Genomic DNA, 56,335 nt, shown 5'->3' with positions numbered 1-56,335 from the left:
GCCCAGCGTACGGCGCGACAACCGGATCGCGTCCGCCGCCACCCGCAGATCACCACGCACAAGAGTCAGATCCGAGGCCTGGATGGCCGCATCGGTACCCGTCCCCATCGCCAGCCCCAGATCGGCCTGAGCGAGTGCGGCGGCGTCGTTCACCCCGTCCCCCACCATCGCGACCGCGCGGCCCTCACCCTGAAGCCTCTTGACCACCTCGACCTTGTCAGCGGGCAACACCTCGGCGATCACCTCATCGATGCCCACCTCACCGGCGACGGCCTTGGCCACCGCCTCGTTGTCCCCGGTCAGCAACACCGGGGTCAAGCCCAGGGCGCGAAGCTGTGTGATGGCCTCCTTGCTGGTCGGCTTGACCACATCGGCCACCACCAGCACCGCACGGGCCTCGCCGTCCCAGCCGACCGCGACGGCGGTGCGACCGGCGGCCTGTTCGTCCTGGAGCTTGCGCTCCAACTCGACGGGCAGGTGTTGCGACCATTCCTCCAGCAGCCGGGGCCGTCCGACCAGCACCGCATGCCCCTCCACGATTCCCTGGACACCGAGGCCTTCGATGTTGGTGAAGTCCTCCACACTCGCCGTGGAGGCGGCGGCCCGCGCGATGGCCTGCGCGATCGGGTGTTCGGAGGCGTGTTCCAGGGCGCCGGCCAGACGCAGCACCTGGTCACGGTCCTCACCCTCGGCCACGTGCACGCCGACCAGCGTCATCCTGCCTTCGGTGACCGTGCCGGTCTTGTCCAGGACCACCGTGTCGATCTTCCGGGTCGACTCCAGCACCTCCGGCCCCTTGATCAAGATCCCGAGCTGGGCGCCCCGGCCGGTGCCGACGAGCAGAGCAGTGGGAGTGGCCAACCCCAGAGCACACGGGCACGCGATGATCAACACCGCCACCGCGGCCGTGAACGCCGCCGCCACCCCTTGCCCGGTGCCGAGCCAGAATCCGAGGGTGCCGATGGCCAGGGCGATCACGATCGGGACGAAGATCCCCGAGATCCGGTCCGCCAGCCGCTGCACCTGCGCCTTACCGGTCTGGGCTTCTTCGACCAGTTTGGCCATCTGCGCGAGCTGCGTGTCGGAACCGACCCGGGTGGCACGGACGACCAGGCGGCCCCCGGCGTTCACCGTCGCGCCGGTCACCCCGTCCCCCGGCCGCACCTCGACGGGCACCGACTCACCGGTCAGCATCGAGGCGTCGACGGCGGAGTTGCCTTCTTCGATGACGCCGTCGGTGGCGATCTTCTCGCCGGGCCGGACGACGAACCGGTCGCCGACCTTCAGTTGGTCGGTGGGGACGCGGACCTCCGCACCGCCGCGCAGCACCGCCACGTCCTTGGCGCCCAGCTCCAGAAGCGCCCGCAACGCCGCCCCCGCCCGCCGCTTGGAGCGGGCTTCGAAATAGCGGCCGGCCAGGATGAACGCCGTCACCGCCGCGGCGGTCTCCAGGTAGATGTTGCCGGAGCCGTCGGAGCGCTCGATGGTGAACTCGAACGGGTGGGTCATGCCGGGGGTGCCGGCGGTGCCGAAGAACAGGGCCCACAGCGACCAGGCCAGGGCGGCGATGGTGCCAAGGGAGATCAGGGTGTCCATCGTCGCCGCGCCGTGCCGCAGGTTCGTCCAGGCGGCCCTGTGGAACGGCCACCCGGCATAGACGACCACCGGAGCGGCGAGCGTCAGCGACAGCCACTGCCAGTTGGTGAACTGCAACGCCGGGATCATGGCCATCATCACCACGGGCACCGCCAGCACCACGGAGGTGACGAGCCGGTGGCGCAGCGGCCTCAGCTCGTCCTCCTGCTCGGCATCGGGAGCCGCCGTCGTCTCGGGTCTGGGCGGGGCGGGCAGCTTGGCGGTGTATCCGGCCTTCTCCACCTCGGCCACCAGGTCCTGCGGGTCGAGCCCCTCGGGAAAGGTGACCTTGGCCTTCTCGGTCGCGTAGTTGACCGTCGCGGTCACCCCGTCGAGCTTGTTCAGCTTGCGCTCGATCCGGTTGGCACAGGATGCGCAGGTCATACCGCCGATCGAGAGTTCGACCGACCGCTCATCGGTGATGGAGGACATGATCTCTCCTGTCTAGCGTCGTACTCGGCGTCAGTGGCCGTGCTCGCCGTGCCCGCTGGGCTCCGCCGGGCCGGACGCCGGGGTGGCGGCGGCGCGGACGGTGAAGGCGGCGGTGCGGACGGTGCCGCCGTGCTGGAAGTCGAGGAACAGCCGGTAGTCGCCCACACTGGGCACCTCGGCGTAGAAGGTGATCCCCGGACCCGCCGTCGTCCTGCCGTCGCCCGGCTCCCCGTCGGGGTGCACGTGCAGGTAGGCCAGGTCGCCGTCGCGCAGGGCCACCAGGTGCCCGTAGGCGCCGAGGTAGGGCTGCAGGTCGGTGACCGGCTTGCCGTCCTTGCTCACCGTCAGGGTCAGTTCGCTCGACCGGCCGGGGACCAGGTCGCCGTCGAGGGTGACGCTGTAGCCGTCCACTTCGGCGGTACGGCTCGGCGCCGGGAGCGGCTTCGGCTCATACCCCCCAGGGGCGTACAGGTCGACGCCGAGCGTGATCCCGTCGCCGTTCTCCGGGGTGAAGTCGGCGAACGCCCGGTAGGTGCCGGGGGTGGGCAGGGTGAGCGGGACCGACCACGTGCCGTCGGCGGCCATGCTCGGGTGCAGGTGCTGGAAGCCGCCGAGGTCACGTGGAACCACGATGAAGTGCAGCTTCTTGTCGTGCTCCACCTGGTAGGCGGTCACCGGCCTGCCGTCGGGGCCGGTGACGGCGAACCTGAAGTCGGTCGCCTCCCCCGGCTTGATCGCTCTGGTCAGCGGGGTCAGGGTGTAGCCGTCCTGGGACACCTGCAGCCCTCCCGGGACCGGTGCCGTCTCGGCGGACCCCCCGTGCCCGCTCTCGGCGTGGGCGCCGTGGCCGGCCGCGGCGGGCGGCATGTCGCCGCCCACCGCGCCACCGGCTCCGAACGCCCCGCCGAAGACCACGGCGAGCCCCAGGACGTACGCCCCGATCTTCGCGGGCGCGTTCACGGCCGGCCGGCCATTTCGTAGCCTGCCCGCTCCACCGCCGCGCGGATCTCCTCGTCGGAGAACCCGGTACCGCTGACGGTGACGGCCCCGGCGGCCAGGTCGACGTCGACACCGGTGACGCCCGGGACCTGGCCGATCTCCGCGGAGACCGACGAGACGCAGTGGCCGCAGGTCATGCCGCTCACCCCGTAGATGTTCGCGTTCTTGTCCTCGATCTCGACCGTCGCGGTGGAACGCTCATCGGTGCCGCAGGCGCAAGCAGTGCACATGGGTTCATCCTTTCTTACCCGAGGGGGGTATCTCGTGACTGGAACTATAACATACCCCCCTAGGGTGTCCAGTGGACGAAGTTATCCACAGTTTCCACAGACTCGTACACAGGTTCGAAATCTCTGTCGACACCTGTGGCACCGAGCCGGTGGAGACGGTCGGTGGCAGAGCCGCTTCAGCGGCCGAGGAGGTCGGTGGCCTGGGTGAGCACGGCTTCGACCGGGATGTCGGACACCCACGAAGGGTCGTGCTCGCAACGGTCGGCGGTGACGTCGACACCGCTGACGCCGCAGGTGGGGCACCTCGTCGTCCACGAGATCAGGGGACGATGATCGGCCCTGGTCAGCGGGCCGGCGTTGATCAGGTTGCCGCACCAGTAGATACCAACCGTCGGTGTGCCGACGGCGGCGGCCAGATGGCGGGAGCCCGTGTCGTTGGAGATCAACAGCGCGCACCGTTCGTACAGCGCGGCCAGGCCTCCGACGCTGAGGTCGAGGACCGGCGTCGCAGGCGTGCGCATCGCGGCGACGGTCTCGGTGACCAGGTCCTTCTCGGCGGGGGTGCCGGTCACCGCGGTCGGACGGCCGAGCCGGTCGGCGACGGCGGCGAAGCGGTCGGCGGGCCAGCGGCGCCGCGGGTCGCTGGCGCCGGGATGGACCGCGACCAGCCCGGGCGGCGGCTCCCCGAGGGCGGCCGCCAGCTCGGCCCGGTCGGCGCCGGTGACCGTGATCCGGGGCTCCAGATCGGCGGTGGTGGCGCCGACCAGGGCCGCCACCTCCAGGAACCGCAGCGTCTCGTGCTGGAAGTACAGGTAGGGCACGTTGCGATCCAGAGGTTCGGCGTCCGGGGTGCGCAGGCCGGCCGTCACCCGGGCGCCGAGGCTGCGGACGAACGGGTTGGAGTGGCGTCCCCCGCCGTGGATCTGCACGGCCAGGTCGAAACGCCGTTCCCGGAGCCGTTCCAGGAGCCCGACCGGCAGGAGATGCCCGCTCTTCTGGGTGGAGAGCCCCGTGACGAGCGGCAGGGCGACCACGTCGTCCACCGGCCCCGGGCGCCCCGCGAGGAACGCGGCGTGCCAGGGGGTGCCGATCAGGGTGACCGAGGCGTCCGGGTAGGCCCGCCTGAGCGCCTCGATCGCGGGCACGGCCACCAGGTAGTCGCCGAGCGCGTTGGCCCGCAGGACCACGACGCGCTCCACTCCCTCGACCAGCACCCCGCCGGTCACGGCGAGTCCAGGACGTAGTCGTAGCACTCGGCGCTTCTGTCGTGCACGGTGGTCGGCAGTTCCAGGTGGTAGGCGCGGCTCGGCAGCAGACCCGCCCCGCCGTACCTCTCCATGACGCGGAGTTCGGCGACGACGTCCTCCCCGGAGTGGGCCGGGGGCACCGAGCGCCAGAATTCGAAACCACCGCACTCGACCAGCCGCTCGCGGTCGTAGAGGACGCAGCCGCCGATCCAGGCCACCTTGTAGGGCCACCAGGCCCGGCCCGTGCCCACCCGCCGCGCCAGGTGCAGCGGGTTGGCGGCGTTGTGGAGGGTGTGGCGCCACCATCGCGGGTCGTGACGCCGGATCCGCTCGGGAAGCACCGTGGAGGTCCATTCCTCGTACGGGAGCAGCTCGTGGGGCCGTAGGTCGTCCCGGTACGACAGGCCGTGCAGCGCGAAGCCCACGAAACCGCACCCCAGCTCCTCGACGGCCGAAAGCAGCACCTCCACGGCGTCCGGCTCCAGCCACACGTCGTCGTCGAGGTAGAGCACGTACCGGCGGGCCGCCTGGTCGAGCAGGAACTGGCGCTGCTCGGCCAGGCCACGCGGCGGGACGTGGCGGAGCACCTCGACGGGACGGTCACGGTGACGGAGGATCCTGACCGCGGCGGCCACCAGGGCGTCCTCGGCGACGGGGACCTCCGACTGGTCGGAGACCACGACGCGGAAACCCGCGGCCGTCTGCGCCGCGAGGCCCGCCAGCGTCACCGCCAGCGCCGCTGGACGATCCCTGGTGGGAATCAGCACGTCCAGATCTGCAGGATCTCCCATAGCGCGTGGCTACCCCCCGCCGACCTGGGCAAACGACGGCGTCCGCACCGCTGGCGGCGGGTAGCTGGACTGAGGGGGGACAGATGATCAGAGGCTACGTGGAGCAGCCGAGCCCGCGGGCAGGGGACCGGCTGACGCTTCGCGTGGCGACCGACGCCCCGGCGTTCCGGGTGGAGTTCTACCGGTGCGGCGCCGAACTGGTGCCGTACGGGGTGTCACAGTGGCTGCCGGGCCGGAACGCGCCGCCGCGCCTGCCGTTCCAGGACTGGGGCGAACCAGGCGACGGCCGCGCGGGCTGGCCGGGGTACCCGCTGCCCGCCCCCAGGCGGACGGGGGTCTACGTGGCGGTCCTGGTGGAGGGGGACGGCGACGGGCGGGAGTCGTCCACGCCGGACCGGACGACGGCGGACGGGCGGGAGGCGAAGGCCCTGTTCGTCGTACGTCCGGCGCGTCCGTCCGCGGCCGTGCTCTACAAGATCCCACTGCTGACCTACCACGCCTACAACCTGGTCGACGGGCAGGAGTACGACCCCGCCACCGGGCGCGGCCACTGGTGCCTGTACAACATGCCCCGCCCAGAGGAGCTGCCGCCGGGAGCGCCCGCGGCCGTGGGGCTGCACCGGCCGGGTGGCGGTACGGGCGGAACGCCGTACGACATCGGCAACTTCGACCCGTTCGACCCCACCCCCCGCCAGACCTTCGCCCACTGGGACGGGCGCTTCATCGGCTGGATGGAGCGGCAGGGGTACGGCGCGGACTACTGCACCGACGTCGACCTGCACCGGTACGGCCCGGAGCTGCTGGCCCCGTACCGGCTGCTCGTCAGCGTCGGGCACGACGAGTACTGGAGCGACGCCATGCGGGCGGCCGTCGAGGGGCACGTGGCGGGCGGGGGCGCGGCGGCGTTCTTCGGGGGGAACACGTGCTGGTGGCGGGTGGTGTTCCACGACGAGGTGACGTTCTCGCGCACGGGATTCTGGCACGAGCTCGGGCGGCCCGAGAACGGGCTGACCGGGGTGAGCTTCCGCAACGGCGGCGAACGCGACCGGGACGAGCACCCGGTGCCGGTGGGGTACCGGGTGCAGAACGCGGGGCACTGGGTGTACGAGGGCACCGGGGTGCGGGACGGCGAGCTGTTCGGCGAACGGGAGTACCTGGTCGGGTACGAATGCGACGGGGCGGAGTTCGACCGGCAGGCGTACCGCAGGGACGGTCACGCCGTTCCCACCGGCCGCGACGGCACGCCCGAGGAGTTCGTCATCCTCGGCGTGGGCGACGCCCGGGCGAGCGGGTGGGGGCTCGGCAACGGGGCCGCGACGATGGGGATCCACACCCGGGGCGGCACGGTCTTCACCGCCGCCACCACCGACTGGGCCCGCGCCCTGACCACCTGCCCCGTGGTCCGGCAGATCACCCGTAACGTCCTGGACCGCCTGGGCTAGTGGGGTCTGGCCGGAGGTTGCCAGTCCTCGCCGGGGATGGGGGGTTCTTCGCGCTTGCGGATCAGGTAGGGGGGCATCGCCAGGGCGTGCATGTTCGTCTTGCGGAGCGTCTCGATCGACTGTTCGGGGGTCTCGGTCAGCGGGTCGCCGGGGCCGTTGAGGGAGGTGTTGATCAGGACGGGGCAGCCGGTCCAGTCGAACCACCTGGTCAGCAGGGTGTGCAGGAAGGGCGTCGAACCCCTCTCCACGGTCTGCAGCCTGGCGGTGCCGTCGACGTGGGTGATCGCGGGCAGCCGCCTGCGGTACCGGGGGCGTACGTTGGCGGCGTACTGCATGAACGGCGCGGGGCGGTCCACCTCGAAGATGTGCCCGGCGTGCTCGGCCAGGACCAGCGGGGCGAGCGGCCGGAACCATTCGCGGCCCTTCACCTCGAAGTTGATGTAGTCCTGCATCTCCGGCCTGCGCGGGTCGCCGAGGATGCTGCGGTTGCCGAGCGCCCGCGGGCCGGACTCGCTGCGTCCCTGGTGCAGGCCGACGACGCGCCCGTTCGACAGCAGCGCCACCATCGCGCCCGCCAGGTCGGCGGGCCGCTCGGCCACGAGATCGGCGGGCAGGTTCCGGACGGCGGCGGCCAGCTCGTCCGCGTCCGGTTCCGGGCCGAGGAAGTCGTCGGTCCAGCGGAACCGGCTCTCCACGCCGAGGCAGGCGATGAGACCGTACAGCGCGCACCCCACGGCGGTGCCGCCGTCGTGGGGGCTCGGCGGGATGAACACCGCGCGGAAGGGCGAGCGGCGGATGAGGATGCCGTTGGCCGAGCAGTTCAGCGCCGTCCCGCCGGCGAACACCAGGTTCGTCTCGCCGGTCCGCTCGTGCAGCCACTCGGCGAGCCGCGCCAGGGCGTTCTCGAACGCCCGCTGCCCCGCCGCCGCGAGATCGGCGCAGCGGGCGAAGCGTTCGGGGCCGTCGGCGAGGTAGCGGTAGGCGTCGTCGTGGCGCTCGAACGTCCTCGTCCACTCCTCGGGGATGAGGACCTCGTGCCCGCGCACCTCCAGGTCGGGCAGGCCCAGGGCGTCCGGGTCGCCGAAGGGGGCGAGGCCCATGACCTTGCCCTCGTTGCCCTCGCCGGAAGGCCAGAGCATCTTGGTCAGCAGCGCGTAGAAGCAGCCGAGCCCGGCCGGGCGGGTCCAGTCGCCGTCCCAGACCTGCTTGGCCAGGCAGGAGAGGCGGCCGCGCTCGCAGTGGTAGAACGAGCCGATCTCCAGCATGTGCCCGCCCGTGCCCGGCGGCAGGTCCACCTGCTCGGTGAGGTCGCGGACGTGGCTGCCCTGGGCGTCGATCACCAGGCCCGCGGCGTGGTCGAACGGGGAGGGGTGGAACGCGCTGTACAGGTGGGACAGGTGGTGGGAGACGAGGACGACCCGCGCGTCCGGCTTCAGGTCGAGCGTCCTGCGCAGTTCCTCGCGGTAGGCGTCGAGGTTCCCGATCTCGGTGTCGGAGGAGTAGCCCTCGACCACCAGGTCGACGGGGTCCTTCAGCAGCGGCATCCGGGGCAGGTAGCGGTCCGGCAGGTCGCCGAGCCGTCCCCAGTGGTGTTTGCGGCGGCTGACGCGCTCCTTCTGCAGGCTGTACATCTCGGACGCGCCCCGTGCGACCGCGATCGATCCGTCCTGGGTGCGGTTGATACCGACAACGATGGGAACGTCCGTCATCCTGGTCCCTCCTCGCTAGTCGGGAGATACCCGCGAACCGGACAAAGCCATCCATAAGGGATGCAAGGCCTCCCCTCAGAGCCGGGGTGACGTCTCCCGGGGGCTCGCCAGCACCCGCGCGGCCGCCTCCAGCACCTCGTCCACCGTGATCTCCAGCAACGCCGGATCCGGCACGTGCGTCAGCACATGCCGTTCGCCGTCTCCGTGCCACAGGGCGGCGTGCAGCGGCTTGCGCGGCGGTCCCCACAGGCGCGGCGACGCCGGCCCGAAGAGCACCACGGACGGCCGCTCGTACGCGCTGGCGACGTGCGCCACCCCCGTGTCACCGCTGACCACCAGCGAGGCCTCGCACACCAGCGCCAGCAGCGCCTCCAGGTCGGTGAGGCCGGCGAGATTCGCGGCGACCGGCAGACCGGCGGCCCCGGCGACCCAGGCGGCGAGTTCACGTTCGGCGGACCCGCCCGTGACGACCACGTCATGGCCCTCGGCGGCCAGGGCACGCGCCACGGCGGCGAACCGCTCCGGCGGCCAGCGCTTGCTGCCGTAAGCGGCGCCGGGATGGACGACGCTCGCCCCCGGTCGTGGGCTGGGCACGGGCGGCGGCGGCAACAGCAGGTCGTCCTCGCGCGCCACGGCGCCGTCGGACCTGACCAGCCGGCACCACCGGGTCACCTCGTGCTCCACCGCGAGGACGGGCGGGCCGGCGGTGTGCCCGGCCTCCGGGCAGGCGAAGGCGACCAGACGCCCCGGCCGCGTCGCCAGCAGGGCCCGTACGCTGCCGGGCAGGACTCCGTGCAGGTCGACCGCCACGTCGGGGGCCCGCACCGGCGGCGGGCGCAGCCCGGTGTGCGGGACGATCTCGTCGACCGCCCCGGTGAGCGTCGCCACGGGGGCGAGCGCGGGTGAGACCGCGAGCATGAGGCGGTGCCCCGGATGACGCCGCCGCAGCGCACGCAGCGCCGGCACCGCGACGAGCAGGTCGCCGAGGTTCAGGGCGCGAAGCACCAGCAGGCACGGGCGGGTGCGGACAGCGGGCACGGCCGAGTCGTACCCGGAAAAACCGCCCAGGTCGCGGTCGCCGCGCCACCGGGTTTTGAGGAGCGCTCCTTCAGGTATGGCTCCTGGTGAAGAAGGGCCCCGGGCTCCTCCTGGCGGCCGCCCGGTCGTCCAGCGCACGAACTCCCCTCGCGGACGGCGATCGGCCTCACGACAGGTCGCCGTCGACCGTTGCCGTCTACGCGTCGAGGGATTCCTTCCTATGAACGAGAAGACCGTCAGCGCCGTGGTCGTCGGGGACGTGATGCTCGATTCGTGGCTGCACGGATCGGCCAAACGCATCGCGGCGGAGGCGCCCGTACCGGTGATCAGCCTCGAAGGCACCGACGACGCGCCCGGCGGGGCCGCCAACACCGCCGCGAACCTCGTGGCGCTCGGCGCCCGCGTCCGGCTCCTCGGCGTCGTCGGGGACGACGAGTGCGCCGACCTGCTCACCCACCTCCTCCAGTTGTACGGCGTCGAAACCGAGCTGCTCACCGTGCCCGGCCGGCGCACCACCCACAAGCGGCGGCTGATCACCGGCGGGCAGCTCACCGCCCGCTACGACGAGGAGGACCTGGAGCCCATCCCGCCCGCCGTCGAGGAGGAACTGATCGGCAGGCTCGCCCCCGCCGTCGCCGGGGCCGGCGTGGTCGTGGCCAGCGACTACGCCTCCGGCGTGTTCACCCCGCGGGTCCGCCGCGCCCTGGCGCGGGCGCCGCTGCTGGTGGTGGACGCCCACTCGGTCGCCGCCTGGCGCGACTGCGCGCCGACCGCCGTGTTGCCCAACTATGACGAGGTGGTGCGGCTGCTGGACGACGAGGGCGAGGGGGTCGACCGGGTGGACTTCCTGATGTCGCGCTCCGAGCGGCTCCTCGCCGCCACCCGCGCCCGCCTGGTCGTCACCACGCTCGACGGGGAGGGCACCCTGCTGCACCGCCGGGGCCACCCGCCGTACCGCACCTATGCCGAGCCCGCCCCCCAGCACATGGCCACCGGCGCGGGCGACACCTTCACCGCCGCCTTCGCGCTGTGGCTCGCGGGCGGCGCCTCGCCGGAGGAGGCGGCCGAGGCGGGGCAGGCCGCCGCGGCGGTCGTGGTACGCCGTCCCGGCACCTCCGTCTGCACCCGCAACGAGCTCCTGCGCGCGATGCGCAGGGACGACGGCGTGGTGCAGCCGCCGCAGCGACTGGCGCAGCTGGTGGACGAGCGGCGGCGGCGCGGCGAGCGGATCGTGTTCACCAACGGCTGCTTCGACCTGCTGCACCGGGGTCACGTGTCGTACCTGGAGCAGGCGCGCAGGCTCGGGGACGTCCTGGTGGTGGCCGTGAACAGCGACGCCAGCGTGGCCCGGCTGAAGGGCCCCGGGCGGCCGGTCAACCCGTGCGAGGACCGGATGTCGGTACTGGCCGCGCTGAACCACGTCGACTACGTGACCTCGTTCGAGGAGGACACGCCCGAGCGTCTGCTCCGCATGATCAGACCGGAGATCTACGTCAAGGGCGGCGACTACACCCCCGACATGCTGCCGGAGGCGCCCCTGGTACGCGCCCTCGGCGGGGAGGTGAAGGTGCTCGGATACCTGTCCGACCGGTCGACCACGGCGATCATCAGACGGGTGACGTCCCTCCCGGCGGACTCAGCCTAGGCGGGCGCCCGTGGCGATCCGCCAGGCGGGCGGGGTGCGGGAGACACGGCGGCTCGAACGCCACAGGCCGACCAGCCAGCCCACACCGACCACCGAGACCAGGGCGAGGCCGCCCCAGTACAGCGCGGTGAACGACTCCAGCTGGGCCTCGGTCGGCCGGGGCAGCCACCCGTGCGAGAGAAGCGCGCGCTGCGTGGGGCTGCTGGTGAGCAGCAGGGTGACGACCAGGGCGATGGAGTGCATGGAATCCCACAGGGCGTGCAGCGCCGAGACGCCGAGGTAGGTCAGCACGAGACGACCGGTGATCATGAAGTGGTCGCGGGTGCTCGCGCTGAACAGCACGCCGCCCAGGATCGCCGTCCACAGCCCGTGACCGACCGGGGCGAGCAGCCCCCGCAGGACCTCGGTCTCCACCAGCTGCATCAGGGACAGCCCCTTGACGGTGAAGAGCGCGGTGAAGGCGTACCCGGCGGACTCGAAGGCGGCGAACCCGAAACCGACGGCCGCGCCCAGGATCATGCCGTCACGGACGGTCTTGTGGACCAGATGGCGGGTGAGGACGGCCAGGGCGGCGAGCTTGACCGCCTCCTCGATCAGGCCGACCCCCAGGAACAGCCACGGCGAGGGGCTCAGAAGGTACGTCTCCAGGACCGAGGCGCCGAGCACCCCGAGGACGCCGCCGGTGAGGAACGTGCTGAACACCAGCGTCGGCGTCAGCTCGCCGGTGTCACGGCGCTCGAAGGCCCACACCACGAACGTCACCGGCACCAGGAAACTGCCCAGCAGCACCAGGGTGGGGATGAGGTTCGGATTCCCCGTGAGGAAGGTGATCACCACGGTCAGCACCCACAGCGTCAGCCCGGTGAGGAAGATCCTCAGCCAGGGACGCCGCGCGGACGACCTCAGGGGGGTGGTGGACGTCGTCATCGGCCCTCCTCGCTGTCAGGGAGCGACCTCCGTCGGCCCTACCCCTCCCAGGGTTCCGCGATCGGCGGGAGGGGACGGTTGCGGGCCGGGTCGCGAGGGTCTCCGGCGGCGATCACTCGAAGTCGTCCGGATTGAGTTCCTTCAGGTGCTCCCGCATCGTGTCGTCCACCGTGGAGCTGTCGTACCCGGCCCTCCCCCGCGGAGCGGTCTCCGCACGCCCCTTCTCCTTCGAGGTGGCGGCTTCCTCCCCCGGTCCACGCTCGGTCGGGGTGCCCTTTTCCTCGGACGTCGCGCTCACGGCTCCTCCTCGTGCTCATCGAGGGCATGGCGATCGGAACGTTGATTGATACCCGCCCGAAGGAGCCGGTACGCCGCCGTTTGCCATGGCGGGGCGAACAGTTGACCGCTCAAGGACCGTGAGCCGTGTTCCTCCGGCCGCGGGTGGACCCGTAATGACAACGGCACCCAGGGTTTACCCGTCTGCGGTCTTCGACCGGTCCTGTAAGGCCTAGCGTTGAACCGATGATTTATAGTCCGCCGGTCACCTGACCCGACGAGGGAGGCGACCCGGCACCTCGTCGGCCGTGAGCCGGCAGGCATGTGGCCCCCTCGGCGCGCACGCGGTGCGAACCGATGCCCGGCCCACCACGTGATCGATTGGCGTAGTGCGATGAAGTCGAGGACGGGGTCTTCTGTCGCGCCGAGGAGCGCGCCTTTCCCCGGCCTGACCGTGGGAATCGAGGAGGAGTTCGTCCTCGTCGATCCGGCGACCGGACAGCCGGCCCCGGTGGCGGAAGAGGTCATCCGGGATCTCGGCATGCCGATGACCGGCCAGGTGGTGCCGGAACTGACGCGCTTCCAGGTGGAGACCAACACCTCCATCCACAGCGACCTGCGATCTCTCGCCCGCGAGCTGGTGGAGCTGCGCGCCGCCGCCTCGGCTGCCGCGAACCGCGCCGGGGCCGCCCTGCTCGCCTGCGGGACCTGCCCGGCCGGCAACGCCGGCATCCCTCCCCTGAGCTCCTCGCCTCGCTACTGGCAGATGTCACACCACTATCGGGCCCTGCTGCTCGGCCAAGGAGTGTGCGGCTGCCACGTGCATCTGGGGATCGCCGACCGCGAGGAGGCGATCCAGGTCAGCAACCACACCCGTGCCTGGCTGCCGCTGCTGCAGGCGCTGACCGTCAACTCGCCGATCGCGTACGGCGCCGACACCGGGTACGGCAGCTGGCGCGCCATCCAGTGGGCACGCTGGCCCAGCGCCGGGCCGCCGCCCTTGTTCGCCTCGGCACGGCACTACGACGACCTCGTCGACCACCTCCACTCGATGGGGGCCATCCTGGACCGGGGGATGGTCTACTGGATGATCCGGCCCTCGCACCACCTGCCGACGCTGGAGTTCCGTCCGGCCGACAGCTGCGCGACCGTCGCGGAGGCCACGATGCTGGCCGCGCTGCTCCGCGCCCTGTCCTCCCTCGCCCTCGCCGACGTGCGGCAGGGCGTCCCGCCGCCACAGGTCGACCAGACGTCGCTGTCGGCGGCCTGCTGGCGGGCGGCGCGTGACGGCATGGAGGGCCACACCTTCGACATCCTGTCCGGCCGCCTGCTGCCGAGCTGGCAACTGCTCGACCGGTTCCTGCGGCACCTTCGTGCCCACCTGGAGATCAGCGGCGATCTCCCGCTGGTGACCTCCGCCCTGCGCACCCTGCGACGGCACGGCTCGGGCGCGGCCCGCCAGCGTGCCGCCTACCGCCGCCGCGGCCGCCTCGCCGACGTCGTCGGCCTGCTCGTCGCGCAGACCACGGCCGTCCCCGGCTTTCTCGAACCACACGGCACCGCCGCAGAACCGTCCGCCGTCTGAGGGCGGTCTCCATCGAGCGGAACCGGCCCGCTGGTGGGGTACACCCGCGCACGCCGGACGCGGGCGGGAAATCCGCCGGCACGGGCAAGGGGCACGCGGTTACCCGCGGAAAACGAAAACCATCTCTGCCCGGAAAACCGGCCATCGGCCCGAGGCGCCGCCTTAGCGCCGCACCGGGAAAGCGTCTCGGACGACCGCTCGTCTCCCGGCGCAATCCGCTTCGCGCGGGGCTCGTCAGCGGGGGCCTGCCCCGTTTCCCGGCAAAGCGGGGGAAGACCGACCAAGGGCCCGGCCTACGAGAGGCCGGGCCCTTCACGTCATTGCGTCATAGCGCTCGGCGCCGCGAGATACGCCATAAACCTGGCCGGGCACCGCTGGTGGATACGGCCGCCGGGAGCGAAGGTGTGCCGGCCGCCGGGCATCATTGCTCGGCGCCGCGAACTCGGGCGGAATGCGGGCGCCGGGACGAGCAGGGCCTCACTCGGCCACCGCTGCGCACATGAAGACCTCGGATACTGCGAAAACGTTTACACCGTCAGGACGACGGTCCGTGCGTCTCGGGCCCCCACTGGCCGGTTGCCGGAAGGGACGTGCGTCGTTACCGGGCTGAAGGAGACTTCGCGGGTCAGTGCGCCGCTTCGTACCGCGCCACGATGTGGGAGGCGATGCGGCCGCGCTCGCTGACCTCGAGCCCCTGAGCCTTGGCCCACGCCCGGATCTCCGAGCTCCTGTCGCGCGACGGCCGCTGAGGGGCCCCGGCACGCTTGCGACCCCGGCCCGCGGCGGCGGGGGAACGGCGCGCACAGGCGATGTAAGGGGTCAGCGCCGCGCGAAGGCTCTTCGCGTTGTCGTCGCTCAGGTCGATCTCGTACTCTGTACCGTCGATGGCGAACATCACGGTCTCTTTCGCTTCGCTCCCGTCAAGGTCGTCGATGACGAGCTTCTGAATCTGCGTGGCCATGAGTTGTTCCTTTCACAGCAAGTGCGACGTTAGCCGTGAATGAAGATATCCGGTGTCGCTGACTTTTCGCTGGGAAACCGGAAAGCACGATTACCGGTCTTGCCACGAACCCGACGCATTGCTTGTCTACACATTGCCGGTCGCCATGGCGAGCACCGCATTGCCACCTCGGTGATAGCGACGCCCCGTTTTCCGCCCGAGACGGCTCTCCTGGCCGTCCGTCAGCGGAAGCGGCGGAGTCTGAGGCTGTTGCTGACGACGAAGACCGACGAGAACGCCATCGCGGCCCCAGCGATCATCGGGTTCAGCAACCCAGCGGCGGCCAGCGGCAAAGCGGCAACGTTGTAGGCGAACGCCCAGAACAGATTCCCCTTGATCGTGCCCAGCGTACGGCGCGACAACCGGATCGCATCCGCCGCCACCCGCAGATCACCACGCACAAGAGTCAGATCCGAGGCCTGGATGGCCGCATCGGTACCCGTCCCCATCGCCAGCCCCAGATCCGCCTGAGCGAGTGCGGCGGCGTCGTTCACCCCGTCCCCCACCATCGCGACCGCACGACCCTCACCCTGAAGCCTCTTGACCACCTCGACCTTGTCAGCGGGCAACACCTCGGCGATCACCTCATCGATGCCCACCTCACCGGCGACGGTCCTGGCCACCGCCTCGTTGTCCCCGGTCAGCAACACCGGAGTCAAACCCAGGGCGCGAAGCTGTGTGATGGCCTCCCTGCTGGTCGGCTTGACCACATCGGCCACCACCAGCACCGCACGGGCCTCGCCGTCCCAGCCCACCGCGACCGCCGTCCGGCCCGCCGCCTGCTCCTCCCGCACCGCCTCCTCCAGCTCCGGCGGAAGATGCTGGGACCACTCGGCCAGCAGCCGGGGCCGTCCGACCAGCACCGCGTGCCCGTCCACGATTCCCTGGACACCGAGACCTTCCACGTTGGTGAAGTCCTCCACGGTGGCGGCCGAAGCGGCGGCGCGGGCGATCGCTTGGGCGATGGGGTGTTCGGAGGCGTGTTCCAGGGCGCCGGCCAGACGCAGCACCTGGTCACGGTCCTCACCCTCGGCCACGTGCACGCCGACCAGCGTCATCCTGCCTTCGGTGACCGTACCGGTCTTGTCCAGGACCACCGTGTCGATCTTACGGGTCGACTCCAGCACCTCCGGCCCCTTGATCAAGATCCCCAGCTGGGCGCCCCGGCCCGTACCCACCAGCAACGCGGTCGGCGTCGCCAACCCCAGAGCACACGGGCACGCGATGATCAACACCGCCACAGCGGCCGTGAACGCCGCCGCCACCCCTTGCCCGGTACCGAGCCAGAACCCCAGCGTCCCGATGGCCAGGGCGATCACGATCGGGACGAAGATCCCCGAGATCCGGTCCGCCAGCCGCTGCACCTGCGCCTTACCGGACTGCGCCTCCTCCACCAGCCTCGCCATCTGCGCGAGCTGCGTGTCGGAGCCCACCCGGGTGGCACGGACGACCAGGCGACCCCCGGCGTTCACCGTCGCGCCGGTCACCCCGTCCCCCGGCCGCACCTCGACGGGCACCGACTCACCGGTCAGCATCGAGGCGTCGACCGCCGAGGCGCCCTCCTCGACCACACCGTCCGTGGCGACCTTCTCCCCTGGCCTCACCACGAACCGGTCCCCGACCCGGAGCCGATCAGTCGGGATCCGGACCTCACCGCCACCCCGCAGCACCGCCACGTCCTTGGCGCCCAGCTCCAGAAGCGCCCGCAACGCCGCCCCCGCCCGCCGCTTGGACCGCGCCTCGAAATACCGTCCCGCCAGGATGAACGCCGTCACCCCCGCGGCGGCCTCCAGATAGATGTCGCCCGATCCGTCCGTGCGCTCGATGGTGAACTCGAACGGGTGCGTCATGCCCGGCACTCCGGCGGTGCCGAAGAACAACGCCCACACCGACCAGCCCAACGCGGCGATCGTCCCCAGTGAGACCAAGGTGTCCATCGTCGCCGCGCCGTGCCGCAGGTTCGTCCAGGCGGCCCTGTGGAACGGCCAGCCCGCGTACACCACCACCGGAACGGCCAGCACCAGCGACCACCACTGCCAGCCGGTGAACTGCAACGCCGGGATCATCGCCATCGCCACCACGGGCACCGCCAGCACGATCGCGGTGATCAGCCGGATCCGCAGCGGGGCCAGGTCGTCCGGCTCCTCGGCCTCCTCCACCGGCGCCGGCAGGGCGGCGGTGTACCCGGCCTTCTCCACCTCGGCCACCAGAACCTGCGGATCGAGCCCCTCGGGAAAATCGACCTTGGCCTTCTCGGTCGCGTAGTTCACCGACGCGCGCACCCCGTCGAGCTTGTTCAGCTTGCGCTCGATCCGGTTGGCACACGAAGCGCAGGTCATACCGCCGATCGACAACTCGACCGACTGCTCATCGGTGATGGAGGACATCATCTCTCCTGTCTCGCGTCGCGGCGTACGCCGAGCCGTCCGCTCTTCAGGACAACCCCATACCCGCCTGGCGTATTGCCGACCGCCGCGTGACCCCGCTCACCTGCGGCGTCTGAGCCGGGAGATCGCGACGCCCGCCAGGCAGAGCAGGCCACCGACGAAGGCCAGCGGGCCCGGCACCTCGCCGAGCAGGGCCCACGCCATCAGCACGACCAGCGCCGGGACGACGTACGTCGTCGCGCCCATCGCCCCAGCGGTCGTGCGGGCCAGGGCGTAGGCCCATGTCGTGAACGCCAGGGCGGTCGGAAAGATGCCCAGGTAGACGACGTTCAGTGTGGCCGACAAGGGAGCCATGGCCGCCTGCGACACCAGCTGACCCGCGAACGGCAGGCAGGCGAGGGCGCCGACCATGCACCCGTAGGTCGTGACCTGCAGGGCTGAGGCGTGACGCAGGGCGGACTTCTGCCAGATGGCGGAGGCGGCCCACGAGGCCGCCGCGATCAGGCACAGTGCCACGCCGAGGACCGACGACCGTCCCCCGCCGGACATCGACACCCCGACCACCGCGGCCCCGGCGAACGACACCGCCATTCCGAGCAGGAGCCTGCGCGGGAAACCCTCCTTGAGCACCCAGCCCCCGAGCAGCGCCATCAGGATCGGGCCCACGTTGATGACCATGGCCGCCGTGCCGGCGTCGACCGCCTGCTCGCCCCAGTTGAGGGCCACCATGTAGACGCCGAACCAGAGCACTCCGGACACCGCGATACCCGGCCACGCGGCGCGCGGCGGCAGGCCCTCGCGCCGCAGGAGCAGGATGATCCCCAAGGTGAGCGAACCCGCCAGCAACCGGCCGAGCGCCAGCGGGCCCGGGGAGTAATGGTGTCCGGCGCTGCGGATGGCCACGAAGGCCGATGCCCACAGCACCACGGTGACCGCCGCGGCCATCAGGGCGGCGCGGCCGGGGCTCGTCCGTTTCGGGACCTCTGTTTCGACTGCCATGCGGCGAGCCTACGACCGGGACCGTTCGTCACCGATCGAAGCGTGACGCGAAGAAGGTGCGGGGAGGGCGGACGACGTCCGTAGAACAGCGGCTCGGCCGCGTCGAGGACTTTGGCTCTCACATCGTCCGCACCGGTCACGGGGCCTCGCCTCCACCAGGAGAGAGAACTTTCGTTCTCCACCGTACCAACCAGGCGCTCGTTGACAGGGCGCGGAATGCCGTGTGCAATATATCGCATGCCGGTCCCCGAGAGTCGTGGCCTCGTGAGCAGGACCCTCCTGCGCGAGGACGCCTACCGTGCCCTCCGCGACGCGATCGTGAAAGGCACCCTTCTCCCCGGCGAGCGCCTCAACGACGCCGACCTGGTCGAGTGGCTCGGCATCAGCCGCACCCCCATCCGGGAAGCGCTGGCCCGCCTCGAACAGGCCGGCCTCGTACGCACCAAGCCGGGCCGCTACACGATCGTGAGCCCGCTCGACGTCCGCGCCGTCCGCGACGCCCAGTCGGTGACCGCCGCCATGCACGAGCTGGCGGTGCGCCAGGCCGTCCCCAACCTCTCCACCGCCGAGCTGGAGGCGATGCGGGAGGCCAACGAGAGGTTCGCCGCGGCCCTGCGCCACGACGACGCCGACGCGGCCCTCGCGGCCGACGACGACTTCCACGAGGTCACCGTGACGGCGAGCGCGAACCAGGCGGTTCGTGCCGTGCTCGACCAGTTCACCCCCGTGCTGCGCCGCGTCGAACGGCTGCGCTTCTCCTCGCTCAGCGGGCGCGCGTCCGTCGCCCAGCACCAGAAGATCATCGAGCTCTGCGCGGCCGGCGACGCCGAGGCGGCCGCGCAGGCCTCGCGCGCCAACTGGGAGACCCTCGCCCCGCTTCTCGACACCCTGCTCGCCGAACCACCCGATTCGACCACCTCCTGAGGAGCCGGGCATGCCCCTGGAAGACTTCGAGCGCTACCCCCTGCTGTTCGGCCCGAGCCCGGTCCACCCGCTCGACCGGCTCAGCCGGCACCTCGGCGGCGCGCGCATCTGGGCCAAGCGCGAAGACTGCAACAGCGGGCTGGCGTTCGGCGGCAACAAGACCCGCAAGCTGGAATACCTCGTCCCCGACGCCCTCCGGCAGGGCGCGGACACCCTCGTCACCATCGGCGGCGTGCAGTCGAACCACACGCGCCAGGTCGCGGCGGTGGCCGCCAGGCTCGGGCTCAAGGCCCGGCTCGTCCAGGAGAGCTGGGTCGACTGGCCCGACGCGGTCAACGACAAGGTGGGCAACATCCTGCTCTCCCGCGTCATGGGCGCCGAGGTCGAGCTGGTGCGGGCGGGGTTCGGCATCGGCTTCAAGGACAGCTGGAACCGCGCCCTCGAAGAGGTCCGCGAGGCCGGCGGCACGCCGTACGCCATCCCCGCCGGCGCCTCGGACCACCCCCTGGGCGGCCTGGGGTTCGCCGGCTGGGCGCGGGAGGTGGCGGAGCAGGAGCGCGAACTCGGCGTCTTCTTCGACACCGTGGTCGTCTGCTCGGTCACGGGCAGCACCCAGGCAGGCATGATCGCGGGCTTCGCCGGGCAGGACCGCCCGCGCCGCGTTCTCGGCATCGACGCCTCCGCCACCCCGGTGGAGACGCGCGCCCAGGTCGAGAAGATCGCCCGCGCGACCGCCGAGCTGATCGGCCTCGGCCGCGACCTGCGTGACGACGAGATCACCGTGCTGTCCGGGTGGGCCGGGGAGCGCTACGGGATCCCCGTCGCCTCGACGCTGGACGCCATCCGCCTGACCGGCAGCCTCGAAGGCGTCATCCTGGACCCGGTGTACGAGGGCAAGTCGATGGCGGCGCTCATCGACCTGGTCCGCGACGGGGGGATCCCCAGGGACTCCAACGTCCTGTACGCCCACCTCGGCGGGCAGCCCGCGCTCAACGCCTACAGCGGCCTGTTCTGACCTGCTGCGGCACCGCGGCCGCCTGCCGTAATGCTCGCATTTGTCACAAGCCGGGCACGATCTCCCCCAGAGGGGGATGTATCACTACGATCAAGCTACGTGACCTCGAGGCACTCTCCAGCCGGCGTCCGTGTGGTCCGGAGCGCCGGCCGCACCTCGTCCCTGGTGGCCGCCGGCACGCCGCCGATCGCGCCCTGGTGCCCGACGGCGGCCAGGGATGGAGGAGATGACCGTGGTGCACCGATCTCCCACGGACGGCGCCGGACCACTGCCACGTCCGGTCGCGGACGACGAAACACGCCACATGCCGGAGATACCGTTCGGCCCGGCCGCGACGGACGACGCTCCGCCAGGCGGAGCGGAGGAGAACGGGGCCTCGCCCTCCGCCGGTGACGACGAGAGCCGGCGCCGCAGGCGCGCCCTGCTGCTCGCCGGTGTCCTTCCCGGCGCGCTGCTGCTGGCCGCGGTGGCGATCCTGGTGACCGGGCCGTTCAGCTCGCCCGGCATCTCGACCGGACCGGTCGGCGGCCGACTGCAGGCGGTGCCCACGCCCCCCGAGGAATCCCCGACGCCGGGCCCCTCACGATCAACACTGCGTCCCTCACCACCCGCGGCCACACCCGCGCCGTCGAAGGCGCGGCGGTGGCCGACTCCCTCCACCAAGCCGCCGAAACCCGTGACGTCCCATCGGGCGCCCGTGCCGACGGCCACACCCGACCCCGATCCGTGGCCGAGCCCGCAGCGCACCCGCACGGCCGTACCCACGCGGCGCCCGGATCCGCCCGCGTCGCGGACCCCGGCCCCGCCGGCCCCCGAGCCGACCACCGACCAGCCGCGCCCGCCCGGCAAGACCAAGCAGCCGCCGGGTCACCGGCCGGACAAGCCACACGGCCCGGCCGAGTAGCGCCCCTTCATCTGTACGGATAGCCCGTGGCCTCGCCCGGGAGGTAACCCCCGTCGTCGGCGTCGGTACGCCCGGAGCCGCCGTCGGGATCGTCCTCGTCGGAGGGCTCCCAGTCCAGGTCGGCCGTCACGTGCCCCATGTCGGCCGGGACCTCGCGGGGAGGCAGCGGCGCGTCGTCCTCCGGGCCGGTCTCGACCGGCCCCCGCGCCCGCCGTCCGGCGTCCGGATTGTCCAGTGGCCCGGCCATCTCCTCCGGCACCGGCCGCGGGCTCGGCCCGGCCGTCTCGGTGTGCGGGATCTCGTCGGTGCGGGCGCCGACCGCCTTCTCGTCCGACCCGGCGGTCTCCGGCCACTCGTCGTCACGCCCGGTGACGAACCCCATCGGCGTGGCCCAGCCGCTCTTGGGTTCGGCGTCGTCGTCGGGCCGGCCACCGGGCTTGGCATTGGACCCCCGGATCGACACCGGCCCCACGTCGCCGCCCATGTTGTGCAGTTCGGGGTCGAAAGTCGTGCCCTTCACATCGTCCTTCTCGTCCATCACGCACTCCTGTCGTCGCGGGTCATTCCGGCTCGACGCGCATGGCCGCCTCCTCCGCGGAGAAGCCGCCCATGTCGGGACCCACCTCCCTGGCGATCACGTCCGGCTCGGTGTCCTCCCTGGCGCCTTCGTCCGGCTCGACCAGCCGCCCCGCCGGGCGGGGCTCCTCCCACAGGTGCTCGGCCGATTCGCCCGGATGGGTGGCCCACTCCGGGACGGCGGCGCCGTCGTCGTCCGGCTGGTACCGGGTGTCGAGATCGGCGCCGACTCCGAGGCCGGTCTCCATCCCCGAGGCGGACTCGTCCTCCTCGCCGGTGGACGTCACGCCGGACTCGTCCGCCGTCCGGGTGACCTCGTCGTCCCCGAACACCGGCTGCTCCTCGGGCACCTCGCGCCTGACGCGGCTCTCCAGCGACTCGCCCTGGATCTCCTCGTCGATCGTGGTGCCGAAGTCGTCGACCGCCGTCGGGTGGTCGGCCGGCAGCGGCATTTCCTGCGGGTCCTCCGCCCACTGCTGCTGGGGGGTGCCGTCCTGCAGGTCGGGGATGCCCTCGTCTTCGAATCGCGAATACGGATCACGCTCGGTCACGGCCGCTCCCTTCTGTCGAGATCGGGGGTGCCGGACAGGGCCCGCCGCCGTGACGGGAAGGGAATGGGCTTCACGCCCGAGTGCGAGCGCGTCCGGCGACCCCCGTCGTGCCCTCATCGGGACCTACCCGCGCATATTGCCCGAAACCCCGACCGCCGCATGGCCGAAAAATGCCTGCTCAGGAGGCTCGCGGCGCGGCCGGCCCGGTCACCCCGGGTCGCGCTCGTAGAGCTCCTCCAGGCGCGCGAGCTCCGCCCGCGGCACCGCCAGCCGGACCTCCTCCGAGGCGGCCATCCTCTCCACCTGCGACCACCTCACGTAGCGGCTGCCGCGGTGCAGGCGGCGGATGACCGATTTGACCAGCCCGGGGGCCGCGCCTCCCGGGCCGCGCTCGTAGCCGAACAGACGCCCGGAGTGCCGGGGCCCCACGACCAACCCCGCCACCCTGAAGGCGTGCTGCACCTGCGCGAGCATGGGACCGTCCTGGGTGAGCTGGACGTCGACCACCTGGCCGACCTGCTCGCCCTCGCTGTCGATGACCGGCAGCCCGATCAGCTCGCTCATACGCGCCCGGCCGTTGTCCTGCCCGGCATGGGCCCGCCGCGCGGCGCGACGCCCGCCGGTGTCCCCGCTGCCGGGGATGGGCGCGATCACGTACTCCCTGACCCACTCCTCCAGCGCCGCGTCACCCACGTCCCCGCCGACCTCGACGGCGCTGCCGATCCCGGAGACCAGCTCCATCGGGATCCGCTGCGGCGCCGGGTCCTCCTCCGGCCGGAAGAGCTCGGTGACCGCGACGACCAGCCTTCCCAGCACCCCGCCGATCCTCGGGCCGAGGGCCAGCGGACCGGCCAGGATCGCCGTGACGTACGGACGGCCCTGCTCGTCGAGCGCGGTCTCCAGGTCGTCCACCTTGCACACCATGCGGCCGTCCTCCGCCCGGACGACCTGACGATCGAACAGGTGGAGCTGCGCATGGAGGGTTCTCGCGGCGCTCATTGGCCCGCCTTCGTCGCGATCATCAGGGGGATCGCCGCCACGGCCACCACGATCAGCAGCACCATGTAGGCCGAGCCCAGGAAGTTGGTGAACCTGCCGTTCACGTGGTCCCCCATGTAGTCGGGGTCGTTGGCGATCATGAGCACCGGCAGGTACGTCAGCGGGAGGGCCGCGGCGGAGAACACCAGTGAGTACTCCGTCACCATGATCGGGTCGATCGTCGTCAGGATGATCGCGGCGGCGACGATCGAGACGACCAGGACGACCACGTGGAACCTCGCCGCCCGCTCGGGCCGTACGTACTTGCCCCACTGCCAGCCGAAATACTGGCTCAGGGTGTAACCGGACGACAGCGCCGTCTCCAGCGTCGCGCCGAACGTCGCCGCGAACACACCGATGATGACGAGCACCAGCCCCACACGGCCGAGCCCGAGGCCCACCGGAAGGATCATCTGGTCCAGCGACTCGACCTCGGCGTGCACCGGCAGGAAGACCGTGGCCGCGCACCCGGCGATCATCAATGACAGGAACCCGCCGAGCGGGAAGCCGACGAACACGTTGGCCCGCTGCGTCACCATGTCCTTGCTGGTCCAGCGCTCCTCCACACCACCGGAGGAGAAGAAGAACACCTCGTACGGGGTCATCGCCCCGCCGAGCAGGGCGATGGCGTAGTACCAGTAGGTCGGCGTCCCCTCGTCGGGCGGCGGCTTGGGGACGAGCTGGTGGGCCAGCTCCCCCCAGTCGGGGCCGAGCTTCCAGAAGGCGACGGCGAAGACGACCAGGGCGAGCCCGGCGAGCCCGAACACCCGCTCCATCGTCTGGAACTTCACCCGCCACATCACCAGCCACGCCACGAACGCGACCGCGGGCACCCACAGCAGGTAGTTGACCCCGGTGGCCAGTTCGAGCGCGAGCGAGGCGCCCCCGATCTCGGCGGCCATGGTCAGCAGGTTGATGAGGAACGACGCGCCGAGGTTGACCAGCCCGGCGCGGGGACCGAGCCGCTCGCGTACCAGGTCGAAGACCGGGCGCCGCGAGACGGCCGCGATCCGTCCGGACATCTCGGCGTACAGGCAGATGCCGATCACGCCGACGACCACCACCCAGGCCAGCGACATCCCGAAGCGGGCGCCCACCAGGGCGTTCGCCACCAGGTCCCCGATGTCGACGAACCCGCCGAAGGCGGTCAGGATGCCCAGCGTCACGGCGAACAGTTTCTTCACCGGTGGGCCTCCTCGATCGCGCGCAGCTTCTCGGCCAGCTTGCCGAGCTTGGTCTCGGCCTGCGCCGGGTCGCGCAGGCCGTTCCTCCTGACCTGGATGAGAAGGTCCTGCACCTCGTCCTCGGCCTCCGTGGTGAGGTCGGTGACCTGCGTGCGGAGCCGGTCGGAGACGTCGGACGGGGGCTGCACCCCGCCGAACTGCTGGTTGACGTTCCCGATGTCCTCGACGGCCTGGGTCAGCAGGCTCTTCAGGTACGGGCTGGTCAGCTCGGCGTGGTCGCGGACGGCCAGCCGTACGATCTCCACGTTCGACGCCACCGCCTGCGCGCTCGCGCCGGCCTTCAGCCCGTAATCATGGTCGTCCCACGCCGGGCTGACGCAGCCGGACACGACGCAGGCGACCAGCACCACCGACGGGACGATCTTCACCAGGGGTCTCATGACCGTTTCCGCAGGAGGAAGTAACTCAGCAGCCCCACGAGCATGAGCAACTGTGCCCATGCCAGGAGCAACACCAATCCCTCATCTACCACGGAAGGCCTTTGCCCCACGAAACGGTCATCAGTCCTGCTGGTGGACCGGTTTGTTTCCGGCGATCAGTCGCGGACGCTCCAGCGCGGGCCGTCCGGGGTGTCCTCGAGGGCGACGCCCCCCTGCGTCAGCGCGTCGCGCACCGCGTCGGCGACGTCGTACGCACCGGCGGACCGCAGCCGGGCCCGCAGCGCCACCAGCGGGCCGACGAGAGGAGCGAAACGCTCCTCGGGGGTGCGCGGGTCGGCCATCCCGCCGAGACGGGTGACCAGGTGCCGCAGCACGGCCCGCGCCTGCTCGACACCGCCCTCGTCCTCCTCGGTGTCGGCCGCCCACCGGGTGATCTCGGCTTCCAGGTCGAGGACGGACCGGACAAGGGCCGCGGGGTCACCACCCGCCGTCTCGAAGCGCGCCTCGCACTCTTTGACCGCCTCCGCCAGCGTCACGCCGGGCGCCGCGTCCGGGGAACTCGCCGGGACGGCCGACGGTTCGGCACGCAGGCCCGAGACGCCCTTGGCGAGCTCGCGTAACTCCCCCAGGCTCACGACGGTCCCGGACGGCAGGACGGTCTGCGTTCCCCTGCGTCGTACCGTCACCCCGCCGCGCCCGCACGCCTGCGCGGTCCCGGCGTCGAGGTCGATCACGACGGCGGTGTGCTCGTCGATGCCGAGCACCGCGGCGTCGTCGGGCAACTCTCGCTCCATGGCCGACAGGCGCCGCTCGCCCAGGTAGCAGTAGCGGGTGTCGTGGGTGCCGCCCTCGGTGTTGTCGTAGTGGGGGATCACCGCGAGGGTGAGGCCGAGGGCGCCGAGGAGGTTGAGCCCTTCGCGCCAGTGCGGTTCCGCCCCCACCTTGTAGATCTCGTACACCGGCACCACGAGGGCGCCCGCCGTGCACGCCGCCGCCGAGGCCAGCACCGTGGCGCCCTGCCGCAGGTGGATCCTCGCCCGCAGCTCGGCCCCGGTGCCGCCGGTCGTCCAGCGGTCGAGGGCGTAGGTCGGGCTGCCCGGGCCGGAGAACACCCAGTCGGCCTCGGCCACCGGGCGGTCGTCCTGCGCCACCTCGACGGCGAGACCGACGCTTTCGGCGAAGTACCGCTTGGCCCGCGCCGATATGTCGGCGCGGTTCTCCTGGAAGGCGTAGGGCGTGTCGAGCAGAAGAGCGTCAGGGGCTCGGCCCAGCCGCCGGACGACCGAACGATGGACCTCCACCATCGTCGGGCTCGTCTCCCCCGATCCCATGAGCACCAGCACTCCCGGCCGATCCGGCATCGTCCCCGCCTCCTCACGTGACAGGAGTCATCGACGCACATGCGGGGAGTTAGGGCAATAGCAGAGTTGCCATGCACACGAGGCGCTCCTGCACACTGTTTGCAATAGCATGGTCACCAGGCAGGTCAACGGCCGACCGAACATGGGGTGGAAACGCATGTCGACAGATCAGATCGCGAGCTTCTCGCCCGTCTCGATCGAGATTCTGATCTTGCGCGCCGATTCCACCGGCACCTGGTCGTACCGCCGCCTGGTGACCTCCACCCGGCAGGGAGAGAGCCCCGACCAGGCGGCCCGGCGCGCGTCCGGCCTCGGCGAGGAGGCCGGCGACATCACCGTCCACTCGACCAGCTGGCGCTACCAGCCGGACGGCCAGGTCGTGCTCACCTACGCCGTCTGCCCCGACCCCGCCTCCCACCTGCCCGCCACCGAACTGCACGAACTGCGCGTGGCCAGGGGCGACGCCCCCGCCGCCCCCACCCCGGGCGACCTCACGGTGGCGAACGTCGCTGCCCACGCCATCCGTCACCTGGCCTTCCTCAAGATCACCGACCTCATGGTGCGCGAGACCCTGGAGCGCACGCCCGAGATCGCCGCGGCCCTCGACCAGATGTCCCCCGCGCTCGCCGGAGGGCTGACCACCCCCACCGTCGCCGCCTGACCGGCGTTCCGGCCTTACCCGTTCCAGGGCCCCCCTTCGGTTCCGCCTGATCGGCGCGCGGGCAGCGAGAACTTGAGGAAAGGGGAGGCCATGGCCGACAGCCACACGATGCCGGAACTACTGGACGAAAGCGATGTGATCGGGCTGCTCATCCGCCAGCACGCCATGATCAGGGATCTGTTCGACGAGGTCGAGCGGGCCGTGGGAGGAGCGCGGGCGGAGTCGTTCGAGCGGCTGGTCCGGTTGCTCGCCATCCATGAGACGGCGGAGGAGGAGATCGTCCACCCGTACGCACGGCGCGCGATCGACGGCGGGGACGCCGTGGTCGACGAGCGGCTGCGGGAGGAGAACGAGGCCAAGCAACTGCTCGAACTGATGGAGCAGCGCGGCACCGACGACCCGTCCTTCCCGACCCACCTGCAGAAGCTCCGCCTCGCCGTCGAGGAGCACGCGCGGGCCGAGGAGCGCTACGAGTTCTCCAAGCTGGTCAGGGAGACCAGCGACGCGGAGCGGCGCACCATGGCGATCGGGGTCAAGGCGGCCGAGGCGCTCGCCCCGACACACCCCCACCCCGGGGTCGAGTCGGCGACGAAGAACATCCTGGTGGGCACCCCCACCGCGATCATGGACCGGGTCCGCGACGTGATCCGGCAGACCGTGGCCAAGACGAAGAAGGACTGAGCGCGGCGCGAGGCCATAAGCACTGTGCGCGGCTCCCCGGACCCCGGGGTGCCGCGCACAGTCGTGCGGAGACCGCTATCGGCGCTTGTTCCCGGACTCGGGACGCCGCAGGCTGGGGACGGGGTGCGGGCCCTCCGTCTCCATGCGGTAGTCCTGGCCGAACTTGTGCGTGGTCTCCTCGATGATCTGGTCGCTCGGCGGCGTCTCGCCACCGTGGATGCGCTCCTGGAACCGCTGGAAGCGCTCGTGCGCCTCGCGCACGTACCCGGTGCCGAGGGTCGTGAGGTCGAGCTGGGTGGCGATGAGCTCGCGGAGGTACGCCTTGTTCGGCTCGAACGTCACCGGTGCCGGCATCTCGCGCGGCAGCATCTCGGCGGGGTCGCGGCCGTCGTGGCGCCGCATCAGGTCGCAGGCGATGCGCAGGTGCTCCAGCTCCATCGCCAGGTGCAGCTCCCAGATGGCCTTGAGCCGCTGGTCGGACTCGGTCTGCATGAACGAGTGGTACATGTAGCACTCGTTGTACTCGTGGTTGACGAGCTGCTCCCACCACGTCTCGCCCGGATCCATGAGGCTCTCGTAGTGGGTGACGTGCTCCTCTTCGATGAGCCCGATCTCCTGGTAGAGCTGGCGGGCGATCGGCTCCATGTACTGGGGGCCGACGTTGCAGTAGAAGTTCATGGTCTGCTGCTCGGCGGCCGTGATCGTCAGCGTGTGCAGCTTGGAGATGGGAGCGGCCTTCTCCTTGTCGTAGTGGTCGCGGACGTTGTCGATCGGATGCCGGTGGTGCAGGCGCGTGGGCCGTCCCGGCATGACCTCTGTGAGCGCGTCGACGATCTTCTCTGCCTTGCGGTGCTCGATGAGCTCGTACAGGTTGGCGTACCGGTAGAGGTGGTCGAAGTCCTCAAGGACGCCGAACTCCAGGGCCTGCTTGATGTAGGGGTCCGGCTCCATCCGTGCCAGCCACGCGGTGAGGTCGACCGCCACCTGCTCGTAGGCGATCGTGGTCTCCAGTACGGAGGCCAGGCCGGGAAGCAGCCAGTTGACGGCCTTCTGCTGCTGCTGCTCGATGTAGCGCACCTCCGCGAGCTGCCGGCGGGCCTCCAGGTCGGGGCAGTGGCGGCTGAACTGGTGGCTGAACCAGACCGCCTCCATCTCGATGCCGTTCATGGTGATGACGCGGCAGCGTGCGTAGGGATCGGAGTGGTCGGGGTCGAGTTGAGGGACGTTGAGTTCCCGCCAGTTGCGCAGTTGCTGGTCCAGCGGGATTCCCTGCTGCTCCAAAGGATTGAAAGCCACGGATATGACTCCTTTTATGGTGATTCGGCGGGCTCAGTGCATGTACCCGTTATTCGACCGTGACAACCGAATCCCATAAACACCTGGATTGCCGGAAATCAGGGAATCCGCTGAGGATTTTCGCCGTTCCGGGGTACCGGATCAGAGGAGATTATCCGGATATTTTGCCTTTTATGTAGTCGCCTGCTCGAATGGCGCGCGCCGACAGGAGGAAGCGCGGACGGCCGGTCAACTCTTGGCGCGGTCAGACCGCCTCGGCCGCCTGGCCGACCTCCTGCAGGACGCGCGAGGTGTGCTGCTCGGCCAGGAAGTGACCGGCCGCGATCACCAGAGCGAGCGGCCATTCGATGATCTCGAAGGCGGTCAGCACGCCGAGCGCCGCGTAGAACACCAGGCGCTGCGGAGGCGGCACGACCACCTCTCCGAGCAGCGGGACGTGTACCACCTGCTGATGGTGCCGCACGCGATGATGGTGCTCCTTCGGCGCCTCCGGCCGGGGAGTCTCCTTCTTCTCGCTCTTCTCGCCGGCCCTGCCCGCCGAGGCGCGGCGGCCTGTCGTGCCGGCCTTGGCGCGGGCCGGAGCGGCGGTGGTCTTCTGCGCCATGACAGCCTCCCTCGCTCGGGGAACGTATGGCCCATCCCCGGCCCGGCAGGGCCGGTAACGCCGCTTGGCGGGGATTTGCCCGCCGCTCTACGGGCCCGGGGCCCGTCACCGGCGGGCCGTACGCCACAGCACGGTGGCGTCGTGACCGGTGACGACGCGCCAGACGCCGCAGTGGCAGGACTGGTAGCGCACCAGTCCCTCACTGGTGTGGTGACGAGATCGGGTCTCCCAAACGTGTCCGTCGTGATCGCTCATGAGACCAGCGTGCTGTAATGGCATTGTGCATCTCAACCCTTACGGCCAGGACGCCGTGTGCCTGATGGCCGACCTCGCCAACTCCCCGCCCACGTCGCTCGACGACCTGGTGAAGCGGTGTCTCGACGCCGGTTTCGTCATGGACATGCCCGTCGTCGAGGAGGACCTGACCGTCACGCTGGACCTCGTCGACCGGTGGTGCGAGATCGTCGACACCTCCGACGAGAAGCGGCGGGCGGAGCTGGTCAACCGCCTGCTCGCGGAGACCGCCGCCCACCCCCGCCTGACCGACCACGGCGGGACCGGCTGGCACGTGCACTACCGCGACCAGGGCCTGCCGCTCGGCAAGGTGCTCCGCGCGCTGGGCGCCGTGGGCACGGCCCTGCACCTCGCCGGGCGGGGGATGTCGAGGCTCGGCCGCTGCGCCCGCGAGGGCTGTGGCCTGGTGTACGTCGACGTGTCGCGCGGCGGGCGGCAGCGTTACTGCTCACCCCGCTGCTCCAACCGCGACGCCGTACGACGGCACCGGGCCCGGCGGGCGCCGGGGGTGGCTTAGGGGAGCCCCTTCGCGGCCGGCATGACGTACCGTCCTGTCATGTGCAGGAGTATCAAGACGCTTCGTGAGCCCTATACCAGCGATGTCACCGGCGACGACGTACGGGCCGCCGCGCTGCAGTACGTCCGCAAGATCTCGGGTTTCCGGTCGCCCTCGGCGCGTAACGCGGAGGCGTTCGAAAGGGCCGTGGACGCCGTCGCCGCGGCCACGCAGGCCCTCCTCGACGAGTTGCACCTGAAGCCGGCCGCCCGGGAGAAGTCCCCCACCTGACCTGCGCGGAAGCCCGTCGTCCGGCCGCCGGAAGCCGTCGTGCGGGAGCCGCGGCCACCTCTCCCGACCGCCTGAGCCAGTGGTCCGGAGCCGGCCTGCCCGTTGCCACCAGGAATCGCACCGCCCACCTAATACGGAAATATCCTCTTTTCATGTTATGAGCGGCTTTCCTGGTGGTATGCCAAGGGGAAACTCGAAGACCTGTATCGAATCGGTCCCAGCCCGCTGATCCCAGAGTAAGGTTCGATTCATGAGGCCTTCAGAGACCTCCCGGAGCGAATCACGCTCGGGCAGGCTCGGTCCGGCTTTCAGACGCCGTTGAGCGTCCAGTTCGTTGTGCTGTGAGGTCGTCGACGTGCTTACTCGCGAAGGCGCGAAGTGGTCGCGCTTACCCCCTTTCCCGGTCACCGGTGATCCTTCCGGCAATCCGCCCGCCCGCCGGCGTTGTGTGCGGGGCGAGCACGACAGTGTCGCGACCGTCACGGCTGCGGAGCGCCTATGACAGCGGTCAATCGCCGGACGCAGCGCCTCATGGGGGCGCTGCCCCTCGCCTCGCTGGGCATCGTGACCGCCGTCGACCTCCTGACCGGCCCCGGTCTCGGCTACCTCTCCCTGCTGGCGGTCGGCCCCGCGTTCGCCAGCCTCGTCGGCGGCATCCGCCGCACCGTGCTCATCGGCGTCCTGGCGCTGGTCCTGTCGGTCGTCCTCGCCCTGTACGACGGCGTCCTCGGAGACCCGCAGAGCAACATGAGCCTGATCTCGATCCTCGGGGTCACGGCGGCGGCCATCCTGGCCACGGCCGGGCGGCAGCGCAGCGAGCGCGAGCTCGCGACGGTGCGGTCGGTCGCCGAGGTGGCGCAGCGGGTCCTGCTCAGGCCGGTCCCGCGACGGGCGGGCCACCTGCGCGCGGCCGTCTCCTACACCTCCGCCAACGCCGAGGCCCGCATCGGGGGCGACCTGTACGAAGTGGTCACCGGCCCGGCCTCGGTCCGCGCGATCGTCGGCGACGTGCAGGGCAAGGGTCTGGAGGCGGTCGAGACGGCGGCGCTCGTCCTCGGCGCCTTCCGCGAGGCCGCCCACGACGAGCCCGACCTCCGCGGCGTCAGCGGCCGGCTCGAGAAGGCCCTCAACCGGCGGCTGTCCGGCGAGGAGTTCGTGACGGCCATCCTGGTCGAGGCCGATCCCGGCGGGAAGCTCACGCTGCTCAACTACGGTCATCCGCCGCCGCTGATCCTGCACGCCAACGGCGCGATCACCCTTGCCGAGCCCGACGACACCGCCCCGCCCCTCGGCCTGGCGACGTTCGGGGTCGAGGGCCCGAGCCCCCACCAGGTGGCGTTCCGGCCCGGGGACCAGATCCTGCTGTACACCGACGGAGTGATCGAGGCACGCGACCGGGCGGGGCGTTTCTACCCCCTCGCCGAGCGGGCCTTCCTGCTGAAGGACGACGACCCGGAGGCTGCGCTCGAGGCGCTCAGGCGCGACCTGGTCCACCATGTCGACGCGCCGCTCCACGACGACGCCGCGATGCTCCTGCTCCGCAGCCGCGAGCCCTCGCCCACCTCCGCCGACTGACCGCAGGTTCTTACGTCCTGCGAACGTCTTGCCGCCGGCCGGACGAAGGCCGCCGTCCGCGCCTAGCCTCGGTGGCGTGAAGGCACTGGTCACCGGCGCGGCCGGGTTCATCGGGAGTCATGTCGTCACCGCCCTGGAGACCGCCGGGCACGACGTGATCAGGCTCGACCTGCGTGAGGTCTCCGGGGGCGTCACGGGGGACGTCCGCGACCCCGCCGTCCTCCGAAGGGTGCTCGGCGGCGTCGACGTGGTCGTGCATCAGGCGGCCAAGGTCGGCCTCGGAGTCGACGTCGCCGACCTGCCCGACTATGCCTCCATCAACGCCTACGGCACCGCGGTGCTGCTGGCCTGCATGGCGCAAGCGGGCGTGAACCGCCTGGTGCTCGCCTCCTCGATGGTGGTGTACGGCGAGGGCGCCTACGAGTGTGCCGGGCACGGCCGGGTGCGACCGGGTCCGCGCAGACCGGACGACCTGGTCGCGGGCCGGTTCGAGCCTCGCTGCCCGTCATGCGGAGCCGATGTCGCCTCTCGCGCCATCAGCGAGGACGCACCGCCGGACCCGCGCAACGCGTACGCCACCACCAAGCTCACGCAGGAACACCTGGCGGCCAACTGGGCGCGGGAGACCGGCGGCACGGCCGTGGCCCTCCGCTACCACAACGTCTACGGTCAGGGCATGCCGAGGGACACCCCCTACTCGGGGGTCGCGGCGATCTTCCGCTCGGCCCTGGAGGCCGGCCGGGCGCCCCGGGTCTTCGAGGACGGCCGGCAGCGGCGCGATTTCGTCCACGTGCGTGACGTGGCCGCCGCCAACGTCGCCGCCGTGCGGGCCGGTACGGTGGCGGGGACGCTGGCCGCGTACAACATCGCGAGCGGAGAGCCGCAGACGATCGGTGACATGGCACGGGCGCTGGCCGCCGAACGGAGCGGCCCGGAGCCGGTCGTCACCGGCGAGCACCGCCTCGGCGACGTGCGGCACATCGTCGCTTCGCCCGATCGGGCGGCCCAGGAGCTGGGATTCCGCGCGAGCGTGCGGTTCGCCGACGGGATGAGGGAGTTCGCCTGGGCGCCGCTCGGCCACTGACGCGGAAAGGACCGCGTTCACCAGGGTGAACCCACCAGCGCCTGGAGCAGCAGGCCGGTGACCGCCTGGGCGGCCAGCGGGCGCCGTCCGGGCACGGAGGCCGCGGCCAGACTCGTCCACACGGCGTAGGGAAGCCAGATGCGCTCCACCTCGCCGCGGGTCACCCCGCTCACGTCCAGTGCCACCAAGGCCACCAGCGCCGCCGCAACCAGGGCCCGTACCGGCCCCGGGCGTGAGCGTGCCAGGCCCACCGCCGTCGCCGGCCCCGTGACCAGGGCCAGCACCGCGAAGTCGGCGACCAGGAAGTACAGGTACGGCCGCGCCGCGCCCGGGTCGGCCGCCCACTCGGCATGCGTGGCCAGCACTCCCGCCGGCCACAGGAACCCGCCCACGGCGAAGGCCGCCGACACCGCCACCGCGCCGCCGAGCGCGGCCACCACCCTGCCCCTCGGCACGCGGGCGAGCACTCCGGCCACCAGCGGAACCAGCAGGTACGGCACCAGGCCATAGCTCAGGTACGGTACGGCCCCGAGCAGCACCCCGGCCACCGCTGCGCACAGGAGGCGAGCGGTGCCTCGCCGCGCGGCGAGCACCAGCAGGGCGACCCCCCAGGCGCCGGCCCCCGCGAAGAGCGCGTCCATGCTGGTCGCCATCCAGACCGAGGCGGGGGTGAGAGCCAGGTAGGGCAGGGCGCGGCGGGCGGCGTCCTCTCCCGCCAGGCTCCGCACGGTGAGCGCGATCGCCACCATCGCCGAGCACGCGACGGCGACCACCAGCACCGATGCCGGGAACGCCCCGGGAAGCCCGATCCTGGCGAGCGCCCACAGGATCAGCACGGGGAGCGGCGGGTGCCCTCGGACGTGCGTCGGGTAGCCGGAGAGGCGTTCGGTGAAGGACGCCAGCCAGCCCAGCGGATCGTCCCCGACGGCGGGGAGCACGGCCAGGTACTCGGTGGAATGGGTGAGCGGATCGGTCAGCCCGTCCCCGGACATCGCGAGCAGCACCGTCCACGCCAGCGCGGACGCGTAGGCGAGCAGCAGCGCCCGCCCGAAACCGCCGTGCCGTACGAGGGCGGGCAGCGCGGCGACGGCGACGGCTCCGAACGCGGCGGCGGGCACGAGCGTGACCGTGAGCACGCGGAACCGCGCGTGCAGCGGGGGCAGGTGGTCGATGGTCAGCACGCCCACCGCGTGGAGGACCCCGCCCGCGGCGAACGAGAAGGCGATCAGCCCACACCAGACCAGGAGCGCCCGCCGCTCCCGAAGCCGGCCGGCCACCGGACCGGGGGGCCTGGGGGCAGCCAGGTCCCGCCCCTCGGCGAGGCCCCTCCGGTTCCCGGTCATGGGACTCACCGTAGGCCCGCGCCGGGCACTCACCGTGAGTACGTCATCACCTCGTAAGGATTGAGCGGGCGATGCGGCCTTACCGTCACAGCCATGAAGATCGATGTGGTGCTCCCCTGCCTCGACGAAGAGGCGGCGCTGCCCTGGGTGCTCGAACGCATGCCCGACGGCTTTCGCCCCATCGTGGTCGACAACGGTTCCACCGACGGGTCGGCCGAGATCGCCGTCCGCCTGGGAGCGCTGGTCGTGACCGAGCCCCGGCGCGGCTTCGGCGCCGCCTGCCATGCCGGGTTGACGGCCGCGACCGCCGATTTCGTGTGCTTCATGGACTGTGACGCCTCCCTCGACCCCCGCCAGCTGCCGCGCATCGCCGGACCCGTGGTCGCCGGCGAGGCCGACCTGGTCCTCGGACGCCGTGTCCCCGGCGCCGGCGCGGCGTGGCCCACGCACGCCCGGCTGGGCAACGCCGTGCTGGCGGGGAGACTGCGGCGCAGGACGGGGGTCCCGCTCCATGACCTCGGACCGATGCGCGCGGCCCGGCGCGACCGCCTGATCGCGCTGGGCATGACCGACCGGCGTTTCGGCTACCCCTTGGAGATGGTGCTGCGCGCCTGCGCCGCCGGGTGGCGGCTGCGGGAGGTCGAGGTCGACTACCTGCCCCGCGCGGGCCGCTCGAAGGTGACCGGTACCGTGAGCGGCACGCTGCGCGCCGCCGCCGACATGCGCCGCGTGATGGCCGAGGTCGGCGCGGCGTCACGGCTCTCCGGGACGGTCACACCCGGGGACCTTGCCGGCGCGGCCATCGTGGAGCTCCGCCGCGGCCGCGGTGAGGCATGAGCGTGTCCGCGCCGGTACCCGGGAGGCGCGAGGGCCGGATCGTCGTGATGGCCAAGGAACCGGTGCCGGGCAGGGTCAAGACCCGTCTGACGCCGCCCTACACCCCCGAGGAGGCCGCCGGCCTGGCCGCGGCCGCGCTCGGCGACACGCTGCGGGCGGTGGCGGCCGTCCCCGCACGCCGGGTGCTGGCCCTGGAGGGGATCGCCGGCCCGTGGCTTCCGGCCGGCTTCACCGTCCTCCGGCAGCGCGGCCGGGGTCTGGACGAACGGCTCGCCGCGGCGTTCGAGGACGTCGGCCGGCCGCCGTCGTCATCCGGCGCCCCGAACCCGGGGCGTGAGGCGCTCCCCACGACGCGGCCGTCCTCAGCGGGCGGCAGCGCGGTCCCCGCGCCCGTCGTGCTGATCGGCATGGACACCCCGCAGGTCACCCCCGGTCTGCTGTCCACCGCCCTGGCGATGCTCCACACGCGCGACGCCGTGTTCGGTCCCGCCGCGGACGGCGGGTTCTGGCTGCTGGGGCTCCGCGTCCCCGGCCCCCGGCTCCTGCTCGGGGTTCCGATGTCGCTTCCCCACACGGGCGCCGCGCAGCTGGAAAGGCTCGCCGAGGCCGGGCTCGACATCGGCCTGATGCCGTGCCTGACCGACGTCGACACCGCCGCGGACGCCGCCGAGGTCGCGTCGCAGGCTCCGGACACCATGTTCGCCGCCACCCTCGCCGGCCTCGGAGCCCGCCTGTGATCGGGGAGCTGTACGCCGAGTCACTGGCCGGAGAGAGGGTGGAGGTGGAGTACGCCGACGGTACGCGACGGCCGCTGGAGGCCGCTCGCTGGATGCTGCCCGCCGAGGGAGACGAGGCGATGCTGTCCCGCTGCGTGCCGCCGGTGCTCGACGTCGGCTCGGGGCCCGGACGGTTGACCGTCGAGCTGGCCCGGCGGGGCGTCTGGGCGCTCGGCGTCGACATCACCCCGCACGCCGTACGCCTGACCCGTGACGCGGGCGGCCGCGCCATCTGCCGCGACGTATTCGGTCACCTGCCGGCGACCGGCCGATGGCGCACGGTGCTGCTCGCGGACGGCAACATCGGCATCGGCGGCGACCCGGACGCGCTGCTCCGCCGGGTACGCGAGCTGGTGCGACCCGGCGGGACGGTGATCGCCGAGGTCGCCCCACCGGGGACGACCAGCAGGGTCGACCGGGTGCGCCTTCGCCGAGGGGACGTGGCCGGAGGCTGGTTCGGCTGGGCGACGGTCTCCGCCGCCGACCTGCCCCATCTGGCACGCCGCGCGGGTTTCCCCGGAGCCCGGTGCCACCAGGACTCCGGCCGCTGGTTCGGCATTCTCAGCTGAAGGAGATCCGGTGCCGGGTCTGTGTGCTAGCCGATCCCGGTGCCGTCGGCCGTCTCGGTGTCGCGTCCGGGGGAGCCCGTCCGGGGCGCCGGCGCGGGCTGCTCGGCGGACGTCGCGCGCAGGACCGCCTGCCGCAGGGCCCGCGTGACGTCCGCCGTGGTGACCATGCCGACGACGTGCCCGTTCTCGGTCACCACCCCCATGAGCTCTCCCGCGGCGGGCCCGGCGAGGATGCGGGTGGCGTCGTCGTCGGGAGACAGCAGGTGGTCCGGCGGCACCGGACGCGCCAGCGTCGAGACCCGTCTGTCGCGACGCTGCTCGGGCGCGAGCGCGCTGAGCACGTCAAGGGACAGCACACCGGCCGGCTCGCCGGCGAAGTCCACGACGGGGAACACGGTCTGGTGGGAGCGCAAGGCCACGGTGGAGATGAAATCGTCGACGTCCTGCCAGGCGGGCGCGAGGTCGGGCGAAGCCGTCATGACGTCGCGCACGTGCCACCCCCTGAGCCCCTCCTGGGCCGCCTTGACCAGGCCCTCACTGCGGGCGGCACTGCTGAGGAACCAGCCGATCAGCATCATCCACAGGCCGCCCGTCCACGACATGAGGATCAGTTGCATGGCGCCCACCGCGATCAGCGCCATGCCGAGCCCCTGGCCGGCCCTGGCGACCGTCCGGTCGGCGCGCGTCCGGCTGCCGTGCTTGCTCCACAGGGCCGCGTGCAGCACCCGGCCGCCGTCCAGAGGCGTGCCGGGCAGCATGTTGAACACGGCGAGCACGCCGTTCATGACGGCGAGCCACCGCACGGCGGACACCACCAGAGCGGGACCGTTGACCAGCAGGACCACCAGATAGAAGACGCCGCACAGCACGAGGCTCGTCAGCGGGCCCGCCACGGCCACCTGGAACTCGGCCTTGGGCGACTTGGTGTCCTCGGCGAACTCGGTCACCCCGCCGAGCAGCCACAGCGTGATCGACTTGACCGGCACGCCGCGGCGGCGCGCGACGAGCGCGTGGGCCAGTTCGTGCGCCAGGAGGGAGGCGAGGAACAGGATCGCCGCCCCGGCCGAGACCAGCCAGTACCGCTCCTGAGCCTGCCCGGGGACGGCCTGCGGCAGTACCGCCGTCGCCAGCGCGCCCCCGATCAGGACGGCGATCACCACCGTCGACCAGTGGGCCCCGACGGCGATGCCCGCGACATGGCCGAGACGAAGGTTCTGCCTCATGTTCCGACGCCCCTGCCGCGTTCCGGCTCCGGTTCCGGCTCGGGCTCCGCCGACCGCACGACGGCGACCGGGCAGCACGAGTGGTGGAGCGCCCCGTGGCTCACCGAGCCGAGCACGGCCGAGCCGACGGCGCCCCGGCCGCGCGAGCCGACCACGAGCAGGTCCGCCCGCGCCGACGCCTCCGACAGCGCCTCGACCGGGTGGGCGCGCACCGTGATCTCGCGCACCTCCACCTGGGGGTACTTGTCCCGCCACGGACGCAGTTGCTCCTGCGCGCCGCGCCTGCCGAAGTCGTACAGCCTCTCCAGGTCGGGCGTGTAGCTGGCGAACATCGGCAGGAAGACCGACACCTGCCAGGCGTAGACGGCCGTCAGCCGGGCCCCCCGCAGGTTGGCCTCCTCGAAGGCGTACCGCAGCGCGGCCTCCGACCCGGGCGACCCGTCGTGCCCGACGGCGATCTCCCCGTGCACCGCGTCCTGCTCGTGCGCCACCACGACCACCGGGCATCGCGCGTGCCCGGCGACCCCCATCGAGACCGACCCCAGCACCAGGCCCATGAAGCCGCCGAGGCCCCGGCTGCCCATCACGAGCTCGTCGGCGCCGTCGGTCTCCTTCAACAGCTCCTTGCGGATGCTCCCGATCAACGTCTCGGTCTCGACGTCCAGGTTCGGCACCCGCTCGCGGGCCGTCGCCGCCGCCTCGTCGAGCAGGGACCTGGCGTGGTCGCACAGCGAGTCGTGGAAGCCGGGAGGCGTGGCGAGCGGCTGGTCGAACGTCCACGGCTCGATCACGTGGACGATGCGCAGTCCCCGGTCGCGCCGCGCCGCGTCGTCCGCGGCCCAGCGTACGGCGGTGAGCGCGCGGGGCGAACCGTCGGTGCCTGCGACGACGCGTCCGTTCATGGTCCTCGCCTCCTTGTAACGCGGAGGGCCCCGGTCACCGAGCGCTGGGTGTCCTCCCTTCTCCGCGGCCAGGTGTCCTCACGGCTGCCTCGGGCGGCGCCACCGGTCGTGGGCGGAGTTCCACGCCTTGTCCCACTCGGCGTACCGGCGGCGGTCCAGCATCCAGCGGACCAGGGCGAGGTTCAGGAACAGCAGGCCACCGGCTCCGGCCATGACGCCGAACCCGGCGACCGACGCGTCGGCGACCGTCTGGGCGTGCGTCCGGGGAGGCGCGGTCGGGCGGCCCTTGGCGTCGATCCACATCTCCAGCGCCGAACCCGCCTTGGCGTGCGCGGGGACGGAGACCACGTCGACGTGCTGCCGGCCGTCCGGGGTGTACCAGCGGGCCTTGGCCTTGATACCGATGACCGCGCCCTGGGTCGAGATCGCGTCCGTACTGGCGGCGTCCTCGAGCAGGACGGCGGTGACCGGCTGACGCAGGCCGGGCTCCACCCTCTCGGCGCTGAGGCCGCGCCGGTAGACGGCGCCACCGGCGAGGACGGCCGGCCACAGGGCGGCGACCAACGCCAGCAGGGTCAGGAGTACGGCGACGGCTTCGATCCGGTCAGAGCGCCGGCGCAGTGGGTTCCGGTCGAACCGGTACCGGCGAACACACCTCATCGTCCACCTGGCCAAGGATCGCATGGTGCACCTCCCTGTCAGGGATCTCCATCCAGCGTCGAGCACGGCGAACCGACCCGACAGGGTCTTACGCCGTCCCGCGACGGGACGTTCGGCCCTGTCGGCCGCCGTCGCTTTCGCAGGCTTGGTGTCCGCTAAGGACTAACGTACGACTGTGGCACGGCGAGCGGTATCCCGCCCCTTCACCGGCACCGGAGATATCGCACGGCGGTATTTCCGGTAAGAAGCACGCCACGAACGAGCTCGCCATGCATGCGCTCCGTCAAGAAACCCTGAAATAGACAAGAGATGGCATTTGGCCACTTATGAGACGGTCGTGCCCGACAGGGCCCTCTCGAAACCGAACCATTCGTCCACATTCCCGGCACCGGGATGCCCCTTGACGCGCTGGGCCGCTGGGCCGCGGGTCAGGAGGGACGGGTGTAGCGGTGCTTGGCGCCCGGAGGGAAGTAGTCGGGGTCGCCTGTACGGCGGAGCTCGATGCGCGGGGTCTGGTAGGCCGCGGGGACGTAGTGGGCGAACTCGCTGTTCAGGCGGATCAGCTCCGTCCTGATCGCCTCGGCGATGACGGGGACGAGCAGCGGGTCGGGGGTACGGCCGGCGGCGAGTTCCACGACGATCGACAGGTGCCGGTCGCGGTCCTCGTCCTCCTCGACCCGCAGGACGAACTTCCCCGTGACGTGATCGCTGATATCCGGCCGCTCGAGTCCGACCGTGACGTTCTCCGGGTAGACGTTGGCGCCGAAGAACGACACGGTGAACAGGGAACGCCCGAAAACGTACGCGAAGGGCAGCACCGGAGCGCCCCGCCGCCCCTCCCCCTCCAGGCCGGCGTCCTTCCCGGCTGCGCCGGCCGGCGGGTCGAGGTCCCGCAGAGGGTCGAAGTCGTGCTTGCGGCAGAAGGCCAGCATGCGGTCGTAGGAGATGATCCCGCCCTCGTCGGCGATGTGATAGCGGATCAGCGGCACGCCGTTGTCGCCGGTGAACAGCAGGGTGCCCTCGTGGGTCTCGAAGTACCGGCTCATCGGGTCGTACTGCACCAGCGTCGGCAGCCGCGAGTCGCCGAACAGCTCCCGCGCCGCCTCGGGGTCGGCGGCGAGGAACCGGCGTATCCGCACGCTCAACGGCGTCTCGTTGCCCAGCACGCCGGCGTCGGCCGTGCCGTACAGCGACGCCGAGTCGTGGCACGGGCGCGTCATCCCGGCGCGCCGCCCCACCAGGTCACGCCACTGCTCGCTGAACACCTCGCCCGCCAGCACGAGCCGGATGCCGTACCGCGACCAGTCGACGCCCCTGTCGAGCCCCGCGTCGATCACGTTCTTGACGAACGGCGGGTAGCCCAGCAGCACCACCTGGTCGAAGTACGGCCCGAGCTCTCCCACGACCCGCAGGATCTCGCCGATGTCGTTCCCGGGAGTCGCCACCGTGATCGGGTACCCCTTGGCGGCCAGATGCCGGCAGCACGCGGTGGTGTACATGCCGCCGACCCAGCTGCCGAGCGCGAAGCAGATCACCGCCAGGGTGCTGCGCTCGTCGGCGCGGAAGCCGTCCCGGAAGACCTGCTCGAACCGGGTGGCGACCAGCCGCTCGTCGAGCAGGGAGCGGGGCCAGACGGTCGGCGTTCCGGAGGAGCCCGACGACACCGCGACCATGTCGCACCCGTCCAGACGCCCGCCCCGGCACAGCCGGGGCAGCGGGTGACGCCGGTGGTAGGTCTCCTTGGTCAGCAGGGGCAGGCGTGCGAAATCATCCACCGTGCGGATCCGCGCGGGATCGACACCGTGCTCGCGCAGGAAGTCACCGTACGCCGGGACGGAGCTGGCCACGTCGTGGAACAGGGCCAGCGCCGCTTCGGCGCCCTCCTGCCCGGACGCCTCGGCCACCGGTGTGCCCTGGTAGAACTCCCGCAGCCCCGCGAGCACGCGCCCGGGCCGATCCTTGTCCATCACAACAGGCTCCATGGGGTTCAGGCAGTGGGGTCGCTCCTCAATCTTGTTCCCCTCGCTACCGGCGGACCACCTCGCCGCCCGAAGCGGCTCGGACGTACCCGTGGCGGTCCACGCCGGGGACGGCACCGAGCGAGCGGAGCGGCCTGAGCGGGCCAAAATCCCCATAAGCCGGACAGAAACGGACGGGTCGTAATAGCCTTTCGATCTATCCTCTCGGGCCGGGGGCGAAGTGTGCCGATCGCCCTCACGCAGAGTGACTCCATCCGCCTGTCACGCGATCGTTGCCGGTTCGCCACCGCTGCCGGTTCTGTGACTGGTGTGACTCGTGGGAAGATTGCGAATCTTCGGAGACTCTGTGAAGTTTCCAGACAGGAGGCTGTCGGAACTGCTAAGAAGGTCGGCGGCCGAGGTTGAGAGCAGCAGAGAGGTTCGGCATGGACCGCGACGGCACCCCGAGACCCCACGAAGAGGACCCTCTGAAGCAGACGGGCCCACTGGGTATCGAGTGGAGCAACGAACCGAAGCGCCCCGCCGGTGACGTACTGTCCGACGGCTGGACACCGGGTCACGAAGCCGCGCACGGCCAGGGCGACGACCCTCAGGAGCACGATCGCCCCCAGTACATCGGCGAGTACGAGCCGGCCACGGACTACCCGCAGCCGGACGCCCACAACCAGGCCACCGGCTACCCCGCCCCCGACAATCCCGCCGCCGGCTACCCGCACCCGGACGCCCTCGACCCGGCCGCCGGCTATCCGCACGCCGAAGGGCACATCCCGGGAGGCGACTACGCGCGCGGGGCGGATCAGCGGGGCCCCGATGGGTCCGACCCGGCCGGGTATCCGCACGCGGACGCCCTCGACCCCGCCGCCGGCCACACCCGGGCCGAAACATTCGACCCGGCCCTCCAGCACCCCGACGCGTACGACCCGGCCCGTCCCGAAGGCCAGGCCCCGACCGCCGCGTACGAAGGCGCGCTTCCTCTCGGGGCCGAAGGCCTGGACGCCGCCGGCCACCCCGAGGGACGCGGAGCCGGCGACTACGACCGGCCCGACGGGTACACCCGGCCGGACGACGGCACGTGGGACCCGGACGGGCGTCACGACCCCGACGGGGACGGCCCGCGTGGATTCCTCGGCTCCGGCTGGACCGGAGACGACGAAGCCGAAGAGGAGAAGGGCGGCCAGAACAAGCGGCTGATCCTCGCCATGGTGGCGATCGTCGTGCTCGCCGTGGCGGGCGGCTGGATCGTGTCGTCGTCCGTCGGCGGCTCGAAGTCGGAGGCGGCGTGCTCTACTCCCGGCAAGTGCGCACCGGTGGTGCAGAACGACCCCGCTCTGACCGAGAGCCCGACGGCCCTGCCGAGCACCGACCCCGCCTCTGAGCCGACCGAGAGCCCCGAGGAGACGGACGTGCCCACCCTGCGGCCGACGCCCACTCCCACGGCCGTTGCGAGCCGCTCCCGCGTGACCCGCCAGCCCAGCTCGCGGCCCACGGCCTCCCGTACCCGCGTCCACTCGCCGCAGCCGTCGTTGAGGCCCAGCTCCCACGAGGAGCAGCAGGAGGACCCGGACGTGCGGAACGAGCCCCGGGCCACCCACACCCCCACCCCCACGCCGCCACCCACCACCCAGGCCCCCGAGCCCGTCCCCACCAAGGATGACTGCGGCCTGTTCGACTGGTTCTGCTGACCCTCACTCCACCGAACAGAACCCCACTCCCGTACAACCCCCTGCCGCCCCGCCCCCCGCCGCCGCCCCGCCCCCGCCCCGCCCCCGGCCTCTCCGGAGACCCCCCTCGGCCCCCTCCGGAGAACCACCCACCTCGCTCACTCTCCGGAGACCCCACCCCCTCGGCCCCCTCCGGAGAACCACCCACCTCGCTCACTCTCCGGAGACCCCACCCCCTCGGCCCTCTCCGGAGAACCGCCCACCGCGCCCCTCCCTGGAGACCCCACCTCACCTCGGGCCCCTCGGAGGGTCCCCACCTTGCTCCTTCTCCGGAGCCCCCACCCCACCTCGGCCTTCGAGGGCTGAGCTCCGGCTCAGCCGGGGCGGGGTGATCTACGGAGGGCCCGAAGCAGCAGGCCGGCGGCGAGGACGGCGGCGCCGGTGAGGACGGCGCTGAGTGGGAGGCTGAAGGCCAGGAGGAGGCAGCCGAGCAGGCCGACGACGGGCAGGGCCCTCACGGGCCGGCCCTCCTCCTCCGACAGGGTCAACGCGCAGGCGTTCGCGATCGCGTAGTACACCAGCACGCCGAACGACGAGAAGCCGATCGCGCCACGCAGGTCGGTGGTCGCGGCCGCCACCGCGACCACCGCGCCGACCGCCAGCTCGGCGCGGTGGGGCACCTGGAAGCGCAGGTGCACCGCGTCGAGCACCCGCGGCAGGTGCCCGTCCCTGGCCATGGCGAGCACCGTGCGGGAGACGCCGAGGATCAGCGCGAGCAGCGACCCGAGCGCCGCCGTCGCCGCCCCGACCGTCACCAGCGACGCGACGGCCGGCGCGGCACCGGCCGCCCGCACGGCGTCGACGACGGGCGCGGTGGAACGCGCGAGGCGCTCAGGGCCGAGGACGGCGAGCACGGCCACGGCGACGGCCGCATAGATGACCAGAACGAGGCCGAGGGCGATCGGAATGGCCTTCGGGATGGTCTTCGCGGGATCCCGGACCTCCTCACCCAGGGTGGCGATACGGGCATAACCGGCGAAGGCGAAGAACAGCAGCCCCGCCGCCTGGAGCACCGCGCCGGGCGCGGGCCACGAGGACGGCCGCAGCCGCGCGAACTCGGCCGGACCGCCCACCAGGCACACCACCACCGCGACCGCCAGCACCGCCAGGACCACCACCACGATGACGCGGGTCAGCCAGGCCGCCTTGTGGACCCCGGCGTAGTTGACCGCTGTGAGGACCGCCACGGCCGCCACGGCCACCAGGTGTTCGTGCCCGGGCCAGACGTAGGCCCCCAGCGTCAGCGCCATCGCGGCGCAGCTCGCGGCCTTGCCCACCAAGAAGGCCCACCCAGCGAGATAGCCCCACAGGTCGCCGAGGCGCTCACGACCGTAGACATAGGTGCCGCCGGAGGCGGGGTGGCGCGCGGCCAGCCGCGCGGAGGAGGTGGCGTTGCAGTAGGCGACGACCGCGGCCACCGCGAGCCCGGCCAGCAGGCCCGCCCCGGCCGCCGCGGCGGCGGGGGCGAACACCGCGAACACCCCCGCACCGATCATCGCCCCCAGCCCGATCACCACGGCGTCGCCGGTGCCGAGCCGTCGCGCCAGCCCGGCCGCGGGCTGTGAAGAGGAATCGGGCGGTTTCGCGCCCCTCCAGAGCGTCATGCGGTCACTCTAGGCAGGCGAAGGGGGCTACTTTCGGCTGGCGGGTGTACCTGTGGATAACTTCTCGGACGCCGGCTCGCCCCGCGCGTCCCGCCGCCGCATGACGACGACCGTCAGCAGGACGAGAATCATGACCGCCGCGGGTCCCGGGCCGAGGAGGGCACCGGTCCGCTGGTCGGCGGCCCGGTCCGTGACCCAGGGGATGGCAAGGGCCTCGTACCAGTCCACGCCCTGCAAGGGGCCGGCGAGGAAGACGAGGGCGATCCACGCCTGGACGGCCAGGGCGCCCGCCAGCATGCGCGCGCGGACGACCGGGGTGATGGTCCTCGGCAGCCGGTCGGCGCCGAGGGTGACGACGAAGAACCACACGCCCGTCACCACCACCACGGCCTGGGCGATCAGGCGCACCGCCAGGCTCGACTGGGCCTGCTCGAAGAGGTTGGTGACGTAGAGGAGGAAGTACGGCACGGCGTACACGATGAGGGCCGTCAGAGGATGGGACATGCGGGTCGCCAGGTCACCGCTCAACGGCCGGCGGAAGATCGGCGCCGCCTCCCGCAGCGGCCCGAGAGGAACACCCAGAGCCAGCAGGGCGGGGCCGACGGTGCCGAGCAGGGCGTACTGCACGGCGTGCATGGAGAACACCGCGGGCGCGTACGCGGCGACGCCGCCCGCCAGGCCGTACAGCAGGCACAACAGGCCCGCGAGCGCGGCGACGAGGCGGCCCCGCGACCATCCCGGTCCCCCCTGCGCGGTGGTGGCGGACCGCGAGAGCCGCCGGGCGCCCACCAGGTAGGCGACCGCCATCCCGGCCACCGCGAGGATCACGATGGGATCGGGGCGGATCTCGGTGAACAGCCGCCCGGGGGTCAGGCCGGGAAGGGCGTAGCCCAGAAGCTCGTGCTGGGCGTGCGGCGTGTCACGCGGCGGCGGGGTGCGCGACAGCGCGACCGCCAGCGCGACCGTGCACGCCATGACGCCGGTCTCGGCGAGGGCGAGGCGGAGGAACGGCCGCGAGCTCGCGGAGGTGGCGACCCGCGAAGAGGGGCCGGAGGCCGGGGGTTCGCCCGCGGCCGGACCGGACGCGTTCTCCAGGGTCCTGATCGTCACCCGGCGATGGCGCCATCCGAACCACCCCAGCGCCACGAGGGCGGCGAGCTTCGCCAGCACCAGCAGCCCGTAGCGTGACTGCCAGAGCTGGACGGGGTCGCCGAGCCGGATCCAGGCGTTGACCGCGCCGGAGAAGCCGACGGCGACGAAGCAGCACAGGGCGAGGGCGCTGAACCGCCGTACCGCGAAGACGAGCCGCTCGGACTTTCGCAGCATCGTGACCAGCCCGAACAGTCCTCCGCCCCACATGGCGACCCCGGCGATGTGCGCCATCAGGCTGGAGATGGCCAGGGTGTGGTCCGCGGCCGAGGCCGAGTGGCCGACGTACGCGGGCGGCAGTACGGCGAAGAGCGCGAGCGCGAACAGCAGCGCGCGACCCCGGCCGCCGAGCCGGGTCGTGGCCGCCAGCGCGATCAGCAGGGTGAGCATGATCACGACCACGAACGCCTGCCCCTGCGGGACCTCCATGGCGAAGGTGGGGAGGAACCCCGAGGTCAGCGCCTCCCCCACGGGCAGCCCGAGCAGGTCGGAGAGCGTGAAGATCTCGGTGAGCACGGCCGTCCCCGCCCAGGCCAGCGACCAGCGGCCGGCCACGCGCATGATCTTCTGCCGCGATGCCTCGTCGCCGGTCAGGAACACGGCCGAGAGGAGGAGGCCGATCGTGGCGACCGCGCAGATGTCGTGGGCGACGCGTGCCACGGGCAGGCCCAGTGTCGTGAGGGTGCCGGGGGACGGCAGCCCGGGGATCTCCTCTCTCGGCCAGGCACCGCCGAACCACATGGCGAGCAGCAGCACCGCGAACGCCGCGACGACGATGAGCACGAACATGGCCGGACGCCGCCGGGGAGAGGTCATGCTGCCGCTTCCTCATTTCAGGACTGCACTGCTCACATTTGCTCGCCTGTGATCGAGTATCTCCGGATTCATGGGAGAGAGGTAGAGGCTTGGGAAATCAGCCGCTTTTCGCTTGGGAAGTTCGCAGCTATTTGGTGGGCGATGTCCGCATCCAACCGTCTCCCCTTTACCAACTTTTATGAAGTCATGTCAGGACTTGGGGGAGTGGAAAGACCGTGCCGGCGTTTACCTTCCCCCGCTCCGGACAGAGGCCACTTGGGAACGGAACCAAGCGAAGGGGGAGCGATCATGAGCGCTGACGACAAGATCTCCAACAAGGCCCAGGAGATGAAGGGCAAGGTCAAGCAGGGCGTCGGCGACGTCACCGGTGACGAGGAACTGCGCGCCGAGGGCCAGGCCGACGAGAGCAAGGGCAAGCTCAAGCAGGCCGGGGAGCGCGTGAAGGACGCCGCCAAGAACGTCAAGGACGCCTTCAAGGACTGAGCGCGCACGAGGGGCGCGGCGGTGGTCTGAGGAGGAGGTAGGGCGAGGAACGAGCCCGGACGACGACGAAGACCGCCGCCTCAAGGGCGCCCCTCGCCGCCGAGCGCAGCGAGGCCATGGGCACGGGGGCCATCAGCACGCGCCGTCCGGAGATGAGCAGGCCGCGTACCCGCCTGGGTGACCGGGCGGGTATCGCGGTCACGCGCGTGGGTGGATCACACGCGTGTCGGTGACGCCGACCCGTTCAGGGGGAACGGCGCAGCTTGGCCACCATGTCGTCCTTGAAGCGGTGGGCCTCGGCGAGGCTGGCCCCGTCGCGCAGCGCGCTGACCACGTCCTCCTCGGCGTCGGCGTACATGTAGGAGTCGGCGAAGACCTCGGTGGAGGGGAGCGCGACGACCCCCGAGCCGTCCATCACGATGGACGTGCTCTCGTCGACCAGCACACCGGCGATCTCCACCGGCTGCCCGACGGACGCCACGTGCACATCGGGCCCGGGCCCGGCGGTCGCCTCGTAGAGCGCCCACACCGGCAGGCCGAGGTCGCGGAAGGCGTTGACGTCGCGCACCCCGCCCTCCACCAGCAGGCCGGCCGCGCCGCGCGCGAGGGCCGCGCGCGTGAGGATCTCGTCCCAGACCGCCCCGGCCGCCGCCTGCGCTCCGGCGACGACGATGACGCGTCCCTCCAGGTCCTCGTCCATCAGCGCGTGCAGCGGGTCGAGCCCGTGTTCCCCGGGGCCCGGAGCCAGTTGCACGGTGCGGGCCTTGCCGAGCAGGCCGAGTGAGCGGTGGATGGCGCGCAGCGGCGGGCTCAGCCACCCGGTCAGCCCGCGTAGTTGCAGGACGTCCGCGATCGCGGTGGTAGGCGGAACCACAGTATCGATCACCTCTTATGGAGAAACTTCCGTCAGTTGACGAGTGAGGCATGCGACAGGATGCCCGGATGGTGCTGCTTGGATCCCGAGTGACCCGGCCTGCTCGCGGGCCAAGAATCCTCTCATCCGGACGAGGACTTCTCCCACCTCCGCCCTGGTCCCCCGCCCGGCTTCGAGGGGACCCGCGTATCCGATGTAAAGGCATGACACTTGTCGAGAGTGGCCATGCTGCTGCACGGATCGGGAGAACGCGAAACAATTCCCTTGATCCGCCGGAAGTTCAGCCCTCACCGCCCCAGAGGGTGCGCACCTCCTCGAACACCTTCTGGTTGTGCGAGATTTCGATCACGTTGCCGTCGGGGTCCTTCAGGGCGCAGATGTATCCGACGGGGGGCGGCAGCTCCATCGGCTCCCAGTGGAGGCATCCCAGCTCCCGTGCGCGCTCGGCGACGGCGTCGACGTCCTCACGGTTGGGCACCTCCATGCCCAGGTGGGCGAACGGCGTCAGCTGCGGCTGCGGCCTGCCCCTGTCCTTGGCGAACTCCACCAGCACCAGCACGAACGGCGTCTCCACCTGCTTGTCGTTGGAGAGCCAGACGTTGCGCCCGTCCTTGTCCTCGTGGGTGGAGACCACCACGAGGGGCGTCATGGTGGTGTAGAACTCGATGGCCTTGTCGAGGTCGCAGCTGGGAAGCGCGACGTGGGTCCAGCGCGCTTCGGTGAGCTTCTTGCCGAGCACCGGTGCCTCCTTGCGCCATGCCCTCCGCCGGCGGCGCCTCGGGGGGCGGGCGCGGAGGGAGATGTGTCGAGGTTCCTTCCATGGTCTCTACCCCTGGGCCGCGGGGGCGAATGTTTCACGTGACACTTTCGCGGAAGGTGCGCGGCTTCGGGGTAGGCCGGGAGTGTTCGCCGCGTGGTAGGAATGGCGGGCGCCCGGGCTGTGTTCGTGAGTGGCGAGACGCACCGCATAGATCTTGAGGAGTCATGATGAGCAAGCTGAACGACGACGCGAAGGCCCTGATCGCCCGGCCGTTGCACGCCTGGGTGACGGCCCACCGTCCCGACGGCTCGCTGCACAGCACGGTGGTCTGGGTCGACGTGGACGGCGACGACGTCATCTTCAACACCGCCGTCGGCCGGGCCAAGGAGCGCTACCTGCGGGAGAACCCCGAGGTGTCGATCAGCGTGCTGGACCCCGACAACAACTACCACCTGGTCAGTGTCTCGGGTAAGGCGCAGTTCGAGCTGGAGGGCGCGGACGACGTCATCAACCGGCTCGCCAAGAAGTACCTCGACGCCGACGAGTACCCCTTCCGTCAGCCGGGCGAGCAGCGCATCACCGTGCGCGTGACGCCCGAGAAGGTCATCCACAGCGCCTGATCCTTGTTCGGCACGGCCGCCGCCGGCGCGATCACCGGCGGCGGCCGATCCCAGCCACCGCTCGGGCATTTGTAGCCTTTTGTCCAGGTTGCGTGCATAGCCTGACTCGGTGGTTAAGGACGCAGTCATCCGGGGTAGCGCGGGCGGGGTGCCCTCCGCGACCCTTTCGGTACCCAGACCCGCACCGCCCGCGCGCGCGGCCCGGCAGTCGTGGCTCGACGCGCTGCGCGGCCTCGCCGCCCTGATCGTGGTGTTCGAGCACTCGCTGGACGCCCTGCTGCCGGAGGTGCGCGGGTCGGTCAGCCCGTGGTTCGACTTCGGCCAGTACGGCGTGCTGGTGTTCTTCCTGGTCAGCGGCTATGTCGTACCGGTCTCACTGGAACGGCGCGGCAGCGTGCGCGGATTCTGGATCACCCGCTTCTTCCGTCTGTACCCGCTCTGGGCGCTGGCGGCCGCGGCCGGCACCGTCTTCGGTGTCCTCGGCGTCTACTCCGTGCTGCCCGGCGAGGCGGCCGACCGGCCGTGGACGTGGTTCCTGGCGCACGTGACCATGCTGCAGGACCTGCTGCAGGTGCCGAGCGTCGTCAACGTCTTCTGGACCCTGTCGTACGAGATGGCGTTCTACCTCCTGGTGACCGCGATGTTCGTCTTCGGGGTTCACCGGGCCAGCACCGCGACCTCACTGACCTTCGCGGTGTGCGCCGTCGTCGCCGGCGCGCTGGTGCCGGCCGGGTGGCTGTCGCGCGCCCTCGGAGGCGGCGTGGTGGGGGTCGCCGTGGTGGTACTGCTCTGCGGGATCGCCGCCGTCCTCAGCGCCAACCGTGACCTGCGGCTGCACGGCGCCGCCGTCATCGCGGTCCTCGCCCTGGTGCTCCTCACCTTCAACAGCAGGGTGGGCGCCTGGGAGAGCCTGATCATCCTCGCGACGATGTTCGGCGGCACCGCGATCTACCGGATCGAGCGCTCGCCGGCGGCATGGGCCCGCAAGCGGTGGCTCCTGGTGCTGGTGCCCGTGCTCTCGGTCGCGGCGGCGGTGGCGCTCGGCCCCGGCTGGGGGATGTCCGCGGTCGACCAGCAGGCGTTCAAGTGGGGATGGTCGACGGCCGTGGTGGCGGCATGGCTGACGTTCGCCGCCGGACTCGCCCTGCGGCACCGCACCGTCTCCCCGCTGCTCGTGTGGCTCGGCCTGACGAGTTACTCGATCTACCTGCTGCACCCGCTGATCCTCCAGGTGGTCAGGAGGATCACCATGGATCCCGCGGGGATCCCGCTCGCCGCGCGGCTGGCCTGGGAGGGAGCGCTGTTCGCGGCGGTGATCGGCTGCGCGGCGCTGAGCCACCGCTTCGTCGAGAGGCCGGCGCAACGGCTCGGGCACCGCCTCGCCCGGGCCGCCGCCGTCCAGGAGCGAGGGAACGCCGCAGGAGCATCCTGATGTAGCTTACGAAATCCTTATTTCCTGCGAATATGGCGACAGGGGACCACAAAACTGACAGTCGTGGTTAGACTTGCTCGCGGTTTGCCGGGCGGGTGGATCCGGCGCCTGTAGTCGGCGCGTGGCCTACAAGGTCATCAGCCCTGGCCATTCCGTGGGGACAATGAACGGCGGGCTTGTCGATGTGCGCCCTGCGCAGCCCGAGGACGGTTCCGAAGCGAACCCGCCCGTGAAGGCGAAGCGGCGCTGGACCGCGTGGCTGTGGTGCCTGGTCGCGGCGATCACGGGTGTCGCGGTCGCGGGCAGCGCCACCCTCGTGGGCGCCTACACCAAGCTGAGCGGCAACATCAAGCACATCTCCGTGGACGACAAGGACCTCGGCAACCGCCCGGCGAAGGTCAGCAAGGCCATCAACATCCTGATGGTGGGCTCGGACACGCGGGCGGGCGCCAACAAGAAGTACGGCCACCAGGACCTCGGCGAGCGCACTGACACGATCATCCTCGCACATCTGTCCCCCAACCGGGACAACGCGTTGCTCATCAGCTTCCCGCGTGACTCGCTGGTCCAGTTGCCGGCCTGTCCGGCGAAGAACGGCCTGATGGGCCAGAAGGCCCACGTCGGCATGATCAACGAGTCGTTCAACTTCGGCGGCATCACCTGCACGTGGCGCACGATCGAGGGGCTCACCGGCATCCACATCGACCACTTCGTCAAGGTCGACTTCACCGGGTTCAAGAGCATGGTGAACGCGCTCGGCGGCGTCGAGATCTGCGTGCCGAAGCCGATCAACGACGTCAAGGCCATGCTGCACCTGCCCGCCGGACGGCAGGTGGTGAAGGGCGAGCAGGCGCTCGGTTACGTCCGCGTCCGCTACAGCATCGGGGACGGCTCCGACATCGGCCGCATCCAGCGGCAGCAGATGTTCCTCGCCTCCATGATCAAGAAGGCGATGAGCGGCGCCACGCTGACCGATCCGGCCAAGCTGTTCGGCTTCCTCGACGCGGCGACCAAGTCGGTGACCACCGACCCCGCCCTCAACGTCGGCGTGATGAAGGACCTCGCGCTCAGCGCCAAGGGCATGGCGGCCGGCAACATCCACTTCGTCACCACCCCCTGGCGCTACTCGCTCACCCAGCCGGGCCGGGTCGAGTGGGTGCAGCCGCAGGCCAAGCAGCTCTTCCAGCTGGTCGCCACCGACACCAAGATCAAGGGCTCGGGCATCAAGACCGGCAAGCAGGCCAAGGTGCCCAGGGCCAAGGTCGAGGTCGTGGTGCAGAACGGCACCAACCGCGGCGGTCTCGGCCGCCAGGTGGCCACCGCCCTGGAGCAGCGCGGCTACACGGTCGTGAAGGTGGGCGACGCCAAGAAGAAGCCGCAGGCGAAGACGACCATCAGGTACTCCAGCGCCGGGGAGACCCGCGTGCCGACGCTCGCGGGCGACCTGCTGAAGTCGCAGAACCTCCTGGTCACCGGCACCACCACGCCGCGGCTCGTGCTCACCATCGGCGACGACTGGAAGGGGATCAAGCCCGCTCCCGTCTCCGAGGAGGAGCTGAAGAGCATCGACGCGACGCAGGACTCCTGCTCCACCACCTGAGCCCGTCGCCCCCTGGTCCGATAGGCCTGGTTTGTTGCATCCGCCGGGTCCGGGGTAGTGAACGGGGCATGTGTTACTCGCTCTCCGTCACGGGGTGACACCGGCCACGAGGCCGAAACCCGCCGGCCGGCGGGACCCCGGGCGGCGCGGGGGACGAGCGAGAGCCTGGGCATCACAGGGACGGTGAACCATGCGACGCGGCGTGATCTTCGATATTGACGGCACCCTTGTGGACACCAACTACCTGCACGTCGTGACATGGTGGGAAGGTTTTCGCCGCCAGGGTCACGACGTCCTCATGGTCGACATCCACGGGGCGATAGGCCGGGCCGGCAAGGACCTGGTCGAGTACCTGCTCCCGGAGGCCTCGGAGGAGGAGGCCGAAGCGATCAAGGGTGTCCACTCGGAGCTGTACAAACCGCACCTCGACGAGGTGCGTCCCGTTCCGGGGGCGGGCGAGCTGCTGCACACCCTCGCCGGACGCGGCATGGTCGTGGTCCTCGCGACCAGCGCCCCCAAGGACGAGGCCGACCGGCTGATCGAGGTGACGGGGGCACGGGAGGCCGTCTCCGTGCTGGTGGACGCCGACGACGTCGACAAGTCCAAGCCCCACCCGGAGCCGGTGCGGCAGGCGCTGGAGAAGTCGGGACTCGATCCCCGGCACACCATCATGGTGGGGGACAGCGTGTGGGACATGCTGGCCGCCCGTCAGGCGAAGGTCGGGTGCGTGGCCCTGCGGTCGGGCGGCATCGACAGCGGGTCGCTCAGGGAGGCCGGGGCCGAGGCGGTGTACAAGGACTGCCACGACCTCCTGCAGCACCTGGACGAAAGCCCGATCGCCCGGCTCCTGTAGGAATCGCCCGGCGAAGGGGCTGGTTACGCTGATGGTCGCGGAGCGCGATGCGGGCACGGCCAGGCGGTGCCACAGCCGATCACGCCCTCCGTCGAACCCCGCGGCCGTCCGAAGCGTATTGCCAGCTCAAAGGAGAGTGATCGGACATGGCACAGAAGGCGGTCATCGGCGTCACGGGTCTCGGGGTCATGGGCCGGAATCTGGCGCGCAACTTCGCCAGGCACGGGTACACCGTCGCCGTGCACAACCGGACCTACGGCAAGACGAAGGCCTTGATCGAGGAGTTCGGCCACGAGGGCGCCTTCGTGCCCGAGGAGTCCCCGGAGGCTTTCGTCGCCGCGTTGGAACGTCCCCGCAAGATGGTGATCATGGTCAAGGCCGGCCAGTCCACCGACGCGGTCATCGACGAGTTCGCCCCCTTGCTGGAGCCCGGTGACATTTTGATCGACGGCGGCAACGCGCACTACGCCGACACCGAGCGCCGCGAGAAGGCCCTGCGTGAGCGCGGCATCCACTTCGTGGGCAGCGGCATCTCCGGCGGCGAGCAGGGGGCGCTGGAGGGCCCGAGCATCATGCCGGGCGGCTCGCGCGAGTCGTACGCGTCCTTGGGCCCGATCCTGGAGGACATCTCCGCCAAGGTGGACGGCGCGCCGTGCTGTACGTACGTCGGTCCCGGCGGCGCCGGACATTTCGTCAAGATGGTGCACAACGGCATCGAGTACTCCGACATGCAGCTCATCGCCGAGGCCTACGACCTGCTCCGCAAGGGAGCGGGCATGACCCCGGCCGAGATCGCCGAGGTCTTCCGCACCTGGAACCAGGGCCGGCTCGGGTCGTACCTCATCGAGATCACCGCCGAGGTCCTGGCGCACACCGACGCCGCGACCGGCAAGCCGTTCGTCGACATCGTGCTCGACCGTGCCGAGCAGAAGGGCACCGGACGCTGGACCGTGCAGGCCGCCCTCGACCTCGGGGTCCCGGTCACCGGCATCGCCCAGGCGGTCTTCGCCCGTTCCCTGTCCGGCCACGCCGACACCCGCGAGGCGGCACGCGTGCTGACCGGCCCGTCCGCCGACGGCGGCCTCGACAGCTCCTTCGCCGACAAGGTGGAGCAGGCCCTGTACGCCTCCAAGGTCGTCGCCTACGCCCAGGGCTTCAACCAGATCCAGGCGGGCAGCGCCGAATACGGCTGGGACATCGACCTCGGCGCCATGGCGACCATCTGGCGGGGCGGCTGCATCATCCGGGCCGGCTTCCTCGACCGCATCCGCGGCGCCTACGAGACCGACCGCGGCCTGCCCACCCTGCTGACGGACGCCAACTTCGCCGCCGAACTGGGGGACGCGCAGGACGCCTGGCGCGAGGTGGTCGTCGAGGCCACCAGGCGCGGCATCCCCGTCCCGGGATTCTCCAGCGCGCTGTCCTACTACGACGCTCTGCGCGCCGAGCGCCTGCCGGCCGCGCTGATCCAGGGCCAGCGCGACTTCTTCGGCGCCCACACCTATCTCAGGACCGACCGCGAGGGCGTCCACCACACCCACTGGGAGCTGCCCGGCCGCCCCGAGACCCGCACCGACGCCTGAGGGCGCCAGGGGCGCCGCCTCAAGGGACGCCCCCGCCGCCGAGCACAGCGAGGTGGCATGACTTTCGTCAGGCGGGCGGATCGGCCATTCGGCCGAACCCGCCCGCCGCCCGCCTCGGCTAGCCTCACGGGGTCCCGCCCTCATGGCCGCGCCCGGTCGCGGCCTCCCCCGGAAGGTGTGCTCGTTGATCGGCTGGTTCGAGGCGTTGGTGCTGGGTCTGGTGCAGGGACTCACGGAGTTCCTGCCCATCTCCTCCAGCGCGCACATCAGAGTGGTGTCCGCGTTCTTCGGCTGGCGGGACCCGGGCGCCGCGTTCACGGCCGTCATCCAGCTCGGCACCGAGGCCGCCGTGCTGATCTACTTCCGCAAGCGCATCCGGGACATCGTGTCCACCTGGACCCGCTCGCTGTGGACACCCGGCCTGCGCCAGGATCCCGCCGCCCGCATGGGCTGGTACGTCATCGCGGGCAGCGTCCCGATCGGGGTGCTCGGCCTGGCGTTCAAGCACCAGATCGAGACCACCGTCCGCGACCTTCGCCTGGTGGGGGCCTGCCTGGTGGTCTTCGGCCTGCTGCTCGCCCTCGCCGACCGGCTGGCCCGCAACGAGCTGATCCTCGACAAGAACCTGAACCTCCCGCACGCCCTGGTCTACGGCCTCGCCCAGTCGCTGGCGCTCATCCCCGGCGTCTCCCGCTCCGGGGGCACGACCGGCGCGGGCCTGCTGCTCGGGTACCGGCGTGAGGAGGCCGCGGAGTACTCCTTCCTGCTGGCGATGCCGGCCGTGCTGATGTCGGGCGTGCTGGAACTGTTCAAGATCGGCCATGGTGAGACGCCCGCCTGGGGGCCGACGATCCTCGCCACCCTGGTGTCGTTCGCCGTCGGCTACGCCGCCGTCGCGTGGTTCCTGAGGTACATCGGCACGCACCGCTTCACGCCGTTCGTCGTCTACCGGGTGCTGCTCGGCGCCTTCGTCATCGCGGCCGTGAGCTTCGACCTCATCCCGGCCAACTAGAAAACGGGCAAAGTTCGGTAGATTGCTTGAAGGGGGAGATTGCCAGACAACAGACGGAGGGGCGCGATGAAGGCCCGGATCTCGGGCGTCGCGACGTATCTGCCCGAACGCACCCTGACCAGTGGCGAGGTGGAGGCGCGGATCGAGGGATACGTCCCCCACCGTGGCGTCGTCGAGCGCATGACGGGCATACGGCGGCGTCACGTCGCGGCCGACGGGGAA

At 71.3% G+C, this 56,335-nt stretch carries 55 protein-coding genes (2 of these 55 cut by a window edge); 24 read left to right on the top strand and 31 right to left on the bottom strand.

The genetic code is table 11. The annotated features are described in order from the left end of the window. The 5 genes from KIK05_RS16260 to KIK05_RS16240 form a co-directional block, all read right to left on the bottom strand. Window positions 1–2,067: the 5' portion of a heavy metal translocating P-type ATPase gene (locus tag KIK05_RS16260; protein WP_214411542.1), read on the bottom strand. 159 nt of this gene lie to the left of the window's left edge; the window shows 2,067 of its 2,226 coding nt (coding positions 1–2,067); it begins with the start codon at window positions 2,065–2,067; the stop codon falls past the left edge of the window. Between the two features lie 30 nt (window positions 2,068–2,097). Then, a complete protein-coding gene (locus KIK05_RS16255) occupies window positions 2,098–3,027 on the bottom strand; it encodes a DUF8832 domain-containing protein (protein ID WP_214411541.1) in 930 nt (309 codons plus the stop codon). Continuing rightward, window positions 3,024–3,296: a heavy-metal-associated domain-containing protein gene (locus KIK05_RS16250; RefSeq protein WP_214411540.1), complete on the bottom strand. Its 273-nt coding sequence runs from the start codon at window positions 3,294–3,296 to the stop codon at window positions 3,024–3,026. The genes KIK05_RS16255 and KIK05_RS16250 overlap by 4 nt, the downstream gene beginning before the upstream one ends. A gap of 176 nt (window positions 3,297–3,472) precedes the next feature. Then, on the bottom strand, window positions 3,473–4,549 hold the full coding sequence (locus KIK05_RS16245) for a glycosyltransferase family 9 protein (protein ID WP_308249947.1): 1,077 nt from the start codon (window positions 4,547–4,549) through the stop codon (window positions 3,473–3,475). Beyond that, a complete protein-coding gene (locus KIK05_RS16240) occupies window positions 4,519–5,334 on the bottom strand; it encodes a glycosyltransferase family 2 protein (RefSeq protein ID WP_214411539.1) in 816 nt (271 codons plus the stop codon). The genes KIK05_RS16245 and KIK05_RS16240 overlap by 31 nt, the downstream gene beginning before the upstream one ends. 83 nt (window positions 5,335–5,417) lie before the next feature. Between KIK05_RS16240 and KIK05_RS16235 the strand changes: the two genes are divergently transcribed. Beyond that, the gene (locus KIK05_RS16235; RefSeq protein ID WP_214411538.1) at window positions 5,418–6,776 is read left to right on the top strand and encodes a N,N-dimethylformamidase beta subunit family domain-containing protein; all 1,359 of its coding nucleotides are present in this window, start codon (window positions 5,418–5,420) and stop codon (window positions 6,774–6,776) included. On the opposite strand, the gene KIK05_RS16230 is transcribed toward KIK05_RS16235, so the two are convergent. Further along, on the bottom strand, window positions 6,773–8,485 hold the full coding sequence (locus KIK05_RS16230) for a carbamoyltransferase family protein (RefSeq protein ID WP_214411537.1): 1,713 nt from the start codon (window positions 8,483–8,485) through the stop codon (window positions 6,773–6,775). The genes KIK05_RS16235 and KIK05_RS16230 overlap by 4 nt on opposite strands. A 75-nt stretch (window positions 8,486–8,560) precedes the next feature. After that, complete coding sequence (locus KIK05_RS16225; RefSeq protein WP_308249946.1) at window positions 8,561–9,523, bottom strand: glycosyltransferase family 9 protein; 963 nt, start codon at window positions 9,521–9,523, stop codon at window positions 8,561–8,563. Window positions 9,524–9,743: 220 nt separating this feature from the next. On the opposite strand from KIK05_RS16225, the gene rfaE2 reads away from it, so the two are divergent. Beyond that, window positions 9,744–11,168, top strand: coding sequence for a D-glycero-beta-D-manno-heptose 1-phosphate adenylyltransferase (gene rfaE2, locus KIK05_RS16220; RefSeq protein ID WP_214411535.1), 1,425 nt, complete (start codon window positions 9,744–9,746; stop codon window positions 11,166–11,168). Here the strand turns inward: rfaE2 and KIK05_RS16215 are convergent. Both KIK05_RS16215 and KIK05_RS16210 read right to left on the bottom strand, forming a co-directional pair. Further along, entirely contained in the window at window positions 11,160–12,095 is a 936-nt protein-coding gene (locus tag KIK05_RS16215; RefSeq protein WP_214411534.1) for a PrsW family intramembrane metalloprotease, read from the bottom strand. The two genes, rfaE2 and KIK05_RS16215, sit on opposite strands and share 9 nt — an antisense overlap. Before the next feature lie 112 nt (window positions 12,096–12,207). Beyond that, window positions 12,208–12,393, bottom strand: a complete 186-nt coding sequence (locus KIK05_RS16210; protein ID WP_214411533.1) for a hypothetical protein — start codon at window positions 12,391–12,393, stop codon at window positions 12,208–12,210. Window positions 12,394–12,765: 372 nt separating this feature from the next. On the opposite strand from KIK05_RS16210, the gene KIK05_RS16205 reads away from it, so the two are divergent. After that, window positions 12,766–13,956 (top strand): carboxylate-amine ligase, encoded by a 1,191-nt coding sequence (locus KIK05_RS16205; protein ID WP_214411532.1) that lies wholly within the window; start codon window positions 12,766–12,768, stop codon window positions 13,954–13,956. A gap of 625 nt (window positions 13,957–14,581) precedes the next feature. Here KIK05_RS16205 and KIK05_RS16200 read toward each other — a convergent pair. From KIK05_RS16200 to KIK05_RS16190, 3 genes are all read right to left on the bottom strand, one after another. Then, a complete protein-coding gene (locus KIK05_RS16200) occupies window positions 14,582–14,917 on the bottom strand; it encodes a histone-like nucleoid-structuring protein Lsr2 (RefSeq protein ID WP_214411531.1) in 336 nt (111 codons plus the stop codon). 221 nt (window positions 14,918–15,138) lie between these two features. Further along, the gene (locus tag KIK05_RS16195; protein ID WP_214411530.1) at window positions 15,139–17,343 is read right to left on the bottom strand and encodes a heavy metal translocating P-type ATPase; all 2,205 of its coding nucleotides are present in this window, start codon (window positions 17,341–17,343) and stop codon (window positions 15,139–15,141) included. 99 nt (window positions 17,344–17,442) lie between these two features. After that, a complete protein-coding gene (locus KIK05_RS16190; RefSeq protein ID WP_214411529.1) occupies window positions 17,443–18,342 on the bottom strand; it encodes a DMT family transporter in 900 nt (299 codons plus the stop codon). Window positions 18,343–18,606: 264 nt separating this feature from the next. Here KIK05_RS16190 and KIK05_RS16185 point away from each other — a divergent pair, with 264 nt between their 5' ends. The 3 genes from KIK05_RS16185 to KIK05_RS16175 all read left to right on the top strand — a co-directional run bounded on the left by KIK05_RS16185 (window position 18,607) and on the right by KIK05_RS16175 (window position 21,185). Beyond that, the gene (locus KIK05_RS16185; protein ID WP_214411528.1) at window positions 18,607–19,266 is read left to right on the top strand and encodes a GntR family transcriptional regulator; all 660 of its coding nucleotides are present in this window, start codon (window positions 18,607–18,609) and stop codon (window positions 19,264–19,266) included. A 10-nt stretch (window positions 19,267–19,276) separates the two neighbouring features. After that, on the top strand, window positions 19,277–20,281 hold the full coding sequence (locus KIK05_RS16180; protein ID WP_214411527.1) for a 1-aminocyclopropane-1-carboxylate deaminase: 1,005 nt from the start codon (window positions 19,277–19,279) through the stop codon (window positions 20,279–20,281). 304 nt (window positions 20,282–20,585) lie between these two features. Then, window positions 20,586–21,185 carry a hypothetical protein gene (locus KIK05_RS16175; RefSeq protein ID WP_214411526.1) on the top strand — a complete coding sequence of 200 codons (600 nt, stop codon included), beginning with the start codon at window positions 20,586–20,588 and terminating at the stop codon, window positions 21,183–21,185. Window positions 21,186–21,192: 7 nt separating this feature from the next. On the opposite strand, the gene KIK05_RS16170 is transcribed toward KIK05_RS16175, so the two are convergent. The 6 genes from KIK05_RS16170 to KIK05_RS16145 form a co-directional block, all read right to left on the bottom strand. Then, the gene (locus KIK05_RS16170) at window positions 21,193–21,723 is read right to left on the bottom strand and encodes a hypothetical protein (RefSeq protein ID WP_214411525.1); all 531 of its coding nucleotides are present in this window, start codon (window positions 21,721–21,723) and stop codon (window positions 21,193–21,195) included. A 22-nt stretch (window positions 21,724–21,745) separates the two neighbouring features. After that, window positions 21,746–22,312, bottom strand: a complete 567-nt coding sequence (locus tag KIK05_RS48870) for a DUF5709 domain-containing protein (RefSeq protein WP_214411524.1) — start codon at window positions 22,310–22,312, stop codon at window positions 21,746–21,748. A gap of 207 nt (window positions 22,313–22,519) precedes the next feature. After that, a complete protein-coding gene (locus KIK05_RS16160) occupies window positions 22,520–23,311 on the bottom strand; it encodes a PRC-barrel domain-containing protein (RefSeq protein ID WP_214411523.1) in 792 nt (263 codons plus the stop codon). Then, window positions 23,308–24,534 (bottom strand): NRAMP family divalent metal transporter, encoded by a 1,227-nt coding sequence (locus tag KIK05_RS16155; RefSeq protein ID WP_214411522.1) that lies wholly within the window; start codon window positions 24,532–24,534, stop codon window positions 23,308–23,310. The genes KIK05_RS16160 and KIK05_RS16155 overlap by 4 nt, the downstream gene beginning before the upstream one ends. Then, a complete protein-coding gene (locus KIK05_RS16150) occupies window positions 24,531–24,974 on the bottom strand; it encodes a hypothetical protein (RefSeq protein ID WP_214411521.1) in 444 nt (147 codons plus the stop codon). Before KIK05_RS16150 ends, KIK05_RS16155 begins: the two co-directional genes overlap by 4 nt. Window positions 24,975–25,129: 155 nt before the next feature. Further along, window positions 25,130–26,335, bottom strand: a complete 1,206-nt coding sequence (locus KIK05_RS16145; protein ID WP_214411520.1) for a cysteine--tRNA ligase — start codon at window positions 26,333–26,335, stop codon at window positions 25,130–25,132. A gap of 157 nt (window positions 26,336–26,492) precedes the next feature. On the opposite strand from KIK05_RS16145, the gene KIK05_RS16140 reads away from it, so the two are divergent. Then, window positions 26,493–26,996 (top strand): hypothetical protein, encoded by a 504-nt coding sequence (locus KIK05_RS16140; RefSeq protein ID WP_214411519.1) that lies wholly within the window; start codon window positions 26,493–26,495, stop codon window positions 26,994–26,996. Between the two features lie 90 nt (window positions 26,997–27,086). Beyond that, a complete protein-coding gene (locus tag KIK05_RS16135; RefSeq protein ID WP_214411518.1) occupies window positions 27,087–27,677 on the top strand; it encodes a hemerythrin domain-containing protein in 591 nt (196 codons plus the stop codon). A gap of 75 nt (window positions 27,678–27,752) precedes the next feature. On the opposite strand, the gene KIK05_RS16130 is transcribed toward KIK05_RS16135, so the two are convergent. The 3 genes from KIK05_RS16130 to KIK05_RS16120 form a co-directional block, all read right to left on the bottom strand. Next, entirely contained in the window at window positions 27,753–28,973 is a 1,221-nt protein-coding gene (locus KIK05_RS16130; protein ID WP_214411517.1) for a hypothetical protein, read from the bottom strand. 244 nt (window positions 28,974–29,217) lie between these two features. Continuing rightward, window positions 29,218–29,577, bottom strand: a complete 360-nt coding sequence (locus KIK05_RS16125) for a hypothetical protein (protein WP_214411516.1) — start codon at window positions 29,575–29,577, stop codon at window positions 29,218–29,220. 105 nt (window positions 29,578–29,682) lie between these two features. Further along, window positions 29,683–29,832 carry a hypothetical protein gene (locus tag KIK05_RS16120; RefSeq protein ID WP_214411515.1) on the bottom strand — a complete coding sequence of 50 codons (150 nt, stop codon included), beginning with the start codon at window positions 29,830–29,832 and terminating at the stop codon, window positions 29,683–29,685. Window positions 29,833–29,857: 25 nt separating this feature from the next. Here KIK05_RS16120 and KIK05_RS16115 point away from each other — a divergent pair, with 25 nt between their 5' ends. The 4 genes from KIK05_RS16115 (at window position 29,858) to KIK05_RS16100 (ending at window position 33,317) form a co-directional block, all read left to right on the top strand. Then, window positions 29,858–30,388: a CGNR zinc finger domain-containing protein gene (locus tag KIK05_RS16115; RefSeq protein ID WP_214411514.1), complete on the top strand. Its 531-nt coding sequence runs from the start codon at window positions 29,858–29,860 to the stop codon at window positions 30,386–30,388. Window positions 30,389–30,427: 39 nt separating this feature from the next. Continuing rightward, the gene (locus KIK05_RS16110; RefSeq protein WP_214411513.1) at window positions 30,428–30,658 is read left to right on the top strand and encodes a DUF2277 domain-containing protein; all 231 of its coding nucleotides are present in this window, start codon (window positions 30,428–30,430) and stop codon (window positions 30,656–30,658) included. A gap of 498 nt (window positions 30,659–31,156) precedes the next feature. Continuing rightward, entirely contained in the window at window positions 31,157–32,233 is a 1,077-nt protein-coding gene (locus tag KIK05_RS16105) for a PP2C family protein-serine/threonine phosphatase (protein WP_214411512.1), read from the top strand. A gap of 76 nt (window positions 32,234–32,309) precedes the next feature. Then, on the top strand, window positions 32,310–33,317 hold the full coding sequence (locus tag KIK05_RS16100; RefSeq protein ID WP_214411511.1) for an NAD-dependent epimerase/dehydratase family protein: 1,008 nt from the start codon (window positions 32,310–32,312) through the stop codon (window positions 33,315–33,317). Between the two features lie 17 nt (window positions 33,318–33,334). On the opposite strand, the gene KIK05_RS16095 is transcribed toward KIK05_RS16100, so the two are convergent. Further along, window positions 33,335–34,660, bottom strand: coding sequence for a hypothetical protein (locus KIK05_RS16095; protein WP_214411510.1), 1,326 nt, complete (start codon window positions 34,658–34,660; stop codon window positions 33,335–33,337). Window positions 34,661–34,753: 93 nt separating this feature from the next. On the opposite strand from KIK05_RS16095, the gene KIK05_RS16090 reads away from it, so the two are divergent. Genes KIK05_RS16090 through KIK05_RS16080 form a run of 3 tightly spaced genes read left to right on the top strand, consistent with a single transcriptional unit; the run spans window position 34,754 to window position 36,842 of the window. Further along, on the top strand, window positions 34,754–35,497 hold the full coding sequence (locus KIK05_RS16090) for a glycosyltransferase family 2 protein (RefSeq protein WP_214411509.1): 744 nt from the start codon (window positions 34,754–34,756) through the stop codon (window positions 35,495–35,497). After that, window positions 35,494–36,234, top strand: coding sequence for a TIGR04282 family arsenosugar biosynthesis glycosyltransferase (locus KIK05_RS16085; protein WP_214411508.1), 741 nt, complete (start codon window positions 35,494–35,496; stop codon window positions 36,232–36,234). Before KIK05_RS16090 ends, KIK05_RS16085 begins: the two co-directional genes overlap by 4 nt. Further along, window positions 36,231–36,842, top strand: a complete 612-nt coding sequence (locus tag KIK05_RS16080; protein WP_214411507.1) for a class I SAM-dependent methyltransferase — start codon at window positions 36,231–36,233, stop codon at window positions 36,840–36,842. The genes KIK05_RS16085 and KIK05_RS16080 overlap by 4 nt, the downstream gene beginning before the upstream one ends. A 26-nt stretch (window positions 36,843–36,868) precedes the next feature. Here the strand turns inward: KIK05_RS16080 and KIK05_RS16075 are convergent, their stop codons facing one another. From KIK05_RS16075 to KIK05_RS16060, 4 genes are all read right to left on the bottom strand, one after another. Continuing rightward, window positions 36,869–38,065 (bottom strand): site-2 protease family protein, encoded by a 1,197-nt coding sequence (locus KIK05_RS16075; protein ID WP_214411506.1) that lies wholly within the window; start codon window positions 38,063–38,065, stop codon window positions 36,869–36,871. Next, window positions 38,062–38,967 (bottom strand): universal stress protein, encoded by a 906-nt coding sequence (locus KIK05_RS16070; protein ID WP_214411505.1) that lies wholly within the window; start codon window positions 38,965–38,967, stop codon window positions 38,062–38,064. Before KIK05_RS16070 ends, KIK05_RS16075 begins: the two co-directional genes overlap by 4 nt. Window positions 38,968–39,045: 78 nt before the next feature. After that, the gene (locus tag KIK05_RS16065; protein WP_214411504.1) at window positions 39,046–39,651 is read right to left on the bottom strand and encodes an Rv1733c family protein; all 606 of its coding nucleotides are present in this window, start codon (window positions 39,649–39,651) and stop codon (window positions 39,046–39,048) included. A 404-nt stretch (window positions 39,652–40,055) separates the two neighbouring features. Continuing rightward, window positions 40,056–41,594, bottom strand: coding sequence for a phenylacetate--CoA ligase family protein (locus tag KIK05_RS16060; RefSeq protein ID WP_250562862.1), 1,539 nt, complete (start codon window positions 41,592–41,594; stop codon window positions 40,056–40,058). 413 nt (window positions 41,595–42,007) lie between these two features. Between KIK05_RS16060 and KIK05_RS16055 the strand changes: the two genes are divergently transcribed. Further along, window positions 42,008–43,288, top strand: coding sequence for a chromosomal replication initiator protein DnaA (locus KIK05_RS16055; protein WP_214411503.1), 1,281 nt, complete (start codon window positions 42,008–42,010; stop codon window positions 43,286–43,288). 353 nt (window positions 43,289–43,641) lie between these two features. On the opposite strand, the gene KIK05_RS16050 is transcribed toward KIK05_RS16055, so the two are convergent. Then, entirely contained in the window at window positions 43,642–44,931 is a 1,290-nt protein-coding gene (locus KIK05_RS16050; RefSeq protein WP_214411502.1) for an APC family permease, read from the bottom strand. Between the two features lie 27 nt (window positions 44,932–44,958). Further along, on the bottom strand, window positions 44,959–46,896 hold the full coding sequence (locus KIK05_RS16045) for a bifunctional copper resistance protein CopD/cytochrome c oxidase assembly protein (RefSeq protein ID WP_214411501.1): 1,938 nt from the start codon (window positions 46,894–46,896) through the stop codon (window positions 44,959–44,961). A gap of 288 nt (window positions 46,897–47,184) precedes the next feature. Here KIK05_RS16045 and KIK05_RS16040 point away from each other — a divergent pair, with 288 nt between their 5' ends. Next, entirely contained in the window at window positions 47,185–47,379 is a 195-nt protein-coding gene (locus KIK05_RS16040) for a CsbD family protein (protein ID WP_214411500.1), read from the top strand. On the opposite strand, the gene KIK05_RS16035 is transcribed toward KIK05_RS16040, so the two are convergent. The 3 genes from KIK05_RS16035 to KIK05_RS16025 all read right to left on the bottom strand — a co-directional run bounded on the left by KIK05_RS16035 (window position 47,369) and on the right by KIK05_RS16025 (window position 48,992). After that, window positions 47,369–47,581 (bottom strand): hypothetical protein, encoded by a 213-nt coding sequence (locus tag KIK05_RS16035; protein ID WP_214411499.1) that lies wholly within the window; start codon window positions 47,579–47,581, stop codon window positions 47,369–47,371. The two genes, KIK05_RS16040 and KIK05_RS16035, sit on opposite strands and share 11 nt — an antisense overlap. A gap of 42 nt (window positions 47,582–47,623) precedes the next feature. After that, window positions 47,624–48,253 (bottom strand): RraA family protein, encoded by a 630-nt coding sequence (locus KIK05_RS16030; protein ID WP_214411498.1) that lies wholly within the window; start codon window positions 48,251–48,253, stop codon window positions 47,624–47,626. Window positions 48,254–48,533: 280 nt separating this feature from the next. Next, a complete protein-coding gene (locus KIK05_RS16025; protein WP_214411497.1) occupies window positions 48,534–48,992 on the bottom strand; it encodes a VOC family protein in 459 nt (152 codons plus the stop codon). Window positions 48,993–49,240: 248 nt separating this feature from the next. On the opposite strand from KIK05_RS16025, the gene KIK05_RS16020 reads away from it, so the two are divergent. From KIK05_RS16020 to KIK05_RS15990, 7 genes are all read left to right on the top strand, one after another. After that, entirely contained in the window at window positions 49,241–49,633 is a 393-nt protein-coding gene (locus KIK05_RS16020; RefSeq protein WP_214411496.1) for a PPOX class F420-dependent oxidoreductase, read from the top strand. Between the two features lie 109 nt (window positions 49,634–49,742). Continuing rightward, entirely contained in the window at window positions 49,743–51,065 is a 1,323-nt protein-coding gene (locus KIK05_RS16015; RefSeq protein WP_214411495.1) for an acyltransferase family protein, read from the top strand. Between the two features lie 229 nt (window positions 51,066–51,294). Then, window positions 51,295–52,665 (top strand): LCP family protein, encoded by a 1,371-nt coding sequence (locus KIK05_RS16010; RefSeq protein WP_308249945.1) that lies wholly within the window; start codon window positions 51,295–51,297, stop codon window positions 52,663–52,665. A gap of 202 nt (window positions 52,666–52,867) precedes the next feature. Continuing rightward, window positions 52,868–53,518 (top strand): HAD family hydrolase, encoded by a 651-nt coding sequence (locus KIK05_RS16005; protein ID WP_214411493.1) that lies wholly within the window; start codon window positions 52,868–52,870, stop codon window positions 53,516–53,518. A 146-nt stretch (window positions 53,519–53,664) separates the two neighbouring features. Next, window positions 53,665–55,101, top strand: a complete 1,437-nt coding sequence (gnd, locus tag KIK05_RS16000; protein ID WP_214411492.1) for an NADP-dependent phosphogluconate dehydrogenase — start codon at window positions 53,665–53,667, stop codon at window positions 55,099–55,101. A 175-nt stretch (window positions 55,102–55,276) separates the two neighbouring features. Beyond that, entirely contained in the window at window positions 55,277–56,113 is an 837-nt protein-coding gene (locus KIK05_RS15995; RefSeq protein WP_308249952.1) for an undecaprenyl-diphosphate phosphatase, read from the top strand. 66 nt (window positions 56,114–56,179) lie between these two features. Next, window positions 56,180–56,335, top strand: partial view of a 3-oxoacyl-ACP synthase III family protein gene (locus tag KIK05_RS15990; RefSeq protein ID WP_214411491.1) — the beginning only. The gene runs 804 nt beyond the window's last position; the window shows 156 of its 960 coding nt (coding positions 1–156); the start codon lies at window positions 56,180–56,182; the stop codon falls past the right edge of the window.

The organism is Sphaerisporangium fuscum (assembly GCF_018531465.1).
Lineage (GTDB): Bacteria > Actinomycetota > Actinomycetes > Streptosporangiales > Streptosporangiaceae > Sphaerisporangium > Sphaerisporangium fuscum.
This window is presented reverse-complemented; position numbering and strand designations above follow the sequence as displayed.

What these genes read in the sequence shown, in the direction of transcription:
- KIK05_RS16045 (WP_214411501.1), bottom strand. Translation starts at nt 46,896, where the DNA reads ATGACCTCTCCCCGGCGGCGTCCGGCCATGTTCGTGCTCATCGTCGTC.
- gnd (WP_214411492.1), top strand. Translation starts at nt 53,665, where the DNA reads ATGGCACAGAAGGCGGTCATCGGCGTCACGGGTCTCGGGGTCATGGGC.
- KIK05_RS16095 (WP_214411510.1), bottom strand. Translation starts at nt 34,660, where the DNA reads ATGACCGGGAACCGGAGGGGCCTCGCCGAGGGGCGGGACCTGGCTGCC.
- KIK05_RS16135 (WP_214411518.1), top strand. Translation starts at nt 27,087, where the DNA reads ATGGCCGACAGCCACACGATGCCGGAACTACTGGACGAAAGCGATGTG.
- KIK05_RS16040 (WP_214411500.1), top strand. Translation starts at nt 47,185, where the DNA reads ATGAGCGCTGACGACAAGATCTCCAACAAGGCCCAGGAGATGAAGGGC.
- KIK05_RS16105 (WP_214411512.1), top strand. Translation starts at nt 31,157, where the DNA reads ATGACAGCGGTCAATCGCCGGACGCAGCGCCTCATGGGGGCGCTGCCC.
- KIK05_RS16120 (WP_214411515.1), bottom strand. Translation starts at nt 29,832, where the DNA reads ATGAGCGATCACGACGGACACGTTTGGGAGACCCGATCTCGTCACCAC.
- KIK05_RS16140 (WP_214411519.1), top strand. Translation starts at nt 26,493, where the DNA reads ATGTCGACAGATCAGATCGCGAGCTTCTCGCCCGTCTCGATCGAGATT.
- KIK05_RS16160 (WP_214411523.1), bottom strand. Translation starts at nt 23,311, where the DNA reads ATGAGCGCCGCGAGAACCCTCCATGCGCAGCTCCACCTGTTCGATCGT.
- KIK05_RS16190 (WP_214411529.1), bottom strand. Translation starts at nt 18,342, where the DNA reads ATGGCAGTCGAAACAGAGGTCCCGAAACGGACGAGCCCCGGCCGCGCC.
- KIK05_RS16200 (WP_214411531.1), bottom strand. Translation starts at nt 14,917, where the DNA reads ATGGCCACGCAGATTCAGAAGCTCGTCATCGACGACCTTGACGGGAGC.
- rfaE2 (WP_214411535.1), top strand. Translation starts at nt 9,744, where the DNA reads ATGAACGAGAAGACCGTCAGCGCCGTGGTCGTCGGGGACGTGATGCTC.
- KIK05_RS16215 (WP_214411534.1), bottom strand. Translation starts at nt 12,095, where the DNA reads ATGACGACGTCCACCACCCCCCTGAGGTCGTCCGCGCGGCGTCCCTGG.
- KIK05_RS16125 (WP_214411516.1), bottom strand. Translation starts at nt 29,577, where the DNA reads ATGGCGCAGAAGACCACCGCCGCTCCGGCCCGCGCCAAGGCCGGCACG.
- KIK05_RS16250 (WP_214411540.1), bottom strand. Translation starts at nt 3,296, where the DNA reads ATGTGCACTGCTTGCGCCTGCGGCACCGATGAGCGTTCCACCGCGACG.
- KIK05_RS16230 (WP_214411537.1), bottom strand. Translation starts at nt 8,485, where the DNA reads ATGACGGACGTTCCCATCGTTGTCGGTATCAACCGCACCCAGGACGGA.
- KIK05_RS16180 (WP_214411527.1), top strand. Translation starts at nt 19,277, where the DNA reads ATGCCCCTGGAAGACTTCGAGCGCTACCCCCTGCTGTTCGGCCCGAGC.
- KIK05_RS16235 (WP_214411538.1), top strand. Translation starts at nt 5,418, where the DNA reads ATGATCAGAGGCTACGTGGAGCAGCCGAGCCCGCGGGCAGGGGACCGG.
- KIK05_RS16060 (WP_250562862.1), bottom strand. Translation starts at nt 41,594, where the DNA reads ATGGACAAGGATCGGCCCGGGCGCGTGCTCGCGGGGCTGCGGGAGTTC.
- KIK05_RS16050 (WP_214411502.1), bottom strand. Translation starts at nt 44,931, where the DNA reads ATGACGCTCTGGAGGGGCGCGAAACCGCCCGATTCCTCTTCACAGCCC.
- KIK05_RS16090 (WP_214411509.1), top strand. Translation starts at nt 34,754, where the DNA reads ATGAAGATCGATGTGGTGCTCCCCTGCCTCGACGAAGAGGCGGCGCTG.
- KIK05_RS16110 (WP_214411513.1), top strand. Translation starts at nt 30,428, where the DNA reads ATGTGCAGGAGTATCAAGACGCTTCGTGAGCCCTATACCAGCGATGTC.
- KIK05_RS16085 (WP_214411508.1), top strand. Translation starts at nt 35,494, where the DNA reads ATGAGCGTGTCCGCGCCGGTACCCGGGAGGCGCGAGGGCCGGATCGTC.
- KIK05_RS16145 (WP_214411520.1), bottom strand. Translation starts at nt 26,335, where the DNA reads ATGCCGGATCGGCCGGGAGTGCTGGTGCTCATGGGATCGGGGGAGACG.
- KIK05_RS16070 (WP_214411505.1), bottom strand. Translation starts at nt 38,967, where the DNA reads ATGAACGGACGCGTCGTCGCAGGCACCGACGGTTCGCCCCGCGCGCTC.
- KIK05_RS16240 (WP_214411539.1), bottom strand. Translation starts at nt 5,334, where the DNA reads ATGGGAGATCCTGCAGATCTGGACGTGCTGATTCCCACCAGGGATCGT.
- KIK05_RS16195 (WP_214411530.1), bottom strand. Translation starts at nt 17,343, where the DNA reads ATGTCCTCCATCACCGATGAGCAGTCGGTCGAGTTGTCGATCGGCGGT.
- KIK05_RS16175 (WP_214411526.1), top strand. Translation starts at nt 20,586, where the DNA reads ATGCCGGAGATACCGTTCGGCCCGGCCGCGACGGACGACGCTCCGCCA.
- KIK05_RS16150 (WP_214411521.1), bottom strand. Translation starts at nt 24,974, where the DNA reads ATGAGACCCCTGGTGAAGATCGTCCCGTCGGTGGTGCTGGTCGCCTGC.
- KIK05_RS16075 (WP_214411506.1), bottom strand. Translation starts at nt 38,065, where the DNA reads ATGAGGCAGAACCTTCGTCTCGGCCATGTCGCGGGCATCGCCGTCGGG.
- KIK05_RS16065 (WP_214411504.1), bottom strand. Translation starts at nt 39,651, where the DNA reads ATGCGATCCTTGGCCAGGTGGACGATGAGGTGTGTTCGCCGGTACCGG.
- KIK05_RS16020 (WP_214411496.1), top strand. Translation starts at nt 49,241, where the DNA reads ATGAGCAAGCTGAACGACGACGCGAAGGCCCTGATCGCCCGGCCGTTG.
- KIK05_RS16205 (WP_214411532.1), top strand. Translation starts at nt 12,766, where the DNA reads ATGAAGTCGAGGACGGGGTCTTCTGTCGCGCCGAGGAGCGCGCCTTTC.
- KIK05_RS16170 (WP_214411525.1), bottom strand. Translation starts at nt 21,723, where the DNA reads ATGGACGAGAAGGACGATGTGAAGGGCACGACTTTCGACCCCGAACTG.